The 57,671-nt window shown below is 65.9% G+C and carries 39 protein-coding genes and 4 pseudogenes (1 of these 43 running past the window's edge); 35 read left to right on the top strand and 8 right to left on the bottom strand.

Annotated features, from left to right (window positions below; all coding sequences use genetic code 11):
* Nucleotides 1-15: 15 nt before the first annotated feature.
* The 6 genes from recC to ACK3BK_RS21980 all read left to right on the top strand — a co-directional run bounded on the left by recC (nt 16) and on the right by ACK3BK_RS21980 (nt 11,668).
* Nucleotides 16-3,498 carry an exodeoxyribonuclease V subunit gamma gene (gene recC, locus ACK3BK_RS22005; RefSeq protein WP_411383313.1) on the top strand — a complete coding sequence of 1,161 codons (3,483 nt, stop codon included), beginning with the start codon at nt 16-18 and terminating at the stop codon, nt 3,496-3,498.
* Entirely contained in the window at nt 3,495-7,172 is a 3,678-nt protein-coding gene (gene recB, locus ACK3BK_RS22000) for an exodeoxyribonuclease V subunit beta (protein WP_411383312.1), read from the top strand. Before recC ends, recB begins: the two co-directional genes overlap by 4 nt.
* Entirely contained in the window at nt 7,169-9,244 is a 2,076-nt protein-coding gene (gene recD / locus ACK3BK_RS21995) for an exodeoxyribonuclease V subunit alpha (RefSeq protein ID WP_411383311.1), read from the top strand. Before recB ends, recD begins: the two co-directional genes overlap by 4 nt.
* Before the next feature lie 76 nt (nt 9,245-9,320).
* Nucleotides 9,321-9,896 carry a YfiR family protein gene (locus ACK3BK_RS21990; protein ID WP_411383310.1) on the top strand — a complete coding sequence of 192 codons (576 nt, stop codon included), beginning with the start codon at nt 9,321-9,323 and terminating at the stop codon, nt 9,894-9,896.
* The gene (locus ACK3BK_RS21985) at nt 9,893-11,137 is read left to right on the top strand and encodes a diguanylate cyclase domain-containing protein (protein ID WP_411383309.1); all 1,245 of its coding nucleotides are present in this window, start codon (nt 9,893-9,895) and stop codon (nt 11,135-11,137) included. The genes ACK3BK_RS21990 and ACK3BK_RS21985 overlap by 4 nt, the downstream gene beginning before the upstream one ends.
* 30 nt (nt 11,138-11,167) lie before the next feature.
* Nucleotides 11,168-11,668, top strand: coding sequence for an OmpA family protein (locus tag ACK3BK_RS21980; protein WP_288374933.1), 501 nt, complete (start codon nt 11,168-11,170; stop codon nt 11,666-11,668).
* Between the two features lie 78 nt (nt 11,669-11,746).
* Here ACK3BK_RS21980 and ACK3BK_RS21975 read toward each other — a convergent pair whose 3' ends face one another.
* Nucleotides 11,747-12,697 carry a LysR family transcriptional regulator gene (locus ACK3BK_RS21975; protein ID WP_186710961.1) on the bottom strand — a complete coding sequence of 317 codons (951 nt, stop codon included), beginning with the start codon at nt 12,695-12,697 and terminating at the stop codon, nt 11,747-11,749.
* A 131-nt stretch (nt 12,698-12,828) separates the two neighbouring features.
* On the opposite strand from ACK3BK_RS21975, the gene ACK3BK_RS21970 reads away from it, so the two are divergent.
* Both ACK3BK_RS21970 and mmsB read left to right on the top strand, forming a co-directional pair.
* Nucleotides 12,829-14,352, top strand: coding sequence for a CoA-acylating methylmalonate-semialdehyde dehydrogenase (locus ACK3BK_RS21970; RefSeq protein WP_186670311.1), 1,524 nt, complete (start codon nt 12,829-12,831; stop codon nt 14,350-14,352).
* Between the two features lie 10 nt (nt 14,353-14,362).
* Nucleotides 14,363-15,250, top strand: a complete 888-nt coding sequence (mmsB, locus tag ACK3BK_RS21965; protein ID WP_054894279.1) for a 3-hydroxyisobutyrate dehydrogenase — start codon at nt 14,363-14,365, stop codon at nt 15,248-15,250.
* 103 nt (nt 15,251-15,353) lie between these two features.
* Here the strand turns inward: mmsB and ACK3BK_RS21960 are convergent, their stop codons facing one another.
* Entirely contained in the window at nt 15,354-16,037 is a 684-nt protein-coding gene (locus ACK3BK_RS21960; RefSeq protein ID WP_186710959.1) for a FadR/GntR family transcriptional regulator, read from the bottom strand.
* Nucleotides 16,038-16,378: 341 nt separating this feature from the next.
* Here ACK3BK_RS21960 and ACK3BK_RS21955 point away from each other — a divergent pair, with 341 nt between their 5' ends.
* On the top strand, nt 16,379-17,731 hold the full coding sequence (locus tag ACK3BK_RS21955; RefSeq protein ID WP_411383308.1) for an MFS transporter: 1,353 nt from the start codon (nt 16,379-16,381) through the stop codon (nt 17,729-17,731).
* Between the two features lie 20 nt (nt 17,732-17,751).
* Nucleotides 17,752-19,101, top strand: coding sequence for a glucarate dehydratase (gene gudD / locus ACK3BK_RS21950; protein WP_411383307.1), 1,350 nt, complete (start codon nt 17,752-17,754; stop codon nt 19,099-19,101).
* A gap of 75 nt (nt 19,102-19,176) precedes the next feature.
* Here the strand turns inward: gudD and ACK3BK_RS21945 are convergent.
* Nucleotides 19,177-19,320, bottom strand: a pseudogene (locus ACK3BK_RS21945) (ribosomal-protein-alanine acetyltransferase); the annotation flags it as partial.
* On the opposite strand from ACK3BK_RS21945, the pseudogene ACK3BK_RS21940 reads away from it, so the two are divergent.
* The 16 genes and pseudogenes from ACK3BK_RS21940 to ACK3BK_RS21865 all read left to right on the top strand — a co-directional run.
* Nucleotides 19,311-19,439, top strand: a pseudogene (locus tag ACK3BK_RS21940) (magnesium transporter CorA family protein); the annotation flags it as partial. The pseudogenes ACK3BK_RS21945 and ACK3BK_RS21940 overlap by 10 nt on opposite strands.
* Nucleotides 19,436-19,612, top strand: a complete 177-nt coding sequence (locus ACK3BK_RS21935; RefSeq protein ID WP_186670316.1) for a hypothetical protein — start codon at nt 19,436-19,438, stop codon at nt 19,610-19,612. The pseudogene ACK3BK_RS21940 and the gene ACK3BK_RS21935, both read left to right, overlap by 4 nt.
* Nucleotides 19,613-19,856: 244 nt before the next feature.
* Nucleotides 19,857-21,248: a GABA permease gene (gabP, locus tag ACK3BK_RS21930; RefSeq protein ID WP_186670318.1), complete on the top strand. Its 1,392-nt coding sequence runs from the start codon at nt 19,857-19,859 to the stop codon at nt 21,246-21,248.
* A 147-nt stretch (nt 21,249-21,395) separates the two neighbouring features.
* Nucleotides 21,396-22,085, top strand: a pseudogene (locus ACK3BK_RS21925) (PDDEXK nuclease domain-containing protein); the annotation flags it as partial.
* A gap of 209 nt (nt 22,086-22,294) precedes the next feature.
* Entirely contained in the window at nt 22,295-23,644 is a 1,350-nt protein-coding gene (locus ACK3BK_RS21920) for an NAD(P)/FAD-dependent oxidoreductase (RefSeq protein WP_411383306.1), read from the top strand.
* A gap of 12 nt (nt 23,645-23,656) precedes the next feature.
* Nucleotides 23,657-25,087, top strand: a complete 1,431-nt coding sequence (locus tag ACK3BK_RS21915) for a gamma-aminobutyraldehyde dehydrogenase (protein WP_411383305.1) — start codon at nt 23,657-23,659, stop codon at nt 25,085-25,087.
* 115 nt (nt 25,088-25,202) lie between these two features.
* Complete coding sequence (locus ACK3BK_RS21910; RefSeq protein WP_186670322.1) at nt 25,203-26,231, top strand: ABC transporter substrate-binding protein; 1,029 nt, start codon at nt 25,203-25,205, stop codon at nt 26,229-26,231.
* A 49-nt stretch (nt 26,232-26,280) separates the two neighbouring features.
* Nucleotides 26,281-27,312 carry an ABC transporter substrate-binding protein gene (locus ACK3BK_RS21905; protein WP_186670324.1) on the top strand — a complete coding sequence of 344 codons (1,032 nt, stop codon included), beginning with the start codon at nt 26,281-26,283 and terminating at the stop codon, nt 27,310-27,312.
* A gap of 69 nt (nt 27,313-27,381) precedes the next feature.
* Nucleotides 27,382-28,464 (top strand): ABC transporter ATP-binding protein, encoded by a 1,083-nt coding sequence (locus ACK3BK_RS21900; protein WP_411383304.1) that lies wholly within the window; start codon nt 27,382-27,384, stop codon nt 28,462-28,464.
* A complete protein-coding gene (locus tag ACK3BK_RS21895) occupies nt 28,461-29,345 on the top strand; it encodes an ABC transporter permease (RefSeq protein ID WP_411383303.1) in 885 nt (294 codons plus the stop codon). Before ACK3BK_RS21900 ends, ACK3BK_RS21895 begins: the two co-directional genes overlap by 4 nt.
* A 4-nt stretch (nt 29,346-29,349) precedes the next feature.
* Nucleotides 29,350-30,171: an ABC transporter permease gene (locus ACK3BK_RS21890; RefSeq protein WP_186670329.1), complete on the top strand. Its 822-nt coding sequence runs from the start codon at nt 29,350-29,352 to the stop codon at nt 30,169-30,171.
* Entirely contained in the window at nt 30,168-31,631 is a 1,464-nt protein-coding gene (locus ACK3BK_RS21885; RefSeq protein ID WP_186722030.1) for a 2Fe-2S iron-sulfur cluster-binding protein, read from the top strand. Before ACK3BK_RS21890 ends, ACK3BK_RS21885 begins: the two co-directional genes overlap by 4 nt.
* On the top strand, nt 31,628-32,797 hold the full coding sequence (locus tag ACK3BK_RS21880) for an NAD(P)/FAD-dependent oxidoreductase (RefSeq protein ID WP_411383302.1): 1,170 nt from the start codon (nt 31,628-31,630) through the stop codon (nt 32,795-32,797). The genes ACK3BK_RS21885 and ACK3BK_RS21880 overlap by 4 nt, the downstream gene beginning before the upstream one ends.
* Nucleotides 32,798-32,886: 89 nt before the next feature.
* Complete coding sequence (locus tag ACK3BK_RS21875; RefSeq protein ID WP_411383301.1) at nt 32,887-33,678, top strand: IclR family transcriptional regulator; 792 nt, start codon at nt 32,887-32,889, stop codon at nt 33,676-33,678.
* A gap of 184 nt (nt 33,679-33,862) precedes the next feature.
* A complete protein-coding gene (locus ACK3BK_RS21870) occupies nt 33,863-34,222 on the top strand; it encodes a RidA family protein (protein ID WP_054894294.1) in 360 nt (119 codons plus the stop codon).
* A 4-nt stretch (nt 34,223-34,226) separates the two neighbouring features.
* The gene (locus tag ACK3BK_RS21865; RefSeq protein WP_411383300.1) at nt 34,227-35,720 is read left to right on the top strand and encodes a CoA-acylating methylmalonate-semialdehyde dehydrogenase; all 1,494 of its coding nucleotides are present in this window, start codon (nt 34,227-34,229) and stop codon (nt 35,718-35,720) included.
* A gap of 103 nt (nt 35,721-35,823) precedes the next feature.
* On the opposite strand, the gene ACK3BK_RS21860 is transcribed toward ACK3BK_RS21865, so the two are convergent.
* The 4 genes from ACK3BK_RS21860 to ACK3BK_RS21845 are packed head-to-tail and all read right to left on the bottom strand — an operon-like array spanning nt 35,824 to nt 45,608.
* Entirely contained in the window at nt 35,824-37,665 is a 1,842-nt protein-coding gene (locus ACK3BK_RS21860) for a peptide transporter (RefSeq protein WP_411383299.1), read from the bottom strand.
* An 8-nt stretch (nt 37,666-37,673) separates the two neighbouring features.
* Nucleotides 37,674-41,507, bottom strand: coding sequence for a filamentous hemagglutinin N-terminal domain-containing protein (locus tag ACK3BK_RS21855; RefSeq protein ID WP_411383298.1), 3,834 nt, complete (start codon nt 41,505-41,507; stop codon nt 37,674-37,676).
* 10 nt (nt 41,508-41,517) lie between these two features.
* Nucleotides 41,518-44,550 carry a porin gene (locus tag ACK3BK_RS21850; protein WP_411383297.1) on the bottom strand — a complete coding sequence of 1,011 codons (3,033 nt, stop codon included), beginning with the start codon at nt 44,548-44,550 and terminating at the stop codon, nt 41,518-41,520.
* A gap of 41 nt (nt 44,551-44,591) precedes the next feature.
* Nucleotides 44,592-45,608 carry an alpha/beta fold hydrolase gene (locus ACK3BK_RS21845; RefSeq protein ID WP_411383296.1) on the bottom strand — a complete coding sequence of 339 codons (1,017 nt, stop codon included), beginning with the start codon at nt 45,606-45,608 and terminating at the stop codon, nt 44,592-44,594.
* 287 nt (nt 45,609-45,895) lie between these two features.
* Between ACK3BK_RS21845 and ACK3BK_RS21840 the strand changes: the two genes are divergently transcribed.
* From ACK3BK_RS21840 to ACK3BK_RS21830, 3 genes are all read left to right on the top strand, one after another.
* Nucleotides 45,896-47,488, top strand: a complete 1,593-nt coding sequence (locus tag ACK3BK_RS21840) for an argininosuccinate lyase (RefSeq protein WP_411383295.1) — start codon at nt 45,896-45,898, stop codon at nt 47,486-47,488.
* Nucleotides 47,489-48,661: 1,173 nt separating this feature from the next.
* Nucleotides 48,662-48,910 carry a hypothetical protein gene (locus ACK3BK_RS21835; RefSeq protein ID WP_186711895.1) on the top strand — a complete coding sequence of 83 codons (249 nt, stop codon included), beginning with the start codon at nt 48,662-48,664 and terminating at the stop codon, nt 48,908-48,910.
* Nucleotides 48,911-48,923: 13 nt separating this feature from the next.
* Nucleotides 48,924-49,163: a DUF3077 domain-containing protein gene (locus ACK3BK_RS21830; protein ID WP_411383294.1), complete on the top strand. Its 240-nt coding sequence runs from the start codon at nt 48,924-48,926 to the stop codon at nt 49,161-49,163.
* Nucleotides 49,164-49,312: 149 nt separating this feature from the next.
* Here the strand turns inward: ACK3BK_RS21830 and ACK3BK_RS21825 are convergent, their stop codons facing one another.
* Nucleotides 49,313-50,527, bottom strand: coding sequence for a cation:dicarboxylate symporter family transporter (locus ACK3BK_RS21825; protein WP_411383293.1), 1,215 nt, complete (start codon nt 50,525-50,527; stop codon nt 49,313-49,315).
* 102 nt (nt 50,528-50,629) lie between these two features.
* On the opposite strand from ACK3BK_RS21825, the gene ACK3BK_RS21820 reads away from it, so the two are divergent.
* From ACK3BK_RS21820 to ACK3BK_RS21795, 6 genes and pseudogenes are all read left to right on the top strand, one after another.
* Nucleotides 50,630-51,577, top strand: coding sequence for a LysR substrate-binding domain-containing protein (locus ACK3BK_RS21820; protein WP_063546177.1), 948 nt, complete (start codon nt 50,630-50,632; stop codon nt 51,575-51,577).
* Nucleotides 51,578-51,785: 208 nt separating this feature from the next.
* Complete coding sequence (locus ACK3BK_RS21815; RefSeq protein ID WP_411383292.1) at nt 51,786-53,309, top strand: MFS transporter; 1,524 nt, start codon at nt 51,786-51,788, stop codon at nt 53,307-53,309.
* 95 nt (nt 53,310-53,404) lie between these two features.
* A pseudogene (locus ACK3BK_RS21810) lies at nt 53,405-53,893 on the top strand (MCP four helix bundle domain-containing protein); the annotation flags it as partial.
* 114 nt (nt 53,894-54,007) lie between these two features.
* A complete protein-coding gene (locus tag ACK3BK_RS21805; protein ID WP_411384502.1) occupies nt 54,008-55,069 on the top strand; it encodes a methyl-accepting chemotaxis protein in 1,062 nt (353 codons plus the stop codon).
* 173 nt (nt 55,070-55,242) lie between these two features.
* Nucleotides 55,243-56,154: a LysR family transcriptional regulator gene (locus ACK3BK_RS21800; protein ID WP_186670355.1), complete on the top strand. Its 912-nt coding sequence runs from the start codon at nt 55,243-55,245 to the stop codon at nt 56,152-56,154.
* A 131-nt stretch (nt 56,155-56,285) separates the two neighbouring features.
* Nucleotides 56,286-57,671 carry the 5' portion of a gamma-aminobutyraldehyde dehydrogenase gene (locus tag ACK3BK_RS21795; RefSeq protein ID WP_238343440.1) on the top strand. 72 nt of this gene lie beyond the right edge of the window, so only the first 1,386 of its 1,458 coding nucleotides appear in the window; its start codon is at nt 56,286-56,288; the stop codon falls past the right edge of the window.

Genomic DNA, 57,671 nt, shown 5'->3' with positions numbered 1-57,671 from the left:
TCCAGAGAGCACCCAATGGCCAACACCACATCACTGCATCCAGGTTTCATGATCGTCCAGGGCAACCGCCTCGACGATTTGCGCAACCTGGTCGTGAGCGTGATGCGCAACTATCCCCTGGCGCCCCTGGAGAACGAAATCGCCCTGGTGCAGAGCAACGGTATCGCCCAATGGCTCAAGCTCGCACTGGCCGAAGACCCACAGGACGATGATCAAGGCGGCTGTGGTATCGCTGCGGCCATCGACGTTCAGTTGCCCGGCACTTTCATGTGGCAGCTTTATCGCCTTGTGCTGGGTCGCGACGAGATTCCCGAGGTGTCCCTGCTCGACAAGGCACCGCTGACCTGGCGCCTGGTACGCCTGCTGCCCGCGCTGATCGAGCGACCGCACTTCGAGCCACTCAAGCGCTTCCTCACCGACGACACCGACCTGCGCAAGCGCTACCAGCTCGCCGAACGCCTGGCCGACCTGTTCGACCAATACCAGGTCTATCGCGCCGACTGGCTCAAGGATTGGGCCGCTGGCGAGCACGTGCTCAATACCGCCCGGGGCGAGCGCAAGCCCCTGGCGGATGGCAACCGCTGGCAGGCCGAGCTATGGCGTGCATTGCTCGACGATGTCGGTGCAGAAGGTATGGCGCAGAGCCGTGCCGGCGTCCATCAGCGTTTCATCGCGCGCATGGATACCCTTGAGCAAGCCCCCGCCGGCCTGCCGTCGCGGGTCATCGTCTTTGGCATCTCGTCGCTGCCCGCCCAGGCCCTTGAAGCCCTGGCCGGGCTGGCCCGCTTCAGCCAGGTATTGCTGTGCGTACACAACCCTTGCCGCCATCACTGGGGGGATATCGTCGCGGACAAAGACCTGCTCCGGCACCAGTACAAGCGCCAACAGCGCAAGCACGGCATGCCGCTGCAACTGGACGACGAGTCGATGCACCAGCACGCTCATCCGCTGCTGGCCGCCTGGGGGAAGCAAGGCCGTGACTACATCAACCTGCTCGATAGCTACGATGATCCCAGCAGTTACCGTGGTGTCTTCAGCGACGGTCGCATCGACCTGTTCAGCGACGCCCAGCCCACCACCCTGCTCAACCAGTTGCAGGACGACATCCTCGAGCTGCGCCCCCTGGCCGAAACCCGCGAGGCCTGGCCTGCCATCGATGCCACCCGCGACCGTTCGGTCCGTTTCCACATCGCCCACAGCCCGCAGCGCGAAGTTGAAATCCTTCACGACCAGTTGCTTGCGCGCTTCAGCAGGGATCCGACCCTGCGTCCGCGCGATGTCATCGTCATGCTCCCGGCCATCGATGACTACGCCCCGCATATCCGCGCTGTCTTCGGCCAACTCGACCGCCATGATCCGCGCTACATCCCCTTCACCCTCACCGACCAGGGCCAGCGCGGCCGCGATCCATTGCTGATCGCCCTGGAGCATCTGCTCAAGCTCCCCGACAGCCGTTTCGCCGTGAGCGAGATCCTCGACCTGCTCGACGTCCCCGCCGTGCGCGCCCGCTTCGGGATCAAGGAGAGCGACCTGCCGACCCTGCACCGCTGGATCGAGGGCGCCGGCATCCGCTGGGGCCTGAGCGGTGAACAACGTGCCCGCCTCGGTTTGCCCGAAGGCCTGGAGCAGAACAGTTGGCGGTTCGGCCTGCGTCGGATGCTGCTGGGCTACGCCGTAGGTGTCGGTGAGGCCTGTGACGGCATTGAGCCCTATGACGAGATCGGTGGCCTGGACGCGGCCCTTATCGGCCCGCTGGTGGCCCTGCTCGATGCTCTGGACGTGGCGTTCCAGACCCTCGCCGAGCCGGCCAGCCCCGTAGTGTGGGGCGCGCGCCTGCATGCGCTGCTGCAGGTGTTCTTCCTCGCCGAGGAGGAGCACGACGAGCTGCTGCTGGTGCAATTGCAGGACCTGCGTGACACCTGGCTGGAAACCTGCGAGACCGTCGGCCTGCACGATCCATTGCCGCTCACGGTCGTGCGCGAGGCTTGGCTGTCGGGGCTGGATCAGGGCAAGCTGTCCCAGCGTTTCCTGGCGGGCTCCGTGAACTTCTGCACCTTGATGCCCATGCGCGCGATCCCGTTCCGCGTGGTCTGCCTGCTGGGCATGAACGACGGTGATTACCCCCGCGCCCAGCCGCCGCTGGACTTCGACCTGATGGCCAGCGATTACCGTCCTGGCGATCGTTCGCGCCGCGAAGATGACCGCTACCTGCTGCTCGAGGCGCTGCTGTCTGCCCGTGACCAACTCTATGTGAGCTGGGTCGGGCGCAGTATCCGCGACAACAGCGAACGCCCCGCCTCGGTGCTGGTCGGCCAGTTGCGTGACCATCTAGCCGCCGGTTGGCAGCTGGCCGGAGCCCAGCAAGGCCAACGTGACGACCCGGGCCAGCAGTTGCTGCATGCCCTGACCCAGGAGCATCCCCTGCAACCCTTCAGCCAGCGCTACTTCCAGAAAGGCAGCGCGCTGTTCAGCTACGCCCACGAGTGGCAGGTCCTGCACCAGCCCGCCGAGCCACCCTCGGAGCTCGACCAGGCGCTACCGCCCTATGACAGCGATGAGCCGCTGAACCTGACGCAACTGCAGGATTTCCTCCGCCATCCGGTCCGGCATTTCTTCAGCCAACGCCTCAAGGTGTTTTTCGAAGCGCTGGAAGCGCCAACGCCGGATGAGGAACCTTTCGTGCTCGATGCCCTGCAACGCTACAGCCTCAGCGAGCGCCTGCTGGGTGCTGCATTGGCCGCACCCGACGACGCCGAGCAGGCATTGCGTACCCAGGCCCGCCGCCTGCAGGCATGCGGGCTGCTGCCATTGGCGGGCTTCGGCGAGTCGCTGCAGGCGGAACTGATCCAACCCTTGCCAGACCTGCTGCAGCGTCATCGCCAACTGCTGGAGCGCTGGCATACCGTGGTAGAAGGCGCGCTGCCGCTTCACTTCGAGCGCGGCCCGCATCGCCTGGAAGGTTGGCTGGGGCGCGTCTACCAGGATGATGAACAAAGCCTCCTGAGCATCACCACCGTGCCCAATAGCCTGGGGGCCGGGCGCAACAGCCTCAAATGGCATCGGCTGATCCCCGCGTGGGTCATGCACCTGGCGGCCTGCGCTGCCGGTTATCCACTGCACACCGCTTTGGTCGCCAGCGACCGCACCCTGCTGCTCGCGCCGATGCCCGAGGCGCAAGCGGGTGACCTGCTTGCCGATCTGCTGGTGGCGCGCCAGGGGGCTATGAATGCACCCCTGCCAGTGGCGCCCAAGACCGCCTTCGCCTGGCTGGCCCAGTCAGACCCGGACAAAGCCCAGACTGCCGCCGAGCGCGCCTATGAAGGCGACGGCCAGAACAGCTTCGGCGAACGCAGCGAGAGCCTTGCACTGCTGCGTCAGTTCCGCGACTTCGCTGCGCTCACGGCTGACGAAACCTTCGAAGGCTGGTGCGAATCCCTCTACCGCCCCTTGTTTGCCGCCCCCTGGCAGACCCAAGGCAATCCGGAGACCGCCGCATGACCCAGGCCCGTCCCCTGGCCCTGAGCTTTCCCCTGCACGGCAGCCAGCTGATCGAAGCCAGTGCCGGCACCGGCAAGACCTTCACCATCTCGGCGCTCTACCTGCGCCTGATCCTCGGCCATGGCGGCGAGCAAGGCTTTGCCCGCGAACTGCTGCCGCCGCAGATTCTCGTGGTGACTTTCACCGATGCTGCGACCAAGGAACTGCGCGAGCGGATTCGCGCGCGTCTGGCCGAGGCTGCGCGTTTCTTCAGGGGCGAGCTGGACGACGCCGACCCCTTGCTGCACCTGCTGCGCGACGATTATCCACAGGAGCACTGGGCCCGTTGCGCCAGTCGCCTCGAGGTTGCAGTGCAGTGGATGGACGAGGCGGCGGTCTCGACCATTCACGGCTGGTGCCAGCGCATGCTGCGCGAGCATGCCTTCGACAGCGGCAGCCTGTTCACCCAGAGCCTGGAGACCGATCACAGCGAATTGCTCGGCCAGGTCATGCGCGATTACTGGCGGCGCTTCTGCTACGGCATGCAGGGCGAAGCGCTGGCCTGGGTGCGCAGCCACTGGGTGAGCCCGGACGCGTTGCTGCCGCGGATCCGCCCGCTGTTCGGCCGTGTCAGCAGGAAAGACGACGGTGCCGATCCACAGGTGTTGATCGAATCCGCCCTGCAGCGGCGTCAGGCACAACTGCGCGAGCTCAAGGCCCCCTGGGCCCAGTGGGCCGACGAGCTGCACGAAATCTGCCGTGCGGCAGTGGCCGCCAAGCAGGCCGATGGTCGCAAGTTGCAGGCACGCTTCTTCGAGCCTTGGTTCGACAAGCTGCGCGCCTGGGCAGGTGACGAGCAAGTCATGGAACTCGACCTGGGCACCGGCTTCACCCGCCTGACACCCTCAGGCATGGCCGAGGCCTGGAAAGTGGGCGAGCCACCGGACCACCCGGCATTGCACGCCATGGAGACACTCCGCGATGCGTTGCAGGCGCTGCCCGGCCCCGATTCGGCGGTGCTGGAACATGCTGCCGCGTGGGTCGCGGCGCGTTTCGAAGTGGAGAAGCGCCGACGCGCCGAAATGGGCTTCGACGATATGCTGTTGCGCCTCGAACACGCGCTGCGCAGCGAGGCCGGCGAGCGTCTGGCCGGGCTGATCCGCGAGCAGTTCCCGGTGGCCTTGATCGACGAGTTCCAGGACACCGACCCGGTGCAGTACGGCATCTTCGAGCGCATCTACCGGATCGCCGAAAACCGCCCGGAAACCGGCCTGTTCATGATCGGCGACCCCAAGCAGGCGATCTACGCCTTCCGCGGCGCCGACATCTTCACCTACCTCGGTGCCCGCCGTGCCACGGCTGGGCGCCTGCACAGCCTGGACACCAACTACCGCTCCAGCCAGGCCATGGTCGAGGCGGTCAACCGCGTGTTCCTGCTGGCCGAGCAACGCCCCGAAGGCAAGGGGGCGTTCCTGTTCCGTGAGGCCCACGACAACCCGCTGCCGTTCGTCGAAGTTCATGCCAAGGGCCGCAGCGAGCGCCTGCTGATCGACGGCCAGCCCTGCGCGGCGCTGCATTGCTGGCAGTTGCACAGTGACGAGCCGATTGCCAACACGCTGTATCGTCAGCAACTGGCCGCCAGCTGCGCCAGCCATATCGTTGCCATGCTCAACGGTGGTCAACGAGGTGTGACGGGGTTTGCCAACGCTCAGGGCGAGGTGCGCGGCTGCCTGCCTTCGGACATTGCCATCCTGGTGCGCGATGGCCGCGAGGCGCAGCTGGTCCGTGCCGAGCTGGCTGCCCGTGGTGTACGCAGTGTCTATCTGTCGGACAAGGACTCGGTCTTTGCCGCCCAGGAAGCCCACGATCTGCTGGCCTGGCTCAAAGCCTGCGCCGAGCCTGATGCCGAGCGCCTGCTCAAGGCCGCCCTGGCCAGCCTGACGCTGGACCTGCCGTTGCTCGAACTGGAGCGACTGAACCAGGACGAGCGGGTCTGGGAAGACTGGGTAATGCGTTTCCGTCTGTACCGCGACACCTGGCAGCGCCAGGGCGTGCTGCCCATGCTGCGCCGCTTGTTGCACGACTTCCAGTTGCCACGCACGTTGATCGCCCGTACCGATGGCGAACGTGTGCTGACCAACCTGCTGCACCTGGCCGAACTGCTGCAACAGGCGGCCGGCGAACTGGATGGCGAACAGGCCTTGATCCGTCACCTGGCCGAGCACCTGGCCAATGCCGGGCAGGCCGGTGAAGAGCAGATCCTGCGCCTGGAGAGCGATGAGCAACTGGTCAAGGTCGTGACCATCCACAAATCCAAGGGCCTGGAGTACCCGCTGGTCTATCTGCCGTTCATCTGCACCAGCAAACCGGTGGATGGCCAGCGCCTGCCATTGGCCTGGCACGGCGATGATGGCCAGGTGCTGCTGACGCTCACCCCCACCGACGAGCAGATCGCCTTGGCGGACGATGAGCGTCTGGCCGAAGACCTGCGCCTGCTCTACGTCGCCCTGACCCGCGCCCAGCATGCTTGCTGGCTGGGGGTTGCCGATCTCAAGCGCGGCAGCCAGAAAACCTCGCAACTGCACCGCTCGGGCCTGGGTTACCTGCTGGGCGGCGGCGTCCCGCTGGCGGCTTCCGTGCAGTTGGCCGACTGGCTGCAGGCGCTGTGTGCCGAGGGGGCGCCCATTGCCTGGGTGCCTGTGCCCGACGCCGATGAACAGTGCTATCTCGCCCCGCAGGACAGCGCCGAACGCCTGCCTGCACGCGAGCCGCGCCGCGCAGCGGCGGAGCAGTGGTGGATCGCCTCCTACAGCGCCTTGCGGGTCGGCGACCAGAACCTCGGTGCCGACAGCTCCCAGGCCCAGCAATTGCTCGACGACGAGAACGTCGATGCACAGCGCCTGCGTGAAGTCCCTGCGGAAAACGGCGATATCCACCGTTTCCCTCGCGGACCGAACCCCGGCACCTTCCTTCACGGCCTGCTCGAGTGGGCTGGGCGTGAAGGTTTTGCCGAAGTGGCCGGCCAGCCCGCGTTGATCGAACGAACGGTCGGCCAACGCTGCAACCGTCGCGACTGGACCGGCTGGATCCCGACCCTGGCGCCCTGGCTGCAGCAGTTGCTGACGCAGGCCATGCCGCTGTCGCCGGACGGCCCGGTCCTGACCCTGGCGCAGCTCCAGCAATATCAGATCGAGATGGAGTTCTGGTTCGCCAGCCATCAGGTTGACGTGCTGCGCCTCGATCAGCTCGTTGTCCGCCACACCCACGGTGGCGCCGCGCGACCGGCAGCGCTGGCGACCCAACTCAATGGCATGTTCAAGGGCTTCATCGACCTGGCGTTCGAGCTGGACGGGCGTTACTACGTGGCCGACTACAAGTCCAACTGGCTCGGCCCCGACGGCAGCGCCTACAGTGCACTGGCCATGGAGCAGGCGATCCTCGACCATCGCTACGACCTGCAGTACGTGCTCTACCTGCTGGCCCTGCATCGCCAGTTGCGCGCGCGGCTGCCCGACTACGACTACGACCGCCATGTGGGCGGTGCCCTGTTCATCTTCCTGCGCGGTATCGGCAGCGCCGGCCATGGCCTGTATTTCGCCCGACCGCCCCGTGAGCTGATCGAGCAGCTCGATGCGTTGTTTCGCGGCGCCTGTGCGCCCGAACAGCAGGACCTGTTTGCCGGAGCCGCACCATGAGCCGAACCCTCGATGACCTGCTGCCGACACCGCTGCAGGCCGAGCACCTGGCGGCCCTTGCGCCGTTGAACGACAGCCATGACCTGCTGGCCCTGCTCGACCGTTGGGTCGAGCGCGGCTGGTTGCGTGCGCTGGACCGGGCATTCGTCAGCTTCCTCGAGGAACGCGAGGCCGGCAGCGATCCCCTGCTGTTGCTGGCGGCGGCGCTGGCCAGTCACCAGTTGGGGCATGGGCATGTCTGTCTCGACCTTGAGCAGACTCTCGCCGAGCCCGATTTCGCCTTGTCGCTGCCGCCAGAGGGCGATGCGCTGGCGGGGCCGTTGCTGTTGCCGTCGCAGTTGCTCGCCACGCTCGAACCGAGCACCTGGCGTCAGCGCATCGCGGCCAGTCGGCTGGTGGCCTCGGGCGATGCCCAGGGCCAGGACGCGCGGCCGCTGGTACTCAGCGGCCAGCGTCTGTACCTGCGACGGTACTGGAGCTATGAGCGGCGTATCGACCGGTCGCTGCAGCAACGCATCCTGGCAGACGAGTCGATTCCCGCCGACCTGCCCGCGCGCCTGGCGCAGTTGTTCGAGGATGGCGCCCCGGCAGACCAGGTCGACTGGCAGAAGCTCGCCTGTGCGCTGGCAACGCGTGCCGCGTTCAGCATCATCACCGGTGGCCCTGGCACCGGCAAGACCACCACGGTCGTACGCTTGCTGGCCTTGCTGCAGGGGCCGGCGGTGGAGCAGGGCAGGCCCTTGCGCATCCGCCTGGCCGCACCCACCGGCAAGGCCGCTGCGCGCCTGACCGAATCCATTGGCCAGCAGGTCGAGCGTTTGCGGGTCAGTGCCGATGTGCGAGCCCAGATTCCGACCGAAGTGAGCACCGTACACCGCTTGCTGGGCAGTCGCCCCGGTTCGCGGCATTTTCGGCATCACGCCGGTAACCCGCTGCCGCTGGACGTGCTGGTGGTCGATGAAGCCTCGATGATCGACCTGGAAATGATGGCCAATCTGCTTGACGCCTTGCCAGCGCAGGCACGCCTGGTGCTGTTGGGCGACAAGGACCAGTTGGCTTCGGTGGAGGCCGGTGCGGTGCTCGGCGACCTGTGCCGGTATGCCGAAGAGGGGCGTTACACGCCCGCCACTCAGGCCTGGCTCGAGCAGGTGGGTGGCCAGTCGCTGAAGGGCAGCGGTCTGCAGCCAGGTGATGCGCACCAGCATGCGCTGGCCCAGCAGGTGGTGATGTTGCGTTATTCCCGGCGTTTCGGCGAAGGCAGTGGTATCGGCCAGTTGGCGCGGCTGGTCAACCTGCAGCAGGCCCGCCAGGCGCGGGATCTGCTGAGCATGCCGCCTGAGGACGTGTTCGGGCTGTCGCTGCGCGGCGAGCATGACCGCGCCTTCGATCGCTTGCTGCTGGATGGCCTTGGGCGTGGTGAAGACGGCCCGCAGGGCTATCGCCACTATCTGCGCAGTATCGGTCGTCATCGGCCGGCGCCAGGCACGCCTGGCGATGACCCCGCGTGGGAGCAGTGGGCTGCCCTGGTGCTGAACAGCTTCGAAGGTTTCCAGCTGCTGTGCGCGGTGCGCAAAGGGCCCTGGGGGGTGCAAGGGCTGAACGAGCGTGTGGCGCGTGTGTTGCACAACGCCGGGTTGATCGATACCCGCCAGCCCTGGTACGAGGGACGACCGGTGCTGGTCACCCGCAATGACTACGGCCTCGGCCTGATGAACGGTGATATCGGCATCGCCCTGCGCCTGCCCGACGAGCATGGCGAGCCACTGCTGAGGGTCGCCTTCCCGCGCAACGACGGCTCGGGCGGGGTGCGCTTCGTGTTGCCCAGTCGGCTCAATGAGGTGGAGACGGTGTTCGCCATGACTGTACACAAGTCCCAGGGCTCGGAGTTCAGTCATACCGCGCTGGTGTTGCCTGATGCGCTCAATCCCGTGCTGACCAAGGAGCTGGTGTACACCGGCATTACCCGCGCCAAGCAATGCTTCAGCCTGGTGGAACCACGGGCGGGGGTCTTCGAGGCGGCTGTCGAGCGCAAGGTGCGTCGGATTTCTGGCCTCATGCTCGATCAAGCGTGATGTTCGTCAATACCTTGGCACTGCGGCCTTATGCTATCGTGCGGGTTATCTGAATCTAATTTGAGAGATTTCCCACATGACAGTGGTTGTCTCGCCCAGGGGGCGAGTGACGGGCTGCGTGCTTTCGCTAGTGATTGCCGCCTTGTCGCTGTTCGCCGTACCTGCCCGGGCGGACCTCCCTGCCACTGCAGCCCAGGTGCAGCAACGCGCCAAGGCGGTAACCCAGGTCGTGCTGGGGATCTTCAGCTATGCCCGCTGGCCTGCTGACCCTTCGCCGCTGCGCTTGTGCCTGGTCGGTCCCACAGAATATGCCGACGACCTGATCAAGGGCACTGTGCAGAATGCCGGCCAGCCCCTGCAGGTGCGTCGCCTGCTGGCCGACGATGCACGCGTTTCCGGCGCCTGCGACGCGGTGTACATCGGCAAGCTCGACGCTGGCCAGCGTGATCGCCTGTTCCAGGCCCTGGTCGGGCATCCGGTCCTGAGCATCAGCGAGGCCGATGACCCGTGCACCGTCGGCAGTCTGTTCTGCCTGCACGTCGATGACGAACAGGTCAGCTTCGATGTGAACCTCGACTCAGTGGCGCGCAGTGGCGTGCGCATCCACCCCAGCGTGCTGCAATTGTCGCGGCGCAGGGCGGCGCAACCATGAAACTCACCGGCAGCCGCAGGAAGCGGCCGACCTTGCGGTCAGTGCTGGGGCGCGGGCACTTGGGTGTCGCGCTGATCGCCGTCGGACTCGTGGGCGTGTCCCTGACCGTGCTCGGCGTGGCAGCGTTGCGCGTCTATGCCCATCACAACCTGCACCTGATCGCCCGCTCGATCAGCTACACCGTGGAAGCGGCGGTGGTGTTCGACGACAGCGGGGCGGCCAGTGAAGCCCTGGCGGTGATCGCCGCCACTGAAGAGGTGGCAGACGCCAAGGTCTTCGACAGCCAGGGGGAGATGCTGGCGCACTGGCAACGCGATGACACAGGCTTGCTGGCACCCCTGGAGCGCCAGGTGGCCAAGGCCTTGCTGGGCGAGGCCATTCACCTGCCGATCGTCCGTCAGCAGCGCACGGTCGGGCACATCGAGCTGCTTGGCCAGGGCGGCAGCCTGCTGCGCTTCCTGCTCAGCGGCCTGGCGGGAATCCTCTTTTGCAGCTTGCTCAGCGCCGCAGTCGCCATCCACCTGTCGCGCCGGCTGTTCGGCGATATCGTCCGTCCTCTGCGGGGCCTGGCCAGCGTGGCCCATGCGGCGCGACGCGAGCGCAGCTTCGACCGGCGCGTGCCCGAGACGCCGATTGCCGAGCTCAATGAGCTGGGCAACGACTTCAACGCCCTGCTCGACGAGCTGGAGGTCTGGCAGAGCCACTTGCAGAGCGAGAACGAGACCCTCGCGCACCAGGCCAGCCATGACAGCCTCACCGGCCTGCCCAATCGCGCCTTCTTCGAAGGGCGCCTCAACCGTTGCCTGCGCAACGCCGCCCGGCAGCAGGACCACCTGGCGCTGCTGTTCCTCGACAGTGACCACTTCAAGAAGATCAACGACAGCCTCGGCCATGCCGTTGGCGACGAGGTGCTGATCAATATCGCCAGCCGCGTGCGTGCGCAGTTGCGCGAGCACGACCTGGTGGCGCGCCTTGGCGGTGACGAGTTCGCCGTGCTGCTGACCCCTCTGCATTCACGCGAGGATGCCCAGCGCATCGCCGAGAAGATCGTTGCCAGCATGAAGCTGCCGATCCTGCTGGACGATGGCCAGCGTGTCAGCACCTCGTTGAGTGTCGGCATCGCCTATTACCCGGACGATGGCCAGGATTCGGCCAGTCTGCTCAATGCCGCCGATGCGGCGATGTACCAGGCCAAGCGCAATCGGCGCGGCCATTGGCAAGTGGCCCAGACGGAACGCTGAGCCACGGATTTGAACAACAGGAGCTGAACCGTGAAACACCCCTTTTCCCGACTGCGTTTTCCCTTGCTGGCCTTGCTGCTGGCAGTGTTGGCCTTGACCGGCTGCCAGACCGTGCCACCCAGTGGGCTGAGCCCTGAACAGATTGCCGTGCTCAAGCGCGAAGGGTTCACCCCCAGCGACGAGGGCTGGGCGTTCGACCTGTCGGGCAAGGTGCTGTTCGGCAGCGACCTGGACGGGCTCAACGGCCAGAGCCAGGCGATTGTCGAGCGGATCGGCAAGGCGTTGCTGTCGGTGGATATCCAGCATGTGCGCGTCGATGGCCATGCCGATGCCTCGGGCAAGGTGGCCTATAACCAGCAGCTTTCCGAGCGCCGAGCCCAGAGTGTGGCCCAGGCGCTGATCAGCGTCGGCATGCAGCCGCGCAACATTCAGACGCGCGGCTTGGGCAGCACCCAGCCGGTGGCGGACAACCGCACCAGTGCCGGGCGCACCGAGAATCGGCGGGTGTCGATCGTGGTGGCGTCGAACTGAGGAATGGGAGCAATGGCACCGGCCCCCTGTGGGAGCGGGCTCGTCCCGCGATCACCGGCGCAGCCGGTGCCATCCGCCTCAATCCTGCGCAAATACCATCTCCCGCGTCTGCCCCATCAACAGCGGCGCATTCGCCTCGGTCACATCGCGGATGTAATCCCACAGCAAAGTGATCCGCTTCAACTTGCGCAAATCCTCCCGGCAGTACATCCAGAACTGCCGCGTCACCTCCACCTCCTCCGGTAGCACGGTCACCAGTCGTTCGTCCTGCGCCGCCAGGAAACACGGCAGGATCGCCAGCCCGCGTCCCTGCAGGGCAGCGGTGTATTGGGCGATCACGCTGGTGCTGCGCAGGTGGGCGCTGGCGTTGGGGATCAGGTTGGCCAGGTACAGCAGCTCGGAACTGAACGCCAGGTCGTCCACGTAGCTGATGAACGGATGGCGCACCAGGTCGGCGACCTGGCGGATCGGTTCGTGGTGGTCGAGGTACTCGCGGGTCGCATAGAGGCGCAGGCGGTAGTCGCACAGCTTGCAGCACACGTAGGGCCCATGCTCGGGGCGCTCCAGGGCGATGACAATGTCGGCTTCACGCTTGGACAGGCTGATGAAGTGCGGCAGCGGCAGAATGTCCACCGAGATCGCCGGCCAGGTGTCCACGAAGCGGCTCAGCTGAGGGGTGACGAAGAAGCTGCCGAAGCCCTCGGTGCACCCCATGCGGACGTGCCCGGACAGCGCAACGCCCGAGCCCGACACCTGCTCGCAGGCCATGTGCAGGGTGCTTTCGATCGACTCGGCATAGCCCAGCAGACGCTGGCCTTCGGCGGTAAGCACGAAACCGTTGGTTCGCGATTTCTCGAACAGCAAGGTGCCCATCGCCCCTTCCAGCGAGCTGATGCGCCGCGACACCGTGGTGTAGTCCACGGCCAGGCGTTTGGCTGCACTGCTGGCCTTGCGGGTGCGCGCTACCTCAAGAAAGAACTTGAGGTCGTCCCAGTTCAGCGCGCTGAGGGAGGTCAGGTCTTTTTGCATGTTGATCCGGTTTTTTTGTGCATTCTTGTTGGATGTTTGCACATCTATACTCGAACTCAGCCCCTGCACGCCACCCCGTTCGCTGCGGCGTAGGCGTCTTCGTTCCGACAATAATTCCAAGGAGAGCGCAGATGAACGCACCCCACACGCCCCACACTCAGGTCGAGCAGGTCAAGCTGCTGATCGACGGCCAATGGGTCGAGTCCAAGACCACCGAATGGCGCGACATCGTCAACCCGGCCACCCAGCAGGTGCTGGCGCGTGTTCCTTTCGCCACCCCCGAGGAAGTCGCCGCGGCGGTCGCGGCTGGCGAACGAGCCTTCAAGACCTGGCGTGACACGCCGATCGGTGCGCGCATGCGCATCATGCTCAAGCTTCAGGCGTTGATCCGCGAACACAGCAAGCGCATCGCCGCGACCCTGAGCGCCGAGCAAGGCAAGACCCTGGCCGACGCAGAAGGCGATATTTTCCGTGGTCTGGAAGTGGTCGAGCATGCCGCGTCCATCGGCACCCTGCAGATGGGCGAGTTCGCCGAGAACGTCGCCGGTGGCGTCGACACCTACACCCTGCGCCAGCCCATCGGTGTGTGCGCCGGCATCACCCCGTTCAACTTCCCGGCGATGATCCCGCTGTGGATGTTCCCGATGGCCATCGTCTGCGGCAACACCTTCGTGCTCAAGCCCTCCGAGCAGGATCCGCTGTCGACCATGATGCTGGTCGAGCTGGCGCTCGAAGCCGGTGTGCCGGCCGGTGTGCTCAACGTGGTGCATGGCGGCAAGCAGGTGGTCGATGCGCTCTGCACCCACCCGGACATCAAGGCGATCTCCTTCGTCGGCTCCACCGAAGTGGGCACCCATGTCTACAACCTGGGCAGCCAGCACGGCAAGCGCGTGCAGTCGATGATGGGCGCCAAGAACCACGCCGTGGTGCTGCCCGACGCCAACCGTACCCAGACCATCAACGCCCTGGTCGGCGCGGCCTTTGGTGCGGCCGGCCAGCGCTGCATGGCCACGTCGGTGGCGGTGCTGGTGGGCAAGGCGCGTGAATGGCTGCCGGATATCAAGGCGGCGGCGAGCAAGCTCAAGGTCAATGCCGGCAGCGAACCGGGCACCGATGTCGGGCCGGTGGTTTCCAAGCGCGCCAAGGAGCGTGTGCTGGGGCTGATCGAGAGCGGCATCAAGGAAGGCGCCACGCTCGAGCTGGACGGCCGCGACGTGAAGGTGCCGGGGTACGAGCAGGGCAACTTCGTCGGTCCGACCCTGTTCTCCGGGGTGAAGACCGACATGCAGATCTACACCCAGGAAATCTTCGGCCCGGTACTGGTCACCCTCGAGGTCGATACCCTCGACGAGGCCATCGCCCTGGTCAACGCCAACCCGTTCGGCAATGGCACCGGCCTGTTCACCCAGAGCGGCGCGGCAGCGCGCAAGTTCCAGAGCGAAATCGACATCGGCCAGGTCGGCATCAACATTCCGATTCCGGTGCCGGTGCCGTTCTTCAGCTTCACCGGTTCGCGTGGCTCCAAGCTCGGCGACCTCGGCCCATACGGCAAGCAGGTGGTGCAGTTCTACACTCAGACCAAGACCGTCACCGCCCGCTGGTTCGATGACGACAGCGTCAATGACGGTGTGAACACCACCATCAGCCTGCGCTAAGGAGACTGCCATGCGCATTGCATTCATCGGTCTGGGCAACATGGGCGCGCCCATGGCCCGTAACCTGATCAAGGCCGGGCATCAGCTCAACCTGTTCGACCTGAACAAGACCGTGCTGGCCGAGCTCGCCGAACTGGGCGGGCAGATCAGCACCTCGCCCAAGGATGCCGCCGCCAACAGCGAGCTGGTGATCACCATGCTGCCGGCCGCTGCCCATGTGCGCGGCGTGTACCTGAACGAGGACGGCGTGCTCGCCGGCATTCGCCCCGGCACACCGGCGGTGGACTGCAGCACCATCGATCCGCAGACCGCCCGCGACGTGTCCAAGGCCGCGGCGGCCAAAGGCATCGACCTGGGTGATGCGCCGGTGTCCGGTGGCACCGGCGGCGCGGCGGCCGGCACCCTGACCTTCATGGTCGGTGCCAGCCCCGAACTGTTCGCCACGCTCAAGCCGGTGCTCGAGCAGATGGGGCGCAACATCGTGCACTGCGGTGAAGTCGGCACCGGGCAGATCGCCAAGATCTGCAACAACCTGCTGCTGGGCATCTCGATGATCGGCGTGTCCGAGGCCATGGCCCTGGGCAATGCACTGGGGATCGACACCCAGGTGCTGGCCGGCATCATCAACAGCTCGACGGGCCGTTGCTGGAGTTCGGATACCTACAACCCCTGGCCGGGCGTGATCGAGACCGCCCCGGCATCGCGCGGTTACACCGGTGGTTTCGGTGCGGAGCTGATGCTCAAGGACCTGGGCCTGGCGACAGAGGCCGCGCGCCAGGCGCACCAGCCGGTGATCCTCGGTGCTGTGGCGCAGCAGTTGTACCAGGCCATGAGTTTGCGGGGCGAGGGTGGCAAGGATTTCTCGGCGATCGTCGAGGGGTATCGCAAGAAGGATTGATACGCGAGTGGGCTTGATCGCGGGCTGGATGGCCTTTCCCCTGTTACTGCGCACCAGGGGGAGGGCGCCGGTTCCGCGATTTTTTTTGCCCGCTGCACGCCGGTCAGTCGGGTAGCAGGCGATCGCGGCTGTTGGAGAGGTGCAGGCAGATCGCCGCCCTGGCCGCTTCCGGGTCCTGTCGGCGGATGGCGTTGAGAATCGCCTCGTGCTCCAGGTTGGCCAGATAAGCATGCCCCGCCAGGTTGGCCCCGGCGCGCTCGGCCTGGGCCATGCGCTTGCGCGGGATCAGGCCGTCACCCAGTTGCGCCATCATCTCGCTGAAATACAGGTTGCCGGTGGCCTCGGCGATCAGCAGGTGGAAGCGTCGGTCGGCTTCGATGCAGCTGTCACCGGCGGCGGCCAGGTCCTGGTAGTCGTCCAGCGCCTGGCGCATCTGCGCCAGTTGTCGGTCATTTCGGCGCAGGGCCGCCAGCGCGGCGGCCTGGCCCTCCAGGCCGATGCGCAGCTCCAGCAGGTCGCGCACGCTGGCGGCGTTCTCGGGGCCCACGCGCAGGCCGGAACGGGCCTGGCGTTCGATGACGAACGTACCGATCCCGTGACGGGCCTGTACCAGACCCGCAGCCTGTAGCTTCGACAGCGCTTCGCGGACCACGGTACGGCTGACGCCATACTCGCGCACCAAGGTGTTTTCCGAGGGCAGCTTGTCGCCCGGCTTGAAGGTGCCCAGCAGCAATTGCTGGGTGAGGCTCGAGACCAGGTCGTGGGCACGGCTATGGGGGCGGGTCATGGCGTGGGCTCGAAGTAGTACCTGTGAGAGCGGCGGTTCGCCGCTGCGACGTGTTCCGCGAAAGGACTCGGCTGAACGCCCTCACATTACTTGTATGACAAGTTATCCACAAAGATTTTTTTCATCCTGATATTCCCCCTCCCATTGCCTTGGGTAGTCGACCTGATAAAAGCATTTCGCCGACTTTTACCTAGTTAACCGCTTGTATTTTGCTTTTTTCGCTCAATTTCCAACTTGTCGTACAACCCCGCCGGGAATATGCTCATTTCCACCTGGATGTCAGACAACTGCCTCGCCTGCCACCAGCACCCTCAATAAAAACAATGACTGGGAGATATCCCGTGAACGACACCCCCCCTGCGTCTGCCTTGCCCGGCGGCGATGCGCTGGCCAGCGCCGTAGCCAAGGTCAAGCGCCATGTCCTGCCGCTGTTCGTCATCATGTTCGTGGTCAACTACCTGGACCGCGTCAATATCGGCTTCGTCCGTCCGCACCTGGAAAGTGACCTGGGCATCAGCGCCGCCGCCTATGGATTTGGCGCCGGCCTGTTCTTCATCGGCTATGCGTTGTTCGAGGTGCCGTCGAACATGCTGCTGCAAAAGGTCGGCGCACGTCTTTGGCTGACCCGCATCATGTTCACCTGGGGCCTGGTCGCCACCGCCATGGCCTTCGTGCAGAACGAGACCCAGTTCTACGTGCTGCGTTTTCTGCTCGGGGTCGCCGAAGCCGGCTTCTTCCCCGGAGTGATCTACTACTTCACCCGCTGGCTGCCCGGTGCCGAACGTGGCAAGGCGATCGCCATCTTCCTCAGCGGCTCGGCCCTGGCCTCGCTGATCTCAGGTCCGTTGGCCGGTGCGCTGATGCAGATCCAGGGCATGGGCCTGCACGGCTGGCAATGGATGCTGTTCATCGAGGGCATGGCCTCGGTGATCCTGTGCTTCTTCGTGTTCTTCTGGCTCGACTCCCGCCCGCAGGATGCCAAGTGGCTGAGCCCGGCCGAGCAGCATGCGCTGGTCGAGGCCATCGACCGCGAGCAGCGCGAGCGCGAGGCGGGCGGGGTGATCAAGACCTCGGCCTGGCGCCTGCTCAAGGACCGCCAGATCCTGCTGTTCTGCCTGATCTACTTCTGCATCCAGCTGACCATCTACGCCGCGACCTTCTGGCTGCCGAGCATCATCAAGCGCATGGGCGAGCTGAGCGACCTGCAGGTCGGCTTCTTCAACTCGATCCCCTGGCTGATCTCGATCCTGGCGATGTACGCCTTCGCCGCCGGGGCCGCACGTTGGAGATTCCAGCAGGCCTGGGTCGCCGCCGCACTGGTGGTGGCCGCCATCGGCATGTTCATGTCGACCACGGGCGGGCCGGTGTTCGCCTTCGTTTCGGTGTGCTTCGCCGCCATCGGCTTCAAGGCGGCGTCGTCGCTGTTCTGGCCGATCCCCCAGGGGTATCTGGATGCGCGCATCGCTGCGGCGGTGATCGCACTGATCAACTCGGTGGGCAACCTTGGCGGCTTCGTCGCGCCCACCACCTTCGGCCTGCTCGAGCAGCAGAGCGGCTCGATCCAGGGCGGGCTATATGGCCTGGCGGTGACCTCGGTGCTGGCCGCCATCGCCGTGTTCTTCGCCCGTACCCGCGCCAAGGGTGCTCCTTCCCCTGAACTCAAGGCCCCATCGGCTCTGGGCCAATCCCATTGAACGCCCGCCCGACAAGGACAATGAACATGCAGACGACGCCTCACTCCTCGACCCCGGTCGTCACCGACCTGCGCGTGATCCCGGTGGCCGGCCACGACAGCATGCTGCTCAACCTGAGCGGCGCCCACGGCCCGTTCTTCACCCGCAACATCGTGGTATTGCGCGACAGCGCCGGCAACACCGGCCTGGGCGAGGTGCCTGGCGGCGAGAACATCCGCCAGACCCTCGAAGACAGCCGTAGCCTGGTGGTCGGCCAGCCAATCGGCCATTACCAGCGCGTGCTCAATGCCATGCGCCAGACCTTCGCCTGCCGCGATGCCGGCGGGCGCGGGCTGCAGACCTTCGACCTGCGCATTACCGTGCACGCGGTGACCGCCATCGAGTCGGCCCTGCTCGACCTGCTCGGCCAGCACCTGAACGTGCCGATGGCCGCGCTGCTGGGTGAAGGCCAGCAGCGCGAGTCGGTGAAGATGCTCGGCTACCTGTTCTACATCGGCGACCGCACCCGCACCGACCTGGCCTACCGCAACGAAGCCGATGCAGATGACGACTGGCTGCGCTTGCGCCATGAGCCGGCCCTGACGCCCGAGGCGGTGGTGCGCCTGGCCGAGGCCGCCAAGGCCCGCTACGGATTCAACGACTTCAAGCTCAAGGGCGGCGTGCTGCGTGGCGAAGAGGAGATGGAGGCTGTCACTGCGCTGGCTGAGCGTTTCCCCGAGGCGCGCATCACCCTCGACCCCAACGGTGCCTGGTCGCTGAAGGAGGCCATTGCCCTGTGCCGCGACAAGCACGATGTGCTGGCCTACGCCGAGGATCCGTGCGGTGCGGAGAATGGTTATTCCGGGCGTGAAGTGATGGCTGAGTTCCGCCGCGCCACCGGCCTGCCCACCGCCACCAACATGATCGCCACCGACTGGCGGCAGATGGGCCACGCGATCCAGTTGCAGTCGGTGGACATCCCGTTGGCCGATCCGCATTTCTGGACCTTGCAGGGCTCGGTGCGGGTGGCGCAGATGTGCCATGACTGGGGCCTGACCTGGGGCTCGCATTCGAACAATCACTTCGACATCTCGCTGGCCATGTTCACCCAGGCGGCAGCCGCCGCGCCGGGTGAGATCACCGCCATCGACACCCACTGGATCTGGCAGGACGGCCAGCGCCTGACGCGTGAGCCGCTGCGCATCGTAGACGGCCATGTACGGGTGCCGACGCGGCCGGGGCTGGGGGTAGAGCTCGATGAGGACCAGTTGATGAGAGCCCATGAGTGCTACCGCAACATGGGCCTGGGCGCTCGGGATGACAGCGTGGCGATGCAGTTCCTGGTGCCGGGGTGGACCTTCGACAACAAACGGCCTTGCCTGGTGCGTTGACAGAGAAGGCCCTGTCGCGGGGCAAGCCGGATCGCGATAGGGCCTGCGCAGCCAGTAAAAAGCTTTATGCGCGCTTTACCCCCGCGCAAACACCACCACCACCGCCCGCACCTTGCGCCCACCGAACAGGCTCATGCGCTGGCAGTCCAGCGCCAACCGGTGGCGGCCGTGGTCGGTGTCCGGATCGTGCAAATAGACGAAGTCGGCATTCGATGGTGTTCCCGCCGCCGAACCTGATCGCCAGCATTGGCGGGATGTGCGAGTTCAGCATGATGACTGCCGTGGTGGGGGCAGGAATGGGTCTGGGGCTCAAGCGCATGGCGCGGAGGATGGCATGAGCAATCTGCAGACAGGGCTGTGCGTGGTGTCGGTGATCGTGATCTTCGCGGTGGTGAACTACCACTGGGATCACCGTCGCGACCAGCAGCAACTGTCTTGCTCGACATCCAAAGGTCCAGCCCAATCCCTGTGGGAGCGGGCTTGCCCGCGAAAAGCCCTTCGCGGTGAATAGCACCGATTTGACCCGCCTTCGCAAGACCCGGTGTCGTGATCGAACACCTTCATGGCGCGCAGGAACAATTTGCCCAGCACCCGCACTGCTTGAATGAAGCCGACCTCGACGCCGCCGCTCGCCAACCCGTGAACAACGTCAATAAAATCACCTGAGCCGCGTGCAACTCATTGTCCAGAAAGGAGATAGTTTCCGCCTACGCCTGCCCGTCCTTCCTTGTGTCAGCAAAAAGAGAACAAGATCAATGAACACCGTGGGAACTGATGGCAACCTTGCACAAGGTTTCAAGCCACGTCATGTAACGATGCTGTCCATCGCCGGCATCATCGGTGCAGGACTTTTCGTCGGCTCCGGACACGCCATCGCGGCTGCCGGGCCCGCCACCATCCTCTCCTATTTCGTCGCCGGCACGCTGGTCGTGCTGGTCATGCGCATGCTCGGCGAAATGGCCGTCGCCCATCCCGACACCGGCTCGTTTTCCACCTACGCCGACCAGGCCATCGGCCGTTGGGCCGGCTATACCATCGGCTGGCTGTACTGGTGGTTCTGGGTGCTGGTCATTCCCATCGAGGCGCTGGCCGCAGGCCATGTGCTCAATGCCTGGTTCCCGCAGGTCGACAGTTGGATCTTCGCCCTCGCATCGGTACTGCTGCTGGCCTGCACCAACCTGTTCAGCGTGGCCAAGTACGGCGAGTTCGAGTTCTGGTTCGCGATCCTGAAAGTCACCGCGATCCTGGGCTTCATCGGCCTCGGTTTTGCCGCGCTGATGGGCTGGCTGCCCAACCGCGAAGTCAGCGGCCTGAGCACACTGATGAGCGAGCACGGCGGTTTCGCGCCCAAAGGCTGGTCGGCGGTGATCGGCGCCTTCATCACCGTGATGTTCAGCTTCATCGGCACGGAAGCGGTGACCATTGCCGCCTCCGAATCCAGCGATCCGGCGCGCAACATCGCCAAGGCCACCCGCTCGGTGATCTGGCGGATCAGCACCTTCTACATCCTGTCGATCTTCGTGATCATCTCAGTGGTGCCGTGGAACGATCCGCAGCTTGCGGTGGTGGGCTCCTACCAGCGTGCGCTGGAGATCATGAACATCCCCAATGCCGCGTTCATGGTCGACCTGGTGGTGCTGATCGCCGTGACCAGTTGCATGAACTCGTCGATCTACATCGCCTCGCGGATGATGTTCTCGCTGGCCAAGCGCGGCGACGCGCCCGCCATGCTCAAGCGCACCTCGAAGGTCGGCGTGCCGCGTGCTGCAGTGTTCGGCAGCACGCTGATCGGGGCTGCCATCGCCATCCTCAACTACTTCGCGCCCAAGGGCGTGTTCGAGTTCCTGCTCGCCAGCTCCGGCGCCATCGCCCTGTTGGTGTACCTGGTGATCGCCATCTCGCAGTTGCGCATGCGCCGGCGCCTGGAGCGCGAGAGCACGGAACTGAAGTTCCGCATGTGGCTGTTCCCCTGGCTGACCTGGGGAGTGATCGTGTTCATCAGCTGCGCGTTGGCGGTGATGATGTATACCGAGGAGCACCGTGCAGAGGTCAGTGCAACACTGAGCCTGGCGATCGTGATCTCCTTCCTCGGCATCGTCACCACGCGCGGGCATGGCCGCAAGGTGGTGGTGCGGTCGATGGGGTAGCAGGGCGGATGTTACGGGTCATGACGAGGGGCGCCTGGACTAGGCGCCCTTCTGTCATGGGCCACAGCATCCTAGGAGCGGTCCGACATTTCCGGCGCGTTCCCTTGGATAGGCTTCCTGGCTTCGAACAATGCCAGGAGCCCTTCGATGAAAGACCACCCGCAACATGACAATGCAACCGCCTCTGCGCCTTCCAGGGATGAGCGCTTCGATGAGGTCGTGACCCTCATCCACTCGGCACGGCAACGCTGCATGCAGGCCGTCAACACACAGCTCATCGAGCTGTACTGGCAGGTCGGTGCCTACATCAGCCGCAAGATCGAGAATGCCGAGTGGGGCGACGCCGTGGTCAGCCAGTTGGCCGGACACCTGGCGCGCACGCAGCCAGGGTTGCGTGGGTTCACGCGCCGTAACCTCTTCCGTATGCGCCAGTTCTACGAGACCTATCGCCATGAGGAGAAAGTGTCAGCACTGCTGACACAATTGCCCTGGACCCAGAACCTGACGATTCTCAGCCAAAGCAGGCGCCCCGAAGAACGTGAGTTCTACCTGCGCATGGCAATTCAGGAGAAGTGGTCGAGTCGCGAACTGGAGCGCCAGATGAAAGCCGCGCTGTTCGAGCGCAGCGTTGCCGACCCGCTCAAGGCCTCGGCCTCCCTCGCCCAGGCCCACCCGCAAGCCCTGTCGGTGTTCCGTGACGCTTACATGCTGGATTTCCTCGACCTTCCCGAAGCACATGCCGAAGCCGATTTGCACAAGGGCCTGCTGCAGCGCTTGAAGGACTTTCTCGTGGAGCTTGGCCGCGACTTCTGCTTCGTCGGCTCCTCAATACCTGTCTAAACGCCAGCCCAACTGTTGTAGGAGCGGGCTTGCCCGCGAACACGGGCGTAGCCCGTGCCAGGCGGCGCGGTGTCTTTTTCGCGGGCAAGCCCGCTCCTACAGCTATCACCACTCGTCAAATAATCAATTGACGAATATCAAAATCACTATTAGCTTAACCATTAAATCGAACAATAAATATCGCACAGCGATACGTGAGGCTTGAATTGTACGATCCATTGGTTGATGCGAACCCAGGCCGGGCCCAGCCCCATGCGCCGTCCTATTGGGCCGATACCGCAGGTTCGCCGGTCGCCGACGATGGCCCGGTGCGTGGCAACGAAGACGTCGAAGTGGCGATCATCGGTGCCGGCTACACCGGCCTCAGTTGCGCGCTGCACCTGGCTCGCGAGCACGGGGTGCGGGCGGTGGTGCTGGAGGCGAACCAGACCGCCTGGGGTTGCAGCGGACGCAATGGCAGCTTCGCGCGCATTTCCGGTGGCCGCGTGCCGCTGGCTGCGCTGATCGAGCGCTACGGCGCCGACACCGCGCGCCAGTACTTCAACGAGATGCGCCAGGCGCTGGACACCACCCGCGCCCTGATCCGCGACGGCAACATCGACTGCGACGCGCAGCCCGATGGCGTGTACAAGGTCGCCAGCAAGGCCATCCACGTCGAGTCGCTCAAGCGCGAAATGGGCCTGTACAACGACCTGCTCGACTACCCGGCCCACTTCGTCGAAGCCGCCGACCTGCAGTCGGTGCACGCCGGTGCCGAGTCATTCGGTGCACTGCACATGCCCGACGGCTTCAGCATGCATCCGCTGAAACTGGCCTGGGGCGTACAGCGCATGGCCCGCGAGGCTGGCGCGCGGGTGCACACCGGCTCGCCGGTCACCGCCTGGACCAGCAGCGCGCAGGGCCATCGCCTGGTCACGCCAGGCGCGGTGATCACCGCGCGCAAGGTGGTGGTCGCCACCAACGGCTACACCTCGCGCCAACTGCACCCGGCACTGACCGGGCGGATCCTGCCGGTGCACTCGCAGATCATCGTCACCCGGCCGATGAGCGCCGCCGAGAAGCAGGCCAGCCTGCCGGGTGCCGACTGCATGTTCGATACCCGCAACCTGCTGTTCTATTACCGCCGCCTGCCAGACGACCGCATCCTCTTCGGCGGTCGCAGCGCAGTGAACGGCCGCGACGCGGAAAACCCGCTGCACCGCGAGCGCCTGCTGGCGGCGCTGTGTCGCAAGTTCCCGGCGCTGCAGGGCATCGACGTGGATTACAACTGGGGCGGCTGGGTCGCGGTGACCAACAACTCGCTGCCGCACTGCTACCCGGTCCAGGGCGTGGCCAATGCCTACACCGGCGGCGGTTATGCCGGCAGTGGCGTGTCGTTCTCGCTGCAGACCGGCAAGCGCCTGGCGCAGATGGCCTGCGGCGAAGCCCGGCCCACGCCGGTGCCGTTCCTGCACCAGGCGCCCAAGCCGTTCCCGTTCCAATCCTTCCTGCGTGTTGGCCAGCGCATGGCCTACGCCTGGTATCGCTTCAAGGACGCCGAGCGTGCGTCCGTCTAACTGGAGAGCGTCATGATCTATAGCGAGTACCTTATCGACGGTGAGCTGGTGCGCGGGCAGGGCGACGAGTCGCCGATCCTGGCGCCAGCCGACGAGCGTGTGCTGCATGTGCTGGCCGATGCCTCGCCTGCCCAGCTGGATGCCGCCGTCGATGCCGCCGAGCGTGCCTTCACCGGTTGGGCGCGCACGCCACCGCGTCAGCGCGGCTACCTGCTGCTCAAGCTGGCCGAGCGCATCGAGGCCGACGCCCAGGCGCTCGGCACCCTGGAAAGCCAGAACTGCGGCAAGCCGCTGCAAAAGGCGATTGGCCACGAAGTGCCGGCGGTCGCCGATGTGTTCCGCTTCTTCGCCGGGGCCGCGCGTTGCCTGCCGGGCAGCGCCGCTGGTGAATACGTCGCCGGCAGCACCAGCATGATCCGTCGCGATCCGCTCGGCGTGGTCGGGCTGATCGCGCCGTGGAACTACCCATTGCTGATGGCAGCCTGGAAGCTGGCCCCGGCCCTGGCCGCCGGCAACACCGTGGTGTTCAAGCCGTCCGAGCTGACGCCACTGAGCGCCCTGTACCTGGCGCGGCTGTGTGCCGAGATCTTCCCGCGCGGGGTGGTCAACATTCTTTCCGGGCGCGGTGCCACCCTCGGCGCGCAGCTCAGCGCCCATCCCAAGGTGCGCATGGTGTCGGTCACCGGCGACATCGCCACCGGCCAGGCCGTGGTCCGCGCCGCCGCCGGCAACCTCAAGCGTACCCACCTGGAGCTGGGCGGCAAGGCGCCGGTACTGGTGTTCGCCGATGCCGACATCCCGGCAGCCGTGCGCATGATGCGTACCGGCGGCTACTACAACGCCGGGCAGGACTGCACCGCGGCCTGCCGTGTGTATGTCGCCGAATCGGTGCGCGAGCAGTTCCTCGAACAACTGGTCGCTGAGGTCTCGACGCTGCGTACCGGTCACCCGGAAGATCCGGCCAGCGACTTCGGCCCGCTGATCAGCCGTCGCCAGCAGGAGCGCGTGCAGGGCTTCGTCGACCGTGCCGCGGCGCTGGCGCATGGCGAAGTACTGGTTGGCGGCAAGGTTCCCGACGGCCCGGGTTTCTTCTTCCAGCCGACCGTCATCGCCGGCGTGCGCCAGGACGACGAGATCGTGCAGAAGGAAGTGTTCGGGCCGGTGGTGTCGGTCACCGCCTTCGACGATGAGGAGCAGGTGCTGGCCTGGGCCAACGAAAGCGAATACGGCCTGTCGGCCTCGGTGTGGACGCGCGATGTGAAGAAGGCCATGCGCACCGCCAGCCAGCTGCAGTACGGTTGTGTCTGGGTCAACCAGCACATGACACTGGCCACCGAGATGCCCCATGGCGGGCTGCGCCAGTCGGGCTACGGCAAGGACTTGAGCCTGTACGGCCTGGAGGATTACACCAGCGTGCGGCACATCATGATCGACATCGGCTGAGGCCGGGCAACTACACAACAACACAAGAACACAACAACAAGCAGGGATGACTGCAGGACTGGATGTCCATGACGTTTCGCCAACTGTCTAACTACAACAAATGCAGGGGTTGAACATGAAACGATTCGAATGGCGTGCAGGCACCGTGGCGGTATTGCTGGGGCTGTGCACCTGGCAGGCCCACGCGGCCGAAAGCGTGACCTTCGCCGGCTGGGGTGGCGCCTTGCAGGACGCCGAACGCAAGGCGTACCTGGAACCTGCGGCGAAGAACCTGGGTATCGCCGTCAAGGAAGACAACATGGACGGCCTGGCGGCGGTACGCGCCCAGGTGATGTCCGGCAAGCCCAAGTGGGATGTGGTTGAGCTGGCCTCAAACGACTGCATGGTGGCCGAGAAGGAAGGCCTGACCGAGCCGCTGGACTTCTCGGTGATCAAGACCGAGGGCGTCGATCCCAGGTTCTACGGCAAGAACTGGATCGCCAGCCACGCCTACTCGACGGTCCTGGCCTGGAGCACCGAAGGCGGTGCCGCCAAGGCCCAGACCTGGAAGGACTTCTTCGACCCGTCCGTGAAGGGGCCGCGCGCCCTGTACCGCAACCCGTTCACCACGCTCGAAGTGGCGCTGCTGGCCGACGGCGTGGCGCCCAAGGATCTCTACCCGCTGGACGTCGAGCGCGCCTTCAAGGTGCTCGAGCGGATCAAGCCGCAGGTGGTCAACTGGTGGAGCAGCGGCACCGACTCGGCGCAGTTGCTGCGCAGCCACGAGGTGGACTTCCTGGCCATCTGGGCCTCGCGCGTCGAGGACCTGAAGAAGGCCGGTCAGCCGGTGGACTACACCTATGACAAGGCGCTGCTCGACTATGACTGCGTGGTGGTGCCCAAGGGTGCCCCGAACAAGGCCCAGGCCATGAAGCTGATCGCGCAGATCATGTCGCCGCAAAGCCAGGCCATGCTTGCCACGCTGATTCCCAACCCGCCGGTCAACAGCAAGGCCTTCGACACCGGCATCATCCCGGCGGACCTGGCGAGCAAGCTGCCGACAGCACCCGCGAACGTCGACAAGGTGGCCTTCTTCGACCCGGCCTGGTGGCAAGGTCGCCAGGCCGAACTCCAGCAACGTTTCGACCTGTTCATCCAGAACTGATCGACCTTTCCGCGCCCTGTGCAAGCGGGGCGCACCTGGAGAAAAGCACATGCACAAACACCTGATCAAAGGCGCTGCGTTCAGCCTCCTGGCCAGCGCACTGTTCGCCGCCACGGCACATGCCGACGGCGGTATCACCTTCGCCGGCTGGGGTGGCGCCCTGCAGGATGCCGAGCGCAAGGCGTACCTCGAACCTGCCGCCAAGGCGCTGAACATTGCCATCCGCGAAGACAACATGAACGGCCTGGCCGCCGTGCGCGCCCAGGTGATGTCAGGCAAGCCGAAGTGGGACCTGGTCGAACTGGGCATCACCGACTGCGTGCAGGCCGAGAAAGAAGGGCTGTCCGAGCCGCTGGACAAAAGCGTGATCGACACCCGCGACATCGACCCGGCCGTGGTCGGCAACAACTGGATCGCCAGCCATGCCTACGCCTCGGTGGTGGCTTGGGCCAAAGACACCGGCAAGCCGGTGGCCCAGACCTGGCAGGCGTTCTTCGACCCCAATGTCAAAGGCGCGCGGGCCATGTACACCAAGCCCTGGCAAACGCTGGAGGCCGCGTTGATCGGCGATGGCGTGGCCCCGGCGCAGCTGTATCCCCTGGACATCGACCGCGCGTTCAAGGCCCTGGAGCGGATCAAGCCGCAGGTCGTCAACTGGTGGAGCGCCGGTGCCGACTCGGCGCAATTGCTGCGCAGCCGCGAGGTGGACTTCCTGGCGATCTGGAACGGGCGCGTGGCCGAGGTGGCCAAGTCCGACGACGCGGTCGACTACAGTTTCGATGGCGCCATCCTCAGCTATGACTGCCTGATCGTGCCGCGCGGTGCGCAGAACAAGGACCTGGCCATGCGCGTGATCAACCAGATCATGCAGCCGACCAGCCAGGCGACGCTGGCGACCTTGATCCCCTACGCGCCGGTCAACAGCCGCGCCTACGAGGTCGGCCTGATCAGCGCCGAGCAGGCCAGCCGCCTGCCGACCTCGCCGCAGAACATTGCCAAGGTGGCGAAGATCGACCCGCATTGGTGGGTGCAGAACCAGCAGGCGGTGCAGCAGCGTTTCGAGTTGTTCATCGCCCACTAGGACGAGGCGGGCCGTGCTGGCCCGCGTCATAACCCGTGTTCCGTGCCGCTTGCGGCCCCGAGTCTGACCATGTCTGAAGATACGAAGCTCTCGACCTCCATCGACATCGAGCATGTCACCAAGACCTACGGCAGCTTTGCCGCGCTCGATGACGTCTCCCTGAACATCCGCAGTGGCGAGTTCCTGTCGCTGCTGGGCTCGTCCGGTTCGGGCAAGACCACCTTGCTGATGGCCCTGGCCGGCTTCGTGCGCCCGGACGTCGGCAGCATCCGCTTCGGCGGGCGGGAAATGGTGTTCGAGCCGCCGCACAAGCGCGACCTGGGCATGATGTTCCAGAACTACGCACTGTTCCCGCACATGAACGTGTTCCAGAACGTCGCCTACCCGCTGAAGCTGCGCGGCTACAGCCGTGACGAAATCCGCAAGCGAGTTGGCGAGGCGCTGGAGATGGTCGAGCTGGACAAGCTGGTCGGGCGGCGCATCGACGAGATGTCCGGTGGCCAGCGCCAGCGCATCGCCCTGGCCCGGGCGATCGTCTTCGAGCCGAAGATCCTGCTGATGGACGAGCCGCTGTCGGCGCTGGATAAACGCCTGCGCGAAACCATGCAGCTGGAGATCCGTCGCCTGCACGAGCGCCTCGGCATGACCGTGGTCTATGTCACCCATGACCAGCGCGAGGCACTGACCATGTCCGACCGCATCGCGGTGATGAGCCAAGGGCGGATCCAGCAGATCGACACCCCCGAAAGCCTCTACGAACGCCCGGCCAATCGCTTCATCGCCGAGTTCGTCGGCGAGTCGTCGTTCCTGCCGGTGGCCATGCGCGAGGGCAGGGCATGGTTCCGCGACCAGCCGTTGCAGGCGGTGTTCAGCGAAGGCTGCCTGAACAACCCGAGTATCCTCCTGCGCCCCGAGAAACTGCGCTTCGTCGATGACGGCCAGCAGGGCCTGAACCTGTTCCGTGGGCAGGTCCACGACGTCATCTACCAGGGCGAAAGCCAGTTGCTGCAAGTGGACCTGGGCGAAGGCACGCAGGTGTCGATCCGCCGCCCCTCGCGCAGTTCCTCCGGTGACCGCCTGCCGACGCGTGGCGATCACGTGGTGCTCGGCCTGCACCCGCAGGACAGCCTGATCGTGGGGGACTCGGCATGACTGCGCTCAACCTGCAAGGCGCGCTGCATGGCCAGGCCCTGCAACGCGCGGGCAAGCGCCACGGCTGGTTCCTGCTCTCGCCGATGCTGCCGGCGCTGCTGCTGGTGCTGGTGACCTTCGTGCTGCCGATCGGCTGGCTGTTCGGCCTGTCGCTGTTCGATGCCGACGGCAACCTCAGCGCCGAGAACTACACGCGCCTGCTGCAACCGATCTACGTGCTGGCGTTCACCCAGACCTTCAAGATCGCGCTGATCGTGACGGTGGTCTGCGTGCTGCTGGGCTACCCCTACGCCTACTTCATGGTCCACGCGCCGCGCCGCCTGGCAGGCCTGGCGATGGCGCTGCTGCTGATCTCGCTGTGGACCTCGCTGCTGGTGCGCACCTACGCCTGGCTGGTGCTGCTGCAGCGGCGCGGCCTGGTCAACGACGTGCTGACCTCGCTGGGCATCGTCGACACGCCGCTGGCGCTGGTGCACAACCTCACCGGCACGGTGATCGGCATGACCCACATCATGCTGCCGTACATGGTGCTGCCGTTGTATGCGGCGATGAAGAGCATCAACCCGCTGTACCTGCAGGCCGCCTCGACCTTCGGTGCATCGCCGACGCGGGCGTTTCGCGATGTGTTCCTGCCGCTGTCGCTGCCGGGGCTGGCTGCGGGCGCGACCTTGGTGTTCGTGCTCAGCCTGGGCTTCTACGTGACCCCGGCGCTGCTCGGGGGCGGCAAGGTGCAGATGCTGTCGATGCGCATCGAGAGCGATGTGTCGATGTACGCCAACTGGGGCGCTGCCTCGTCGCTGGGCGTGGTGCTGCTGGTGGCCACCCTGGTGATCCTGTTCATCGTCAAGAAGATCGCCGGCCTGGGCCGGCGCAGCGAGTGAAGCCATGAACCGACCCCTGAACCACTGGCTGGGCCTGGCCGCCCGCCGCGCCTGGCTGTACCTGCTGGTGCTGGCGATCATGGTGTTCCTGCTGACGCCAACCCTGATCGTGTTGCCGATGTCGCTGTCGGATGCGCGCTACCTGAGCTTTCCGCCCAAGTCGCTGAGCCTGCAGCCGTTCTTCAGCTACTTCGCCTCGATCGAGTGGCAGAGCGCAACGCGCATCTCGCTGATCACCGCGACCCTGACCATGATCCTGGCCACCACCCTGGGCACCGCGGCGGCCTACGCCCTGCACAACAGCCAGCAACGCTACCTGGGCCTGCTGCGCGGGCTGATGATGGCGCCGATGATCGTGCCGTCGATCTTCATCGCCATCGGCCTGTTCTTCGTCTACGCGCGGCTGGACCTGAACAACAGCATCCCGGGCCTGGTGCTGGCGCACACGTTGTTGGCGCTGCCGTACGTGATCATCAACGTCGGTGCCGGGCTCAAGACCTACGACATGACCCAGGAACACGCCGCCTGCATTCTGGGCGCCAGCCGCCTGCGTGCATTCTTCGACGTGACCCTGCCGCAGATCCGCTTCTCGGTGGTGTCTGCGGCCATGCTGGCGTTCGCCGTGTCGCTGGATGAGGCGGTGATCTCGCTGTTCATCAGCGGCGGCGACAGCGCCACGCTGACCAAGCGCATGTTCAGCTCGCTGCGTTCGGAGATCGATCCGCTGATCGCCGTGGTCGCCACTTTGATGACCCTGTTGTCGATCATCATGCTGGCGGTCAGCCTCACTGCGCAGCGACGCGCCCAGCGCCGGAGCGAGTCATGAGCCTGCGCCTGCCGGGCGCCAGTGGCGCGCCGCTGAGTTTCAGCTGGAATGGCCGGCGCCTGCAGGCCCTGGCCGGCGACAGCGTCGCCCAGGCACTGCTGGCCAACGGCATTCGCGGCCTGGCCTGGACGCGCAAGGCGCACCGGCCCATGGGCTTGTCGGGGCTCTACACCACGGGCGTGCTGGCGCGGGTCGATGGTGTACCCAACGTGCGCCTGGACCAGTGCCTGGTGCGCGAGGGCATGCAGGTCAGCCGACAGAACAGTTGGCCGAACCCGCGTTTCGACCTGCTGCGCCTGGCACGGCTGGTGCCGTCCGGCTGGATCAAGGGCGGGTTCGAACAGAGCAACCTGGTGCCCAGCGGCGGTCGACTGTTCCAGCACTGGGAGGCATTGCTGGCGTTCCTGGCCGGTGTGGCCGAGCCCGCCGACCAGGGCTTCGCCGGCCCACCTCCGGTCGGCCAGCGGCTGCGCGCCGAGGTGCTGGTGATCGGCGCCGGGCCTGCTGGCTGCGCAGCGGCCAACCGCGCCGCGCAGGAGGGGCGCGAGGTGCTGCTGGTGTCCCGTGGCGAGTCGCCCGCGCGGTATGCCCGGCAAGCCGGTGCTGCGCTGGCGCCGCTCGATCCGCGGGTGCGCTGCCTGTTCGGCGTTGAGGTGTTCGGTGCCTACCGTGAAGGTCGCCTGCTGCTCGGTGCGCCGATCGATCCCGCACGCGGCGCGGTGGCGCTGGAGGCCGACGAGGTGATCCTGGCCACCGGGCGCAGGGTGGTGCCGACTCTGGTCCCCGGTGCCTGGTTGCCCGGGGTGATGGATGCGCGCACGGCGCTGGCACTGGCTGCCGACCGACGCATTGCGCCGGGCAAATCGGTGGTCGTGCTTGGCGACGGACAGCAGCAGGCCCTGGCCAATCGCCTGCGTCAGCTGGGTGTGCAGGTGGTGGCGGTGGCCGAGGTCGCTGAGCTGCAGCGGGTCATTGGGCACAACCGGGTCAGGGCTGTGCAACTCGAGCGCCTGCAGCCCTGCGATGCGCTGGTGTTGGCCGGCCCCGGGCTGTTCGACGACAGCCTGAGCTTCCAGGCCTCGGCCAGCGGGCGGCTGCAATTGGTCGGCGCGCGTTCTTCGCTGCGCCGCGCAGGCAGTGCCGCCGAACCCGACCCGGCGCTGGCCCCCGCCCAGGACGCAGCCGTGCTGCTGTGTCCGTGCTTCGATGTGTCCGGACGCGAGGTCGATGAACTGCTGGAGCAAGGCATCGACGACCTGGAGGTGATCAAGCGCCTGACCTCCTGCGGCATGGGCCCGTGCCAGGGCCAACCGTGCTGGGACTCGCTGCGAGCCTACGTCGCCGGACGCCTCGGCGTGCCCGTGCTGCAACTGGCGCGGCCGACCCTGCGCCCGCCGCGCCGGGCCCTGACCGTGGCCCAGGCTGCTGGTCTTTGCGACGTCGTGGAGCCACTGCAATGAACCTGAATGCCCCGCTGCCCAAGCGTTGCAGCATCCTTATCGTCGGCGCCGGTATCCAAGGCCTGTCGCTGGCGTTCAACCTGGCCGAGCGCGGTGTGCGCGACATCCTCGTGCTGGATGCCGGCTATTGGCAGGGCGGTGCGTCGGGACGTAACGGCACCCTGATCCGTGGCGCCTTCAGCTCGGTGGAGTGGACGCGCTTCTTTGCCTACTCCAACCAGCTCTGGCATGGCCTGTCGCGGCGCCTGGGCGAGAACGTCATGTACTCGATGCGCGGCTACAGCATGATCGGCGAGCGCACGGCCACCGCCGAACTGCTGCACCGCACCCGCGAAGTGCACCGCGAATGCGGCATCGATTCGCAGTTGCTCGACCCGGCACAGTTGCGCAACGTGCTGCCGGCCCTGGCCCACGAGCGGGTCAGCGCCGCCCTGCACCTGCCGGGCAGCGGCGTGGCGCCGCACCATGCGGCGATGCATGCCTATCACAAGGCCTGCGAGCGCTTGGGCGTGACCCTTCGCTATCGCACGCCGGTCGCTGCCATCGACCGCAGCGCTGGCCGTGTCAGTGGCGTGCGGGTAGGGGAGCAGCGCATCGATGCCGACGTCGTCGTGCTGGCTGGCGGTGCCAACAGCAATGCCCTGGCGCAGATGGCCGGGGTGCCGCTGGAGGGTTACCCGATGCGCCTGGAAGCCATGGCCCTGGAGCCGACCCGCCCGCTGATCGGCCCTGCCGTGGCCCTGCTCGACCGGCTCTGCTACATGCACCAGACCGCCCGCGGCGAAGTGGTGGGCGGCGCCGAGGTGGCCGAGCGCCCGCAGGACACCCTCAATGCCGACGTCCCGGTGATGGCCGCGACCGCCAAGGCCTACATGGAGATGTTCCCGCAACTGGGCCAGGCGCGTATCCTTCGCCAGTGGGCCGGGCTGGTCCACATTTCGCCCGATTTCGGGCCATTGCTGGGGGCGCACCCCGCCTTGCCGGGGCTGTTCGTCAGTGCCGGCTGGTGCTACGGCCATGCCGGGGCGCCGGCGGCCGGCGAGCTGCTGGCCAGGGCCATCGTCGAAGGGACGGTGGACGAACGCATGAAACCCTTCGCTGTCGAGCGCTTCGTACAAGGGCGTCCGGTGGTCGAGCCGGGCATCGTGCTGAGTCATTTCGAATGAACAACCGTGAATGGGAGCATCCTTTCGCGGCGGCCGAGCCGGCCGTCCGGGTTGCCTCCCTCAGAGCTGTCAGAAAAGGATCGAACGCCATGAGCGCCGCTGAAGAATCGCCCCTGTTCGTCACCGCCCTGTCCAAGGGGCTGGCGGTCGTCACTGCGTTTCGCAGTGGCCGGCCGAGCATGAACCTGGTCGAGCTGGCCGAAGCCACGGGCCTGAACAAGAGCACGGTGCAGCGCTCGGTGTACACCCTCGAAACCCTCGGCTACCTGGCCAAGGATGCCGTGACCAAGCGCTATCGCCTGACCCCGCGTTCGCTCGACCTGGGCTCTGGCTACCTGCAGACCAGCGAGCTGGTCGAGCGCGCCAACCCCTACCTGCACGAGCTCAACCGCGACACCGGCGAGAGCTGCAACCTGCTCGAGCCCTGCGGCATGGACATGCTCTACGTGGCACGTTTCCCCAGCCACAAGCAGATCCCGATCCACGTGCCGCTGGGCCGTCACCTGCCGATGTACTGCACCGCCGCGGGCCGTGCCTACCTGGCGGCGCTGCCGGAGCGCGAGAGCGAGGCCATCCTCGATGCCTCGCAACTGATGGCGCACACCTCCAGCACCGTGACCGACCGCGAGCGCCTGCGCGAGATCATCGCCAATGCGCGCAAGGACGGCCATGCCTTCGCCAGCGAACAGTACTACGTCGGTGACATCAGCGTGGCGGCGGCGGTGGTCAATGCCGATGGCTACCCGCTGGGCGCGGTCAACGTCGCCGTGCCGCTGGGGCGCTGGAACCTGGAGGATGCCAGGAAGGACCTGGCGCCGAAGGTGATCAACACCGCGCGCTCCATTGCCAGTGCGGTGCGCAGCCTGCGTCCCTTGACCTGATCGATTCCCCGTAAACCGGGGTCGCTGCGCGCCCCAATCGCGGGACTAGCCCGCTCCCACACGGACAGCTCCCGTCTGTAGGAGCGGGCTTGCCCCGCGATGGGCCTCGCAGCAACTCCACCCATGCCAACGCACCCTCGTATGCGTGACGGCCCCCGTTTGTCCGAAATAACCTGGAGTCCCCATGTCCATCCAACGTTTCCAGCCCAACAACAACCGCCTCAGCCACGCGCTGGTGCACAACGGCATCGTCTATGTCACCGGCCAAGTACCGGCCGACCGTACCCAGGACGTGCGCGGCCAGACCGCCCAGGTGCTGGCGCGCATCGACGAGTTGCTGGCCGAGGCCGGCTCCGACAAGTCGCACATCCTTTTCGCCCAGGTGTGGCTCAAGCACGCCGTGCAGGATTTTGCCGAAATGAACGCCGCCTGGGACGCCTGGGTGCCGAAGGATGCACTGCCGGCCCGTGCCACGGTCGAGGCCAACCTTGCTGCCGAGAACATCCTCGTTGAAATCGCCGTTCAGGCCGCGGTCAAGGAGTAAGGTCATGGCGACGATCAAGCATCTGATCCACGGCGAGCCGGTCGCGAGCGGCGGGCGCACCGCCGAGGTGTTCAACCCGGCCACCGGCCAGGTCATCCATCAACTCGAACTGGCCAACCGCGCCACCGTGCAGGCGGCCATCGACTCGGCCAAGGCCGCGTTCCCGGCGTGGCGCAACACGCCACCGGCCAAGCGCGCGCAGGTGATGTTCCGCTTCAAGCAGCTGCTGGAGCAGAACGAGGCGCGTATTGCACAGATGATCAGCGAAGAGCATGGCAAGACGATCGAGGATGCCGCTGGCGAACTGAAGCGCGGGATCGAGAACGTCGAGTTCGCCTGCGCAGCGCCCGAGATTCTCAAGGGCGAGTACAGCCGCAATGTTGGCCCGAACATCGACGCCTGGTCCGACTTCCAGCCCCTGGGCGTGGTGGCTGGCATCACGCCGTTCAACTTCCCGGCGATGGTGCCGCTGTGGATGTATCCGCTGGCCATCGTCTGCGGTAATGCCTTCATCCTCAAACCGTCGGAGCGTGATCCGAGCTCGACCCTGTACATCGCCCAACTGCTGCATGAGGCTGGCCTTCCCAAGGGCATTCTCAATGTGGTGCATGGCGACAAGGAAGCGGTGGATGCGCTGATCGAGGCGCCGGAAGTCAAGGCCCTGAGCTTCGTTGGTTCGACGCCGATCGCTGAATATATCTATGCAGAAGGCACCAAGCGCGGCAAGCGCGTGCAGGCGTTGGGCGGCGCGAAGAACCACGCGGTGCTGATGCCGGATGCCGAGTTGGACAACGCGGTCAACGCGCTGATGGGCGCCGCCTACGGCTCGTGCGGCGAGCGCTGCATGGCGATCTCGGTGGCAGTGTGCGTGGGTGACCAGGTTGCCGATGCGCTGATCGCCAAGCTGCAGCCGCAGATCAAGGCCCTGAAGATTGGTGCCGGCACCCAGTGTGGGTTGGACATGGGGCCGCTGGTGACGGCGGCTGCGCGTGACAAAGTGCTGGGTTATATCGACGATGGCGTGGCGGCTGGCGCCGAACTGGTGGTCGATGGTCGCGGTTTCTCGGTGGCGGGCAACGAGAACGGCTACTTCGTTGGCGGTACCTTGTTCGACCGGGTGACGCCGCAGATGCGCATCTACCAGGAAGAAATCTTCGGGCCAGTGCTGTGCGTGGTGCGAGTGCAGAGCCTGGAGCAAGCCATGCAACTGATCAACGATCACGAATACGGCAATGGCACCTGCATCTTCACCCGCGACGGCGAAGCTGCGCGGCTGTTCTGCGACGAGATCGAGGTAGGCATGGTGGGTGTGAACGTGCCGCTGCCGGTGCCGGTGAGCTACCACAGCTTTGGTGGCTGGAAGCGCTCGCTGTTTGGCGACTTGCATGCCTATGGGCCGGACGGTGTGCGCTTCTATACCCGGCGCAAGGCGATTACCCAGCGCTGGCCGCAGCGCAAGAGCCACGAGGCGTCGCAGTTCGCGTTCCCTAGCCTTTGAGGGTGATCTGACTGGCGCTTTCGCGGGCAAGCCCGCTCCTACAGGGTTACCCTCTGTGGGAGCGGGCTTGCCCGCGAAAGGGCCCGTCAAGCCACCACAACACTCAGCTACGACACGCCAGCAACGCCAGCAAATGCTCGGCAAAAATCTCCGGCCGCCCTTCGAACAACCGCTGCAACGGCTTCCCACTCCCCAAATGCGCATACAGCGCGCCACGCTGCGCCGGCTCGCTCACCATGCGCACCGCCGCCTCGATGTACTGCTCCACCGTCGCGGCAATGGTCCACGCCGGCAACCCCGCCCGCCTGAACAACCCCTCGTCGATATGCTCGAACACCTCCGGCCCGGTCTTGCACACCCCCGGCAACCCCAAGGTGAACGCGTCGATGATGCCGTTGGTGTTGCCGAACGGAAACGGGCTGAGGAACAGGTCGCAATGGTCGAAGGTGTCCAGGTACTGCGCATAAGGCTGGTGCGGGTGCACCACGGCATCCGGGACATAGCGGCGGATCAGGCGCTGCAGCTGCGGATAGAGCAACCCCTGCGCCTGGCCGATGAGAAAGTGCAGGCGCACGCGGCGGCCATGGCGCTCGCGGCTGCGCTCGACGATCTGCTGGCAGGCCTGGAGAAATTTCGGGTTGAGCTTCATGGTGGTGGCCGCCACGGCAATGGCCACCTCGGGGCTGTCGAGGCGTTCGCGGGCACCGAGCCTGACCTCGATCGCCGAGGGCCGGTACGGCTGGCCGTCGCTGGGCAACAGCAGCAGGCGCTCGCTGAAGCACGCAGGGTCGCCGACGAAGTCCTCCTCGACACTGATGTAGTCCACATGCCGCGAGCCGGTGGTCGCCGGGTGCCCGAGCGCCGCCACCTGCAACGGCGCCAGGCGCAGGTTGGCGACGAACAGGGTAAGCGGGAACATGCCGACACTGGGCATGTACAGCACCTGCGGTCGCATCTCGTTGGCGAGGGCGCGCACCTGGCGCACACAGACGAGCAGGTCGTCCGGGGCCTCGAACTCGATGAAGCGGTCGAACACCTTGCGCCCCAGCTCATCGACATTACTGGCATAGCCGACCGCCCACAGCTCGAAATGCAGGCGGGCTGCCTCCAGGGTGCGCGAGTGGGTGCGGTAGATCGAATGCGCGCCGGAAAACCATTCCAGCACCACCAGCATGCGCGGCTTGCCCTGGCGTGTGCTGGTGGGCGCAGGCAGCGAGACGATGCCTTCGGCGTCCAGCTTGCGCTCGATCAGGCGGCAGATCGAACGCTTGATGCGGTGGCGCTGCGGCAGGTCGGCGTAGCTGCAGTGCATGTACACGTCGTGGATGATCGCCAGCGGCAACTGATCGAGGCTGTCGAGGCTGTCCAGCCGCTCGGGCAGCCAGGCCAGCAGCGCCTCGCGCTTGGAGTGCGCCGCAGGCGTGCCGAGAAAACGCGGCGACAGCAGGGCCATGAACAGCGCCATCGCCAGTTGCGGGTTCTGCGTCCACAGCAGCTCCACATCCAGCGGCAACTGCGACTCCGGTGAGTAGAGGATGCAGAACTTCACCAGTTGCTCCGGCGCCACCTCGAAGCGCTGGCTGTCCTGGCCGTGCAGGTTGAGGGTGCGCAGGATGTGGTCGGCGTTGATGAAAGCGCTGGCGGCGAACAGCGCCGACAGCCAGCGCTGGAAGTTGATCAGCTGGTCGAAGCCACCGGGGCTGATCTGGAACTGCGGGTCGCTGAACAGCGCGCTGATCGCGCAGGTCAGGCGCGTCAGCACGTGGGCTTCGAGCTCGTCCTCCGGCAGGGCCGGCGACACCGACAGCCTGAACTGCCCGGACAGCTTGCCGTAGTGGCGGTCGATGATCAGCAGCAGGCGCACCAGCTCGCGCGCCGCCTCTTCGTGCTGGCGCGTGTAGCAGAGCTGCTCGAAGTGTTCCAGGGCGAATGGGGTCTGGTTCATCACGGGCCTCAGTCTTGCGCGAGCGTGTCGTCGCCGAGCAGGGCCAGGTCCAGGTGGATCTGGTCGAGCTGCGGCTGCAACGGCGTTTGCCGGTAGTCAGGGTAGAGCACCTGGCTCCAGTTGGCGTAAGCCATCTCTTTATGCTGGTAGCCACGCACATCGGCGCTGCTGCGCTCGAGCAGCGTGGCGTTGACCCGCCCGCCCAGGCGCTGCACCACCGCGCCGCCGTTGGCGGTGAGGGTGGTGCTGTCGCTGCCGCGGACGATATAGGCGCCGCTGTTGCTGTCGGCATCGATCAGCAGCACACCGTCGTCGACCTGCAGCAGGTTGCTGCCGCTGGCGAAGTTCAGCGCCGTACCGCTGTCGCTGCGGGCGGTGACGGTCAGGTTGCCCTGGCCCGTGCTGATCAAGCTGTTGGCGCCAGTGCCCGAGCCGTTGAAGGTGATGCCAGTGGCGCCGTTGCTGCCGGTGCCGCTCAGGCTGATATCGCCACCTGCCGACTGGATCATCACACCGTTGGGCCCGGTGCGCAGGAACACGCCGTTGCCGTTGGCGCCGCCGTCGCTGCGCCCGTTCAGGCTGATGGCGCCATCCTGGGTGGCGATGGTGACTGAGCTGCTGGCGCTCGAGGGGTAGAAGTGGATGCCGTTGGCTTGCTGCGAATAGCCCTGCAGGCTGATCGAGCCGCTGCCGGTAGCGCGCAGGTCGGTCTGTCCGGTGAGCATGCTGATGCCATGGGCGGCGACCGCGCTACCGTCGAGGCTGAGGGTGCCGTTCTCGACGCTCAGGCGGTTGATGCCACTGCTGTAGAAGTCGATGGCATCGCCTGCAGCGGTGGCGCGACCGACCAGGCTGATGTTGCCGGAGCCGGTGGTCTGGATGACGTTGGTGACGCTGAGCAGGGCGATGCCGTGGTCCAGTTCGTCGTTGTTGGGCGAGTGGAAGTGGCCGTCGAGCAGGATGTTGCCGCCGTTGGAACTGATACGGTTGGTCGAGGCGGTGCCGCTGCCGCCCAGGGCGATGGCGTCGGAGGTGCCGACCGAGTCGCCACGCAGGGTGATGTTGCCGGTGCCGCTGGTGATGGCCACGCCGCGCGAGCTGCCGGTGGAGTTGAGGAAGAGGCCGTAGCCGCCCCAACTGTTGCTGCTGGTGCCGCTGATCAGTACATCGCCGCTGTCGCTGCCCAGGTCGATGGCGGCGCCACGGCCGGAGGGGGCGATGTCCACGCCGCGCCCCGAGGCGCTGGTGCCTTCCAGCACCAGGTTGCCGCTGGCGCTGTTGACGCGGATGTTCGAGTAGTCGCCGCTGGCATCCAGGTAGAGTGCGCGGAACGAACCGGAGCCGGTGTTGATCACCGCGTTGTCGGCCTTGAGCCGCACATCGCCTGCGCTGCTGGCGATGTTGATGCGTGAGCCCGGTGCGTTGGCGTTGCCGTTGCCCGCCGCGATCAGCGCCAGGGCCGGGGTGTTGCCGCCTGTGGTGTTGCCTTCGACGCTGATGTCGCCGGCACTGGTCAGGTTGATCGAGGCGCTGGCGCCGGTGACATTGAGCGCGGTGCCATAGCTGCCGCCGCTGTCGCCGCCCAGCACGATGCGCCCGCCGTTATCGCCGCGCAGGTTGACCGCCCCGGTGCCGGAGGCTGCCACGTAAAGGCCGCGGTTGCTGGCGCTGCTGCCCTTGACCGTGAGCGTACCGCTGCCCACCGCAAGATTCTGCGTGGAGCCTGCGGCGGTGGAGCAGACCAGCACGCCGAACCCTGAAACGGCATTGCCGCTCAAGGTGACATTGCCCGCGCCGCGCGCGGCGATGTTGTTGCTGGTGCTGAACACCCGCGCGCCGTTGCCGCCGCCGAGGTTGTCGGCGCTGATGGCGATCGAGCCTGCGCCGTCGGTGAGCAGGTTGCTGCCGCCGGTGAGGATGAAGGCATCGCCTGTGCCGCTGGTGCTGGCCTGGCGGGCAATGATGTCGATATTGCCGCCACCAGCATCCAGGGTGCTGCCGGAGATGTTCACCGCCGTGGCGCTGGAGCCTGATGCCAAGGTGCTCGAAGTGGCGCCACGGATGCTGATGTCGCCGCCGTTGGTGGTGATCCGCGTACCGTTGCTGATGGCCACGCCGGTGCCGTTGCTGACGTTGGTGCTGGCGTAGCCGTTGACCGGGTCGGCTGCGCTGCCGAGGGTGAGCTTGCCGCCGTTGGTGTTGATGGTGGCGTTGTTAAGGGCGATGGAGCCGTTGCCGCTGTTGTTGAAGTTCGACAGCATCGAGACGTTCAGCGATTTGCCGTCGGCGTTGCTGATGCTGGTGCCGTTCATGTTGACGTTGCGGTGGGCGATCAGCGTCAGGCTGGCATTGCCCCGGGCCTTGACGTTGTCCAGCACGTTGATGTCACCGGAAGTACCCGCCCCGGAAGAGGTCTGCACGATGATATTGGCGCCTTCGCTGAGCGAAGCGTTGAGCGTCGCCGAGCTGAGGTTGGAACTGCGCCCGGCGTTGGGGGTGAATGGGCTGCTGCTGGAGGTGCCATTGCTGGCACCGCTGGTGATGTTGATGTTGAACGGATCGAGCAGCCAGGTGCCGCCCTGGCCCGACGCTGCGGCCAGGTTGACCAGGCCGGTGACGTCCAGCGCGTTGCCGGAGGTCTCGACCAGGCCACCTTTGCCGGCGCCGGCGCCCGTGGCGCTGATCACCCCTTCGAAGCGGGTGCTGTCACGCGACCAGAGGATCACCTTGCCACCGTCGCCGTCGCCCAGTGCGTTGGCCTCGATGCGCGCATCCTCGCCCATGTACGTTGCCGTGGCCTGGTGCAGCGGGCCGCTGCCCTGATAGTCGCCGCCCAGCAGCACGGTGCCGCCGCCAGTGCTGCCGGAAGCATCGATGCGGCCTTGCTCGAACAGGCCGACGTATTCGCCGGTCAGGGTCACGTTGCCGCCATGCTCGCCTGCACCACGGCCGGAGGCGTCGATCACCCCGCTGTTGGCGACCACACCGTTGTCGCCGCCATCCAGGACGATCCGGCCGTTGCGCTGTTGCAGGCTGCGCGCCTCGATCACGCCTTCGTTGTTGACCACGCTGCCGACCATTGCATCGCTGGTGCGTGCGCTCATCAGCACGGTGCCGCCATCGGCTTGCAGCAGACCGCGGTTGGCGACGCTGGCACCGACCGCCGCTTCATCGACCTGCAGGTTGATCAGGCCGTCGCCGTTGTAGTCCAGCGTGATCTTCTCGCCGCCACCGAGTACCACCGAGCCCATCCGCGCGACCACCGCGCCTTCGTTGCGCACCTCGCCACCGAGCAGGGCAACGCTGCCACCGTCGGCGGCGCGCAGGGTGCCCTGGTTGATCACCGCGCCGCGCTGGCCGTCACCCTGGAAGCGCAGGCGCCCGGCCTTGAAGTCGTCGTCGTTGATATCCAGGGTACTGGCGACCAGGCCGCCGACGTTGACCGACGCACCGTTGCCGAACAGCACGCCGCCGGGGTTGATCAGGTACACCTGGCCGTTGGCGTTGAGCTGGCCGAGGATCTGCGAGGCGTCGCTGGCGGTCACCCGGTTCAGCGCCACCGCCGAGGCGTTGGGCTGGTGGAAGTTGACCTGGGCGTCCTTGCCGATGTTGAAACGCTCCCAGGTGGCGATCAACTGCTGGCTGTTCTGGGTCACGTCCAGCACATTGCCGGCCTGGCTGATGCCGCCGCTGCCGGAGGTGATCTGGCCGTTCGTCGGCAGGGCGCCTGCGTCCAGCGCCATGGCGTGCTGCGGCAATAGGCCGTGCACGGCGCAGAGTACCGCCAGGGCCAGGGGGGTAAGTGTCGGTCGTGGGCGACGACGGGAAAGGATGGCGTGCATGGTCGTCTCCTCAGAACGAATAGTTGAAACCGGTGCCGATGGCGTTGATCGTGGTGCCCACGCCCGGCGAGTAGCCGCTGGCAGCAAAGGCGCCGACCACGGCGAAGTTGTAGTTGGCCAGCGACTCGTTCTTCAGCAGCACGTAGTGGGCGAAGATCTCGCTGTTGCGGCTCAGGCGATAGCCCACGCCCAGGGCGTACTGGCGTGCACCCATGCCACTGGTGTCGCACTGGTAACCGGCGGCCGAGATCATCTTGCAATCGCCGGCCAGGGCGCGGGCGTAGCTGGCACGCAGGCGCCAGGCGCCGAGGCGGTGGCTGACGCCGAGCATGTAGGCGCGGCGCTTGTAGTCGGACAGGTCGCTGACGTTGAGGCTGTTGTTCACCACGCCGTCCTCGGAGTAGTGCAGTTCGTCGGCCACCAGCGACAGCTGGGTGTCGCCGAGCTGGTAGCCCAGGCCCAGGCGGTAGCTGTAGTCGTTGGACGAGGTGCCGTCGGTGACATGGGTGTTGCTGCCGACCCCACGCGAGTTGCGGCCAAGGCTGGCGATGCCGAAGTAGTCGACATGGCGCTCGGCGGCCGCCACGGCGGTGAAGCCACCGTTCTGGTAGGTCAGGCTGCCGCCATAGATGTAGCCGTTGTCGACGTCTTCGGCGGCGCGGGTGCCGTTGTTGGAGTAGGCGAGCTTCAGGGTCAGGCCGTTCCACTCAGGCGACCACCAGGCGACCATGCCGGACTGGCGCCGGTTGAACGCGGCATCGGAGCTTTCGCTGCTGTCGGCGCGGCTGGCCGGGCCGTTGACGTTGCTGGCCATGCTGACGTTGAAGCCGGGCGAACCGATGATGTTGTAGTAGGCGCCGGCAGTCTTGCCGTTGAACGGGTCGAGGCTGGTGGTGCTTTCCTTGAGCGGCATGTCCCAGACCCCGTAGAGCAAGGTGCCGTAGCGGTCGTCGTCGAAGGCCACGGCGGAGTTGCGCAGGCGGGTGTTGGGCGAGATCGACTTGGGCGCGGTTTCGTCGCCCGAGAGGGTGTAGTTGACCGAGATGCCGTACTCGAGCTGCCACAGGAAACGCGAGGTGTCGTTGATCGGGATACCCGCGTGGGCGCCGACGTACGAGACGTTGTCGCGGGCGCGCAGGTAGCTGTTCATGTTGCGCCCGTTGGGCGTGGCCAGCTTGCTCTGGTCGGCGGGGGCGGCGCGGGTCGAGTCGCGGCGGTCGACGTATTCGGGCACCAGGCCCAGCGAGCCATAGAGAGTCAGCTCGGTGTTCTTGTCGCGAAAGTCCTCGCGGGTGCCGAGGTCCTTGGCCAGGCCCGCGAAGGCCTGCGGCGAACCGCTGACCGAGAGCCAGAAACGCTTGGCGTCGCGCTCGTCGCTGGTGGGGTCGTCGCCATTGGAGAAGGCCAGGCTGGCGTTCATCACCAGGTCGCGGTGATAGATGTTCAGGCCCACCCCGTAGCCGTGGCGGCTGAGGCTGTTCTCGCTGTCGTCCCAGGGCTTCTTGTTCACTTTCACCCGCCCCGCATCGGCGAACAGCGCACCTTCGGCGATGGCGCCGTTGATGTTGCCCAGGTATTTGCGCAGCTCGACCCGGCCGAGCAGGCCTTCGTCACCGGCCGCTTCGCCGACCCCATAGGCGCGCACGCCGTTGGGGCCGCCGAGGGTGAATTTCTCCGAGCTGTCGAGGTTCTTGTTGGCCCACTGGCCACTGATGGCGGCATACAGCGAGTAACCGCCGCCGAGCGCCTGCAGGCGGCTGAACGAGAGGGTGCCCTTGTGGTAGGTGCCGGCGGCCTCGGCGGTCAGCGCGTCGAGGGCTGCGTCGAGCGGGGTGTTCTTGTCCAGGTGGCCGATGCCATAGCCCAGGCTCCAGCGGTTGCTGCCGGCCCAGCCGTCACGCCAGTCGCCGTACAGGGTCAGGCCGCGGAACACGGCGCTCTTGCGCACCTCGAAGGCGCCAGCGGCGTCGTCGAAGTAACGGTGTTCCTGGGCCAGGTTCAGGCCGATGTTGGCGTCGCGGCTGCGCAGCAGCGAGGCATCGGCGAACAGCGACGACACCTGGGCGCTGCCGCTGGCGTTGGCGGTCTTCAGGCCTTTGCCGATGCTGTAGTCCATCTCGGCGTAGCTGGCGCCGACGCTGATGCCGCTGGCACCCAGCGGCAAGCGCATGCCCACGCCCTTGATATCCAGGCCCTCGAAGCTGGCCTGGTTGTTGAAATACAGGCTCTCGCCGAAGCCGAAGGCGTCGTTGAGGCTGACGTTGGTGCTCATCCGGTTGCTGCCGGTGTAGTAGTTGCCGTAGTTGTCGAAACTGACCCGGCCGGTCCAGGCAGTCATCTCGCTCAACTTCAGCACGATGTCGGCGGCGCCGGGCTGGCGCGAGGGCTGCAGCACTGCGCGCACGGACACCCCGGCGATATCCGAAAGGCGCAGCAGCACGCGCTCCATGTCCTGCTCGCGGATCACGCTGCCGCTGGGCAGGGCGTCGACGAAACGCTGCTGCATGCCGGCATTCAGGCGCACGCCCGGGCCCGGCTCGGTGCGCACCGAGCCGACCTTGCCTTCGCGCACGTCGAGGCTGACCACGCCGCCTTCGATTTCCTGCGCCGGCAGGTAGGCGCGGGCCACCAGGTAGCCGCGGCTGCGGTACAGCGCGGTGATGCGGTCGGCGGCGGCGCGCAGGCCGGCGAGGTCGAGCTCCCGGCCGAGGTCGTTCTGCAATTCCTGTTGCAAGCGCGATTCGCTGATCTCGCGGTTGCCGGTGAGCTTGAAGGCCGTGACCTTGAAGCTGAACGACGGGCCGTCAGGTGTGGTGCCCTGGGCCTGGCGCTGGTCGTCCTCGGCCTCGATGCGCACGCTGCCCTGGGGCTGCTGGCTGCGCTGCGCCGGGCGCAGGCTGTCGCGGTTGGTGTCGAACAGGGAGCCGGCGCTGGGCAGGGTTTCGCCCTGGGCCTGGCCGGCGAGCACGGCAGCGGTGAGAAACGTCAGGGCGCGCGGGTGCAACGCCCGGCGCACGGAGGCGGCGAGATAAGTCCGGGTCATGGCAGATTCTTTTGTTGTTTTTGTAGGAAGTGCGAACGGCGTCAGCGGGTCGGGAACAGGGTCCTGGCAACGCTTTTCGCGGCGAACAGGCGGGCGGCGTTATGGCCGACCTTGCTCACCTGGAATCGCAGGTGGTCGATAGGGGTGTGCCACTTCTGCGCGAGGAAGGCTTCGTAGCGCAGGTAGTTGAGCTGGCGCTCGACGCGGGTATCGCCCTGCATGGCAGCGCCACAGGCGCGGTCCATGACCCGGTCGTCAGGCTTGTTGTCGAGCTCGCCGACCATGTAGGTCAGGTTGCGTGCGGCATAGCGCTGGAACACCTGGGTAGCGTTCAGGCCCTGGCGGGTGAAGTACGCCGGGGCCCGCTCCAGGCCATAGCGGTACTGGTTGTAGCTGGGGCACATGACCGTGAGTACGGGCTTGAAGGCACCGTCCTGCAGGCGGTTGTCGTCTAGGTAGAGGTAGGACGAGGGGCTCGACACCACGTAGCGCACCTGGATGCCACTGGCGCGCAGACGTTGGTCGCCGTCGCCGAGCAGGGTGTAGCGCTGCATCAACTGGCCACCGGCTGAGTGGCCGATGAGCACGATTTCCTTCAGTGCAGGGAAATGCTGGCGGTTGCCGAGGTAGGCGAGCAGATCGTCGAGCACGGTGAATCCGGCGATACCGGCGCGCCCGCTCTGCGACTCGGTGCCGTGCATCCACTTGTCCTTGGGCCACAGCGGCATGTCATCGCCGGCACGGCGGTCGCTGGGGGTGAGGAAGTTGGGGGCCAGCAGCAGGGTGTCGCGGGCACTGAAACCTGCGTTTTCCAGCAGCTTTTCGCCGCTGTCGTAATAGTCGTCGGCATTGCGGCGTACACCATGCAGCAGCACCACGGCGCGCTGTACGGGCAGGCTGGCAGTGTTCAGGTCGTTGTTGGCGAAGGCGACGAAGTTGTAGGGTGCCGTGTCGCCCAGGCGCAAGGTCTGGGGGGCGGCGACGGCCTGGACGGCCAGCGGGCTGGCGGCCAGAAGCAGCAGGGAGCGGGTGAGTGTGCGCAGAACGTGATGCCGCATGTAACCACCTCGTAAGAGTGCGGTGCCGGTCGTATCCCGTGGCAGTGTATGGGGATCGGCCGGTTTGATTGGAGTTATGGCGCCGATCCTAGCAGTGGTTTTTGCCGAGATAAAATATCTTGAATCGAGTGTCTTGATATTTTGAAAGTATCAAGTTGTCGTTGCCGACCTCCATACTAGAGAGATATTGGTTGGATATTTTTAATATATTTTTAATCTTCAAGCACCGCCGCTAGCATCCCGCCATGTTCGCCCCTCCTGAGCGACACATTCGCGGATCCGAAACCATGACAACAAGAAAGACCCCGCTCTACCTGGCCATCGCCTACGCCTTGTTCGCCGCTGCCACGGCCCAAGCCGCCAACACCGCCGACCTGCCGTGCAAGACCACCGCCGAATGCGCCGAACAGGCGCGCAAGATCGGCGCCAGCGTGGACAAGTCCGCGCTCAAGGGCGGCCAGCAGGAAAGCCAGTTCGACTGGCTCAACCGCATCAACAAGGCGTCCATCGTCATGCTCACCGAGCAGGGCATCGTGCCTGCCGACCAGGGCAAGGTGATCGCCGGCGGCGTGCGCTATGCCATCGACCAGGCCAAGCAGCCCGACGGCAAGCGCCCCAGCGATGTGTTGCAGCTCGAGCAGGTGATGATCGACAAGATTGGCCCGCAGGCTTCGCTGATCCACTCCGGGCGCAGCCGCCAGGACATGTACGCCACCTATCGCCTGGCCTCGCTGCGCGCCGAAGTGCTGGACTACAGCGACGCCCTGAACGCCACCCGCCAGCGCCTGCTCAAGCTGGCCTCGGTCAACGTCGACACCCTGGTACCGGCCTACACCAACGGCGTACAGGCGATGCCGATCAGCTACGCCCACTACCTGCTGGCCTACGAGGCGTCGTTCCAGCGCGATGCCCAGCGCATCCACGACCTCTATGCACGCCTGAACCTGAGCCCGATGGGCACCGCGGTGCTGGCCAACTCCGGCTACCCGCTCAACCGCGAGCGCCTGGCCACGCTCTTGGGCTTCGATGGCGTGCGCGAGAACTCGCTGGATGCCAGCCAGGTCTCGACCTACGACATTCCGCTGGAGGCTGCCAGCATCGCGTCGTCGTCGGCCATTCGTGTGGGCGCGATCATTGGCGACATCCACACCCAGTACCACCAGACCCGCCCGTGGCTGCTGCTCGACGAGGGCTCGACCTACACCAGCAGCGCCATGCCGCAGAAGCGTAACCCGGGCCTGCTGATGCGCACCCGCGAGTCGGCCTCCGATGTGGTCGGGCTGGCCAACGCCACCACTGTGCGGGCACATAACGTCACCACCGGCATGACCGACTACAAAGCCGCGTTCGACGACCTGGGGCTGTTCAAGTCGGCCAACGAGATGTTCGAGCGCATGGACCTGGTGCTCGATGCCTTGCAGATCAACGCTGCCCGCGCCGAAGAAGAGCTGGACGCCGACTGGACCACGTCGATGGAGCTGGCCGACACTCTGGAGCGTCAGCACCACGTGCCGTTCCGCATCGGCCACAGCTTCGCCTCGCTGATCGTCGAAAAGGCCCGCGCCGAAGGTACGCTGCCCAAGGACTTCGCCTACGCCGATGCCCAGGCGCTCTACACCCAGGCCGCGAAGAAGTACAAATGGCAGGATGACCAGTTGCCGCTGAGCGAGGCTGCGTTCCGTGCCAGCCTGTCGCCACGGGCGATGGTCGAGAGCCGCCAGGGCACTGGCGGGCCGCAGCCGAACGAAGTACGGCGCATGCTGATGGAAGCGGGCAAGCGCCTGGCGGCGGACCAGGACTGGATGAAGCTGCACCGGCAGAAGCTGGTGGATGCCGATGCGGCGTTGGACAAGGCCTTCGACAAGCTCGCCGGGCAGTAACAACGACGCAATGTGTGGCAACTGCTTGCTCAAAACGCTAAGGCCTGCCCAATCCCTGTAGGAGCGGGCTTGCCCGCGAACACGGGCGTAGCCCGTGCCAGGCAGCGCGGTGCATGGCACCGGCTGTGCCGGTGTTCGCGGCGGTTCAAGGTTGCTTGGGAATTATCCTGCGCGTCACACAGCTGTTTCTCTGTTGTTGAGGATAAGCGTCGGGGCTAACTTCCCTGGGTCGCCCATATGGGGGCCGGGTGTGAGAGCTATGCCTTTTGCGTAGAGGCTGGCAGGTGCCTGCCGAAAGCTTTTCAGCGCCTATGAGATCGAGCGCCGCCCGCGCGGCGCTTCGCGGGCAAGTCGGAGCGCCGAACCGCCGCCCCTACAGTTTGTTTCGGGCCAATTAATCCTGTGGCATTTTCGCGCGACCCCTTTGGCGCACGGCGCGTTACCGAGTCGTACACACCAGGCGGTCGCGCGCCTATGTCACAGGTATAACTGGCCCGAAACAAACTGTAGGAGCGGGCTTGCCCGCGAAGCGCCGCGCGGGCGGCGCTCGATCTCGTAGGCGCTGAAAAGCTTCAGGCAAGCACCTGTCAGCCCTCACGCAAATCACATGCGAACACCTTGAAAGAGAAGGGTGTGAGAACCCGCTATCTAGTTGCAGTTCAACGCTGTTATGGCAGCTGTGCGTGGGCAGGCTTGCGCCTGGCCGGCTGATTGATCTCTATGGACCGGTCTCTCACCCCACGTAACAGCTGCCACCCATCTGGCAGCGGACTTGCCCGCGAAAAGTACACCACGGTGTATGGCACCGGCTGTGCCGGTATTCGGGGCGGTTCGACGCCCCGCCGAGCGACCTCAGAAAATTCCGAATATCGCTGGCACCCCTTCAGCTCAAGGTTGCTTGGGAATTATCCTACGCGTCACGCAGCCGTTTCTCTGTTGTTGGAGATAAGCATCGGGACTAACTTCCCCGGGTCGCCCATATGGCGACCGGGTGTGAGAGCCCGGCATCCAATACTGAGTAACGCTGTTATGGCAGCTGTGCGTGGGCAGGCTTTATGCCTGGCCGGCTTTTGCTCTGTGTTGGTCCGGTCTCTCACCCCACCACAGCTGCCACCCTATCCTGTGAGAGGGATGGAGTAGTCGGCTTTCGACAACTCAACACAGGGCAATACCATGAAAAAAATCGTCCCCGACCCACCCCGCCTCAAGCTCATCAATACTCCCTACTTCTCCATCCACGCCGACCTGATTCCCCCGGATGCCCTGGCTCACGCCAGCGAACTTTTGCGCGGTGTCAGCGAGACCCTCGACGAGCACTGTCGCTCCATGGCCGGTACTCCCGGTCTGAACATGCTTGCCAACGCCGCGCATGCCGCCGAAACCGCGCGTGCCTTGATCGAACACGCCCTCAAACGGATGTGATGGAGGTTTGCCCATGAATGAAAACACCACGCCAGGCATCGCCACTGCCCTCGGGATGTTCCGCGTACAACCCGGTATTCCCGTGGACCAGGCATTCGACGAAGTATCGTTGCTGCTCGGTTGCGTGCGCGACCTGAGCCAGGGCAGTGACGAGGAAATCGCCCCTGCCGCCCTGACGGCATTGAGGTATCTCAGCGCAATGGCCAAGGCCTTGCTGAACGACCTTGAGGTGGCCAGAAACCAGCAGGTCTGATTGCAAAACCAGCAGGCTATTCGGAGCGCCGCACCGCTGTGAGCACCGGCAAGGCCGGTGTCATTCACCGCGGTGCATGGCACCGGCTGTGCCGGTGATCGCGGGACAAGCCCGCTCCCACAGGTACCGCGCGGTTCCTACAGGTGCCCCTAACCCAACACCTCGCGCAACCGCCCGCGATCCACCTTCCCGTGCCACCAGGCAATCGCCAGGCACGCCACGCAATTGCCCACCACATTGGTCACCGACCGGCATTTCATCAGCCGCTCCACGCCAATCAGCAAGCCGATGCTCTCCAGCGGCACGATGTCCAGCACGCTCAAGGTCGCCGCCAGGGTGACGAAGGCCGAGCCAGCCACGCTGGTCGAGCCGAGCGAGGTGAACAGGCTGACCAGCACGATGGTCGCCAGCAGCGAGGGCGTCAGGTCGATATGCCCAAGCTGTGCGAGAAACAGCACCGCAACCATCAGGTACAGGCTCGAGCCGTTGAGGTTGAAGCTGTAGCCGGCAGTGAGGGTCAGGCGCAGGGTCTGGCTGTCGCAACCGGCCGCTTCGAGCTTTTCCACCAGACGCGGCAGGGCGGCCACCGACGAGCCGGTCGAGATCACCAGCAACAGTTCTTCCTTGATGTAGCCCACCAGCCGCGCCAGGCGACAGCCGAGCAGACGCATCACCAGCAGCGGCACCAGCAGCAGGTAGGCCAGGCACGCGGCGTAGGCGGCAATGACGAACTTGGCCAGGGGAATGGCGGCGTCCAGGCCGTACTTGCCGATGATGAAGGCGATGGCACCAAAGGCCGCCAGCGGCGCGAAGCTGACGATCAGGCGCATGATGCGGAACATCCAGGCCATGGTCCGGTCGAGCTGGCGGGCCAGGCGTCGGCCGGTTTCGCCGCTGCGCCCTAGCAGCAGGCCGCACACCAGTGCGGCCAGCAGCACCTTGAGGATGGGGCTTTCTTCCAGCGAGTCGAGCAGCAAGGTGGGCAGGCGCGAGAGCATCGGGCCGTCACCGGCCAGCAGCGGCACCGACCACACGTGGCTGGAGCTTTCCAGGCCGGCGCCGGGGCGCAGCAGCAGGGCGACCACCAGGCCGATCAGCAAGGATAGCAACGACATCAGTTGCCAGTAGGCCATGGCCTTGAGGCCCAGGCGCGCCGTCGAGCGGTAGTCGCTCAGGGCGGCGGTGCTGGAGCAGACCAGGATGAACATCACCACCGGGGCGCAGAGGCCGATGATGGAGATGAACAGGTCGCTGAGCGGCTTCATCTGCACCGCCAGGTCCGGCTGCCAGACACCCAGCAGCGCACCGGCCAGCAGGGCGAGCAGGAGCAAGGCAAGATCGGAGCGGGGACGGTTGCGGATCATCGGCGGTTTTGTTGTTTTTTTGATTTTGCCGATTCTAGCGTGAATGGTGCGAGGACTGCGCATGCGCCACAATGCCCCTCGCCACCCGCCCCCGGAGCCTGCATGGAACTTCGTCACCTTCGTTACTTCGTCATGGTCGCCCAGGAAAAGCACTTCACCCGTGCCGCCGCGCGGCTGAACATGCAGCAGCCGCCGCTCAGCCAGCAGATCCGCGCACTGGAGCAGGAGCTGGGCTTCGACCTGTTCATCCGCCATGCCAAGGGTGTCGACCTGACTGCTGGCGGCGAGGTCTTCCTTCAAGAGGCGCTGGACATCCTGCAACGGGTCGAGAACGGTGCGCAGAAGGCCGCGCGCACGGCCAAGGGCATCGAAGGCAATCTCAAGGTCGGCTTCACCAGCTCGGCAGCGTCCCATCCACTGATCCCCCGCATCATCCGGCGTTACCGAGATCTCTACCCGGACGTCGATATCGCCCTGCACGAAGGCAACGCCCGCGAGCTGACCGACGAGGTGAGCGACGACAGCGTCGATATCGGCATCCTTCGCGCGCCGGTCGATCGCCCACGGGGCATCGCCTATCACCGGTTGCTCAACGAAGAGCTGGTGCTGACCCTGCCGGTCGGTCATCGCCTGCTCGACAGCGGTGCGGCCATTGCCCTCAAGGACCTGGCCGACGAGCCGTTCATCCTGGTGCGCCGTCCGGGGGCGCCGGGGATGTACGCCAATTTGCTGCAGGCCTGTCGTAATGCGGGATTCGAGCCGAAGGTGGCGTTCGAGGTCGAGCGCATGCTGACCAACGTCAGCCTGGTGGCCGCCGGTGCCGGGGTGTCGGTGGTGCCGACTTCGATGCGCGGCTTTCACGAACACAGCGTGGCCTACCGGCCAATCCGCGACGCCCGGCCGCGGCTGGCGGCGCCCATTACCCTGCTGTGCCGGCAGGACAATCCGTCGCCGCAGGCGGTGAATTTCGTGGCGTTGGCGCGGGAGCTGGGCAGCGAGTTGCGCCGTGAACGACGGGAGGCCGGTGGTGCTGCGTTAGCTACAGGCTAATGACAAAGCGGCGCCCGGCTAACAAGGCCTGGGCGCTGGGAGGGTAGGGTGGTGGCAACACTGCAAGGCCTGTGGCGAAGTGATTTTGGCCGACAGGCTTGTGGTGGCTGTTCCGGCCTCATCGCGGGACAAGTCGCAGCGGCGGTTCGCCGCTGCGACTTGTCCCGCGATGAGGCCCTGAAGATCACCCCCCTTCGGGAGCCTCACCATGTCATCCGCCCGCTTCACCCTGTTCACCGCCTCGGCGGTGTGCGCGCTGATCATCCTCGACACCAATATCGTCGCAGTCAGCCTGCCCAGCATCGCCCGCGACCTGTCCGGTTCGTTCGCCGACATCGAATGGGTGGTCAGCGCCTACCTGCTGGCCTTCGCCGCCGCCCTGCTACCGGCCGGCAGCCTGGCCGACCGCTTTGGCCGGCGGCGCATGCTGCAACTGGGCCTGGGGGTGTTCGGCCTGGCCTCGTTGGCCTGCGGCGCCGCGCCGACACTGATGTTTCTCGACCTCGCCCGGGCCGCCAAGGGCCTTGGTGCGGCGCTGTTGCTCACCGCCGCGCTGGCGGCCATCGGTCACCGTTTCCACGAGCCCGAAGAGCGCCTGCGCGCCTGGGCGTTCTGGGGCGCGTGCATGGGCGCGACCATCACCTTCGCACCGCTGCTTGGCGGCCTGATCGCCAGCACCCTGGGCTGGCGCTGGATCTTCTACATCAACCTGCCGCTGGTGGTGGTGCTGGCGGTGATGGTCCGGCGCAGCGTCGAGGAATCGCGCGACAGCGCCGCTGCCCGCCTGGATCCGTTCGGCAGCCTGACCTTCGCAGGTGCGCTGGGCTACCTGATCTGGGCGCTGATCGATGCCAACCGCGTCGGCTGGGACAGCGCGCCCACCCTCGGTCGCCTGGTGATCGCGGCGTTCCTGTTCTTCCTCTTCGTGCTGGTCGAACGCAACCAGTCGCGGCCGATGATCGACCTGCAACTGATGCGCAGCGGGCGCTTCATCGGCGCTCTGCTCGGCATGTTCGCCTATGCCGCCTGCGCCCAGGTGATGATGACCTTGCTGCCGCTGTACCTGCAGAACGGCCTGCAGCTCCCGGCGCTGGCTGCAGGCGCAGGCATGCTGCCGTTCGCCCTGGCGATGCTGCTGACACCCCGCCTGGGCATGCGCCTGTCGGCGCGGCTCGGCTCGGCGCGGATCTTCGCCCTCGGCCTGTTGCTGGTGGGGGTGGGCAACCTGCTGTGCGCCTTGGCCGCCGCCCAGGGCGGTTATGCCGCCTTCGCCCTGGCCAGCCTGGTGCTTGGTGCCGGGGCTGGGCTGCTCAATGGCGATACGCAGAAGAACATCATGGCCTGCGTACCGCGCGAGCGCACCGGCATGGCCTCGGGGTTGAGCACCACCACACGCTTCGGCGCGATCGTGCTGGCCATCGGTGTGCTGGGCGGGATCCTGGCCAGCCGCAGCGGGCAGTTGCTGCGTGAGGCGGTGGCGGGGGTGGCGCCGGGGCAACTGGACAAGGTCGGCGACATGGCGACCCGGGTCGCGGCGGGCGATCTGTCGGCGGCGCTGGCGGTGGTCGATCCGGGCCTGCGCGACACCCTGGCGCCGCTGGCGCGCCAAGCCTTCGTCGGCGGTTTCGAAGCGGTGCTGACCAGTGCGGGCGTGGCGGCGCTGGTGTTCGCCGTGGTGGTCGGGCTTCTGCTGAACCGACCACTCCCCGTGCCAGTCACGCAGCCGGCCTGATGATTTAATTTCATGGTCGCTATCAATCAACGCGATTAGAAGGCTTCACATTCTCTGGGTATAAAGCATGCAAAAAATGATGGCAAAAAGCTTTTATGCACTCGGGGGAGGACATCATGTTCAGAGGAATCAGCATCACCATGAGGTTGGCGCTGGGGTTTGCATTGGTCGTTGGGTTGATGCTGGTCATCACCGCCATCGGCGTGCACCGGGTGGGCGGGATCGACGCGCTGCTCACCGAGGTCAGCGGCAACACCACGGTCAAGCAGCGCCATGCGATCAACCTGCGCGGCAGCGTGCATGACCGCGCCATCGCCATCCGCGATGCCGTGCTGACCCACGATGACGGCCAGCTTTCGGGCTTCCTCCAGGACATCAAGCGCCTGGACGACTTCTACCAGACCTCAGCAGTGCCGCTGGCCAAGATGCTCGGCGAGCCCCAGGCCGGCGCCGACGAGCAACGCCTGCAGCAGCAGATCCAGGGCATCGAGCGTACCGCCCAGGCCGCCACCGCACAGCTGCTGGAACTGCGCCACAAGGGTGACTTCGATCAGGCCCAGGCGCTGTTGCTGGCCCAGGTCGCGCCGGCATACAAGGAATGGCTGCGCAGCATCAACGCCTTCATCGACCTGCAGGAAAAGGATGTGGTGCGCGACATCGGCATCGTGCGTGACAGCGCTTCGGGCTTTGCCGGGTTGATGCTCTGGGCGGCGGCCCTGGCTGCACTGCTCAGCGTCGGCGCCTCGCTGCTGATCATCCGCAGCATTCGCTCGACCCTGGGCGCCGAGCCCGAAGAAGTGGCGCAATTGCTGCGTGGCCTGGCCCGTGGCGAGATCGACCAGAGTGTGCGCAGCCAGCACCCGGACAGCGTGATGGGCGCACTGGGCACCACCAACCGTCACCTCACCGAGATCATCGCCCAGGTCAATCAGGTGGCGACCGACCTGGTCGCCTCGTCCAGCCGCATGAGCCAGGGCGCTGCCGCCAACCAGGGGCGCATGCAGCAGCAGAGCGACGATACCCAGCACATGGCCAGCGCCGTGTCGCAGCTGGTGGCTGCCATCAACGAGATCGCCGGTTACGCCGCTGCAGCCGCACGGGCCTCCGAGGCGGCCGACCAGGAGGTGGACGCTGGCAAGACCGTGGTCGAAGGCACCGCCAGCTCCATGCACGAACTGGCCCAGGTACTGGAGTCGGCCACCGAGGCGGTGTTGCAGGTCGCCTCTGACAGCCAGGCCATCGAGAGCATCATCGAGGTGATCAACGCCATCGCCGAGCGCACCAACCTGCTGGCGCTCAATGCCGCGATCGAGGCCGCACGTGCCGGCGAGTTCGGCCGGGGCTTCGCGGTGGTCGCCGACGAGGTGCGCTCGCTGGCCAACCGCACCCAGGAGTCGACGCGCGAGATTCGCGGCATGATCGGCAAGCTGCAGGAGGGAGCCGGCAAGACTGCACAGATCGTCGGCGACAGCCGCGAACTGGCGCAGGACACGGTGGAGCGTACCCAGGTCGCGCAGCGTTCGTTGAACGAGATCCGTCGCGAGGTGGCGGCGATCAGCCAGATGAACAACCAGATCGCCGCGGCGTCGTCGCAGCAGGATGTGGCGGCGAGCATGCTCAGCCAGGACATCAATCGCATCCACGCCTCCTCGCGTGATGCCCATGCAGGTTCGACGCGCCTGGCCGGAGACAGCCAGGAACTGCTGGGACTGGCGGATGCGCTGGGCAGCCGGATGGGCTTCTTCAAGACTGCCGGGTAGTTCCGCCAGGCCTGGCCTCTTCGCGGGTAAACCCGCTCCTACAGGGATTGCTGCGGGAGCGGGTTTACCCGCGAAAAGGCCAACACCGCCCTCAACCCTGTTCGATAAAAAAGAACGCTCGCCCACCCCTTCGATAAACCATACTGCGGAAAAAACAACAGGTGTTTTTCCGCATGATGACCCTGCGCCAGATCCGCCACTTCATCGCCGTTGCCGAAACCGGCTCGATCTCCGCCGCCGCGCAGGCGGTGTTCATCTCCCAGTCGACCCTCACCCAGGCGATCCAGCAACTGGAAGACGAAATCGGCGTGACCCTGTTCACCCGCCACGCCAAAGGCATGAGCCTGACCCACCAGGGGCACCAGTTCCTGCGCCAGGCGCACCTGATCCTGGCTACCGTGGAAAACGCCAAGCGCAGCCTGCAGCAGAGCACCGACCAGGTCGATGGCCTGCTCACCATCGGCGTCACCAGCCTGGTCGCCGGCTATTACCTGGCCGACCTGATCACCCGCTTCCAGCACGCCTACCCCAACGTACAAACCCGCGTGGTGGAGGACGAGCGCCCCTACATCGAGCACCTGTTGGTGGCCGGCGAGATCGATGTCGGCGTGCTGATCCTGTCCAACCTCGAAGACCGCCACGCCCTGCAGACCGAAGTGCTCACCCACTCTCCGCACCGCCTGTGGCTGCCGCCACGCCATCCGCTGCTCGAACGCGACAGCATCAGCCTGGCCGATGTCGCGGGCGAGCCGCTGATCCAGCTCAACGCCGATGAAATGGGCCTGCACACCCAGCGCATCTGGAGTCGTGCGGGGCTTACGCCCAAGGTCACCTTGCGCACCGCGTCGGTGGAGGCGGTGCGCAGCCTGGTGGCGGCGGGGCTCGGGCTGTCGATCCAGGCCGACATGACCTACCGCCCCTGGTCGCTCGAAGGCGACATCATCGAAGCCCGCCCGCTGGTCGACCTCAACGAGACCCTCGACGTGGGCCTGGCCTGGCGCCGGGGCACGGCGCGCACGCCGCTGGTGGACCCGTTCCTGACATTGGCCAGGGGGCAGGGCAGCCAGCGCAAGGTATCGATTTAACCGAACGAGACTTTCAATATTTAGAATTTGTGAAGCTGGCTGTCGGGCCCTAGTCTCGTTTCAAGTGGACGCGCCCGACCCACCGCGGAGGCGCCATGCACGACGACACGAAAAAAAGAAGAAGTCCGAAAATGCCCACCAGTCTTCCGCTGTACAGCGCGCAGTTGATCGATGGCCACCTGGTTGCCGGGGAAGGGCTGGTCGAGCCCATCGTCAACCCGGCGACCGGCGAGTTGCTGCTGAATGTCGGCGAGGCTTCCCTCGAACAGCTTGAGCGCGCAGTACAGGCGGCCCAGCGCGCTTTTGCCGGCTGGTCGCGCACCACCCCTGCGCAACGCGCCGCCACCTTGCTGGCCATCGCCGACGCCATCGACGCCAATGCCGACTTGCTTGCCCGTCTCGAGGCACTGAACTGCGGCAAGCCCCTGCACCTGGCGCGCCAGGACGATATTCCCGCCACTGCCGATGTGTTCCGCTTCTTTGCCGGTGCCGTGCGCTGCCAGCAGGGCCAACTCACTGGCGAGTACGTCGCCGGGCACACCAGCATGGTGCGCCGCGACCCGGTGGGTGTCGTCGCATCGATTGCGCCGTGGAACTACCCACTCATGATGGCCGCCTGGAAGATCGCCCCGGCCCTGGCCGCAGGCAACACCTTGGTGTTCAAACCCTCCGAACACACGCCGCTGTCGATCCTGGCGCTGGCGCCGCTGCTGGCCGATATCCTGCCGGCGGGCGTGCTGAACATCGTCTGCGGTGGCGGCGAGGCGGTCGGCAGCCATCTGGTCGGCCACCCCAAGGTGCGCATGGTGTCGCTGACCGGCGATATCGTCACCGGCCAGAAGATCCTGCAGGCCGCTTCACGCACGCTCAAGCGCACCCACCTGGAACTCGGCGGCAAGGCTCCGGTGATCGTCTGCGACGATGCCGACCTGGAGGCCGTGGTGCAGGGCATTCGCACCCATGGTTACTACAACGCCGGGCAAGACTGCACCGCCGCCTGCCGCATCTATGCCCAGGCCGGCATCCACGACCGGCTGGTGGCTGCGCTGGGCGATGCGGTGGGCAATATCCGCTTTGCCCGCAAGAAAGACGTCGACAACGAGATCGGCCCGCTGATCAGCGCCCGCCAGCGCGACCGCGTGGCCAGCTTCGTCGAGCGCGCCCTGGGCCAGCCGCACATCGAACGGGTGACCGGTGCCGCGGTGCATTCGGGCCCCGGCTTCTACTACCAGCCGACGCTGCTCGCCGGCTGCCGCCAACAGGACGAGATCGTCCAGCGCGAAGTGTTCGGGCCGGTGGTCACCGTGACCCGCTTCGAACAGTTGTCCCAGGCGCTGGACTGGGCCAACGACTCCGAGTACGGCCTGGCCTCTTCGGTGTGGACGCAGAACCTCGACAAGGCCTTCCAGATCGCCAACCGTCTGCAATACGGCTGCACCTGGATCAACACCCATTTCATGCTGGCCAGCGAGATGCCCCATGGCGGGCTCAAGCGCTCCGGCTATGGCAAGGACCTG

Origin of the sequence: Pseudomonas sp. L7, assembly GCF_046605565.1 — a bacterium.
Lineage (GTDB): Bacteria > Pseudomonadota > Gammaproteobacteria > Pseudomonadales > Pseudomonadaceae > Aquipseudomonas > Aquipseudomonas wayambapalatensis.
Note: the sequence above shows the minus strand (reverse complement) of the source record. Positions and strands in the feature narration are given on the sequence as shown.

Bases quoted from the DNA above. Each gene is read 5' to 3' on its own strand.
- gabP (WP_186670318.1), top strand. From the start codon at position 19,857: ATGAACACCGTGGGAACTGATGGCAACCTTGCACAAGGTTTCAAGCCA.
- ACK3BK_RS21815 (WP_411383292.1), top strand. From the start codon at position 51,786: ATGTCATCCGCCCGCTTCACCCTGTTCACCGCCTCGGCGGTGTGCGCG.
- ACK3BK_RS21915 (WP_411383305.1), top strand. From the start codon at position 23,657: ATGATCTATAGCGAGTACCTTATCGACGGTGAGCTGGTGCGCGGGCAG.
- ACK3BK_RS21885 (WP_186722030.1), top strand. From the start codon at position 30,168: ATGAGCCTGCGCCTGCCGGGCGCCAGTGGCGCGCCGCTGAGTTTCAGC.
- ACK3BK_RS21830 (WP_411383294.1), top strand. From the start codon at position 48,924: ATGAATGAAAACACCACGCCAGGCATCGCCACTGCCCTCGGGATGTTC.
- ACK3BK_RS21960 (WP_186710959.1), bottom strand. From the start codon at position 16,037: ATGACCCGCCCCCATAGCCGTGCCCACGACCTGGTCTCGAGCCTCACC.
- ACK3BK_RS21900 (WP_411383304.1), top strand. From the start codon at position 27,382: ATGTCTGAAGATACGAAGCTCTCGACCTCCATCGACATCGAGCATGTC.
- mmsB (WP_054894279.1), top strand. From the start codon at position 14,363: ATGCGCATTGCATTCATCGGTCTGGGCAACATGGGCGCGCCCATGGCC.
- ACK3BK_RS21825 (WP_411383293.1), bottom strand. From the start codon at position 50,527: ATGATCCGCAACCGTCCCCGCTCCGATCTTGCCTTGCTCCTGCTCGCC.
- ACK3BK_RS21870 (WP_054894294.1), top strand. From the start codon at position 33,863: ATGTCCATCCAACGTTTCCAGCCCAACAACAACCGCCTCAGCCACGCG.
- ACK3BK_RS21895 (WP_411383303.1), top strand. From the start codon at position 28,461: ATGACTGCGCTCAACCTGCAAGGCGCGCTGCATGGCCAGGCCCTGCAA.
- ACK3BK_RS21840 (WP_411383295.1), top strand. From the start codon at position 45,896: ATGACAACAAGAAAGACCCCGCTCTACCTGGCCATCGCCTACGCCTTG.
- ACK3BK_RS21935 (WP_186670316.1), top strand. From the start codon at position 19,436: ATGAGCAATCTGCAGACAGGGCTGTGCGTGGTGTCGGTGATCGTGATC.
- ACK3BK_RS21975 (WP_186710961.1), bottom strand. From the start codon at position 12,697: ATGCAAAAAGACCTGACCTCCCTCAGCGCGCTGAACTGGGACGACCTC.
- recB (WP_411383312.1), top strand. From the start codon at position 3,495: ATGACCCAGGCCCGTCCCCTGGCCCTGAGCTTTCCCCTGCACGGCAGC.
- ACK3BK_RS21970 (WP_186670311.1), top strand. From the start codon at position 12,829: ATGAACGCACCCCACACGCCCCACACTCAGGTCGAGCAGGTCAAGCTG.
- ACK3BK_RS21845 (WP_411383296.1), bottom strand. From the start codon at position 45,608: ATGCGGCATCACGTTCTGCGCACACTCACCCGCTCCCTGCTGCTTCTG.
- ACK3BK_RS21855 (WP_411383298.1), bottom strand. From the start codon at position 41,507: ATGCACGCCATCCTTTCCCGTCGTCGCCCACGACCGACACTTACCCCC.
- ACK3BK_RS21875 (WP_411383301.1), top strand. From the start codon at position 32,887: ATGAGCGCCGCTGAAGAATCGCCCCTGTTCGTCACCGCCCTGTCCAAG.
- gudD (WP_411383307.1), top strand. From the start codon at position 17,752: ATGAACATGCAGACGACGCCTCACTCCTCGACCCCGGTCGTCACCGAC.
- ACK3BK_RS21805 (WP_411384502.1), top strand. From the start codon at position 54,008: ATGCTCTGGGCGGCGGCCCTGGCTGCACTGCTCAGCGTCGGCGCCTCG.
- ACK3BK_RS21835 (WP_186711895.1), top strand. From the start codon at position 48,662: ATGAAAAAAATCGTCCCCGACCCACCCCGCCTCAAGCTCATCAATACT.
- ACK3BK_RS21800 (WP_186670355.1), top strand. From the start codon at position 55,243: ATGATGACCCTGCGCCAGATCCGCCACTTCATCGCCGTTGCCGAAACC.
- recD (WP_411383311.1), top strand. From the start codon at position 7,169: ATGAGCCGAACCCTCGATGACCTGCTGCCGACACCGCTGCAGGCCGAG.
- ACK3BK_RS21990 (WP_411383310.1), top strand. From the start codon at position 9,321: ATGACAGTGGTTGTCTCGCCCAGGGGGCGAGTGACGGGCTGCGTGCTT.
- ACK3BK_RS21880 (WP_411383302.1), top strand. From the start codon at position 31,628: ATGAACCTGAATGCCCCGCTGCCCAAGCGTTGCAGCATCCTTATCGTC.
- ACK3BK_RS21860 (WP_411383299.1), bottom strand. From the start codon at position 37,665: ATGAACCAGACCCCATTCGCCCTGGAACACTTCGAGCAGCTCTGCTAC.
- ACK3BK_RS21850 (WP_411383297.1), bottom strand. From the start codon at position 44,550: ATGACCCGGACTTATCTCGCCGCCTCCGTGCGCCGGGCGTTGCACCCG.
- ACK3BK_RS21910 (WP_186670322.1), top strand. From the start codon at position 25,203: ATGAAACGATTCGAATGGCGTGCAGGCACCGTGGCGGTATTGCTGGGG.
- ACK3BK_RS21985 (WP_411383309.1), top strand. From the start codon at position 9,893: ATGAAACTCACCGGCAGCCGCAGGAAGCGGCCGACCTTGCGGTCAGTG.
- ACK3BK_RS21890 (WP_186670329.1), top strand. From the start codon at position 29,350: ATGAACCGACCCCTGAACCACTGGCTGGGCCTGGCCGCCCGCCGCGCC.
- ACK3BK_RS21865 (WP_411383300.1), top strand. From the start codon at position 34,227: ATGGCGACGATCAAGCATCTGATCCACGGCGAGCCGGTCGCGAGCGGC.
- ACK3BK_RS21905 (WP_186670324.1), top strand. From the start codon at position 26,281: ATGCACAAACACCTGATCAAAGGCGCTGCGTTCAGCCTCCTGGCCAGC.
- ACK3BK_RS21820 (WP_063546177.1), top strand. From the start codon at position 50,630: ATGGAACTTCGTCACCTTCGTTACTTCGTCATGGTCGCCCAGGAAAAG.
- recC (WP_411383313.1), top strand. From the start codon at position 16: ATGGCCAACACCACATCACTGCATCCAGGTTTCATGATCGTCCAGGGC.